Source organism: Saccharothrix ecbatanensis, assembly GCF_014205015.1.
GTDB lineage: Bacteria > Actinomycetota > Actinomycetes > Mycobacteriales > Pseudonocardiaceae > Actinosynnema > Actinosynnema ecbatanense.
In genome coordinates, this window is the sequence record NZ_JACHMO010000001.1 from 1,832,977 (window position 1) to 1,890,647 (window position 57,671).

The 57,671-nt window shown below is 69.9% G+C and carries 44 protein-coding genes (2 of these 44 only partly in view); 22 read left to right on the forward strand and 22 right to left on the reverse strand.

Annotated elements, in window-relative coordinates; all coding sequences use genetic code 11:
- Together F4560_RS08065 and F4560_RS08070 are read left to right on the forward strand one after the other, a co-directional pair.
- Positions 1–944: the 3' portion of a serine/threonine-protein kinase gene (locus F4560_RS08065; RefSeq protein WP_184918226.1), read on the forward strand. Its footprint begins 823 nt before the window's first position; the window shows 944 of its 1,767 coding nt (coding positions 824–1,767); the start codon falls outside the window, past its left edge; it ends in the stop codon at positions 942–944.
- Between the two features lie 106 nt (positions 945–1,050).
- Positions 1,051–3,072 carry an AfsR/SARP family transcriptional regulator gene (locus tag F4560_RS08070; protein WP_184918228.1) on the forward strand — a complete coding sequence of 674 codons (2,022 nt, stop codon included), beginning with the start codon at positions 1,051–1,053 and terminating at the stop codon, positions 3,070–3,072.
- A 63-nt stretch (positions 3,073–3,135) separates the two neighbouring features.
- Here the strand turns inward: F4560_RS08070 and F4560_RS08075 are convergent, their stop codons facing one another.
- Entirely contained in the window at positions 3,136–5,646 is a 2,511-nt protein-coding gene (locus F4560_RS08075) for a chondroitinase-B domain-containing protein (RefSeq protein ID WP_312868799.1), read from the reverse strand.
- 117 nt (positions 5,647–5,763) lie between these two features.
- Between F4560_RS08075 and F4560_RS08080 the strand changes: the two genes are divergently transcribed.
- On the forward strand, positions 5,764–6,690 hold the full coding sequence (locus F4560_RS08080; RefSeq protein WP_184918232.1) for an RNA-guided endonuclease InsQ/TnpB family protein: 927 nt from the start codon (positions 5,764–5,766) through the stop codon (positions 6,688–6,690).
- A 355-nt stretch (positions 6,691–7,045) separates the two neighbouring features.
- Positions 7,046–8,443: a glycoside hydrolase family 16 protein gene (locus tag F4560_RS46020; protein ID WP_221483398.1), complete on the forward strand. Its 1,398-nt coding sequence runs from the start codon at positions 7,046–7,048 to the stop codon at positions 8,441–8,443.
- Positions 8,444–8,464: 21 nt separating this feature from the next.
- On the opposite strand, the gene F4560_RS08090 is transcribed toward F4560_RS46020, so the two are convergent.
- The 3 genes from F4560_RS08090 to F4560_RS08100 form a co-directional block, all read right to left on the reverse strand.
- On the reverse strand, positions 8,465–9,685 hold the full coding sequence (locus tag F4560_RS08090) for a cyclase family protein (protein ID WP_184918236.1): 1,221 nt from the start codon (positions 9,683–9,685) through the stop codon (positions 8,465–8,467).
- A 90-nt stretch (positions 9,686–9,775) separates the two neighbouring features.
- Entirely contained in the window at positions 9,776–10,666 is an 891-nt protein-coding gene (locus F4560_RS08095) for a LysR family transcriptional regulator (RefSeq protein WP_184918238.1), read from the reverse strand.
- Positions 10,667–10,774: 108 nt separating this feature from the next.
- Positions 10,775–11,674, reverse strand: coding sequence for a LysR family transcriptional regulator (locus F4560_RS08100; RefSeq protein WP_184918240.1), 900 nt, complete (start codon positions 11,672–11,674; stop codon positions 10,775–10,777).
- A gap of 164 nt (positions 11,675–11,838) precedes the next feature.
- On the opposite strand from F4560_RS08100, the gene F4560_RS08105 reads away from it, so the two are divergent.
- The 6 genes from F4560_RS08105 (at position 11,839) to F4560_RS08130 (ending at position 16,704) form a co-directional block, all read left to right on the forward strand.
- The gene (locus tag F4560_RS08105) at positions 11,839–12,531 is read left to right on the forward strand and encodes a type 1 glutamine amidotransferase domain-containing protein (RefSeq protein WP_184918242.1); all 693 of its coding nucleotides are present in this window, start codon (positions 11,839–11,841) and stop codon (positions 12,529–12,531) included.
- 157 nt (positions 12,532–12,688) lie between these two features.
- Positions 12,689–13,480, forward strand: a complete 792-nt coding sequence (locus tag F4560_RS08110) for a cupin domain-containing protein (protein ID WP_184918244.1) — start codon at positions 12,689–12,691, stop codon at positions 13,478–13,480.
- Between the two features lie 39 nt (positions 13,481–13,519).
- Positions 13,520–14,062, forward strand: coding sequence for a type 1 glutamine amidotransferase domain-containing protein (locus F4560_RS08115; RefSeq protein ID WP_184918246.1), 543 nt, complete (start codon positions 13,520–13,522; stop codon positions 14,060–14,062).
- Positions 14,059–14,787: an HAD family hydrolase gene (locus tag F4560_RS08120; protein ID WP_184918248.1), complete on the forward strand. Its 729-nt coding sequence runs from the start codon at positions 14,059–14,061 to the stop codon at positions 14,785–14,787. Before F4560_RS08115 ends, F4560_RS08120 begins: the two co-directional genes overlap by 4 nt.
- Positions 14,788–14,860: 73 nt before the next feature.
- A complete protein-coding gene (locus F4560_RS08125) occupies positions 14,861–16,042 on the forward strand; it encodes an MFS transporter (RefSeq protein WP_184918250.1) in 1,182 nt (393 codons plus the stop codon).
- Entirely contained in the window at positions 16,039–16,704 is a 666-nt protein-coding gene (locus F4560_RS08130; protein WP_184918252.1) for a type 1 glutamine amidotransferase domain-containing protein, read from the forward strand. Before F4560_RS08125 ends, F4560_RS08130 begins: the two co-directional genes overlap by 4 nt.
- Positions 16,705–16,744: 40 nt before the next feature.
- Here the strand turns inward: F4560_RS08130 and F4560_RS08135 are convergent, their stop codons facing one another.
- From F4560_RS08135 to F4560_RS08145, 3 genes are read right to left on the reverse strand one after another with little or no spacing between them, the layout of a single operon-like run.
- The gene (locus F4560_RS08135; RefSeq protein WP_184918254.1) at positions 16,745–17,404 is read right to left on the reverse strand and encodes a response regulator; all 660 of its coding nucleotides are present in this window, start codon (positions 17,402–17,404) and stop codon (positions 16,745–16,747) included.
- The gene (locus F4560_RS08140; protein ID WP_184918256.1) at positions 17,401–18,546 is read right to left on the reverse strand and encodes a sensor histidine kinase; all 1,146 of its coding nucleotides are present in this window, start codon (positions 18,544–18,546) and stop codon (positions 17,401–17,403) included. The genes F4560_RS08135 and F4560_RS08140 overlap by 4 nt, the downstream gene beginning before the upstream one ends.
- On the reverse strand, positions 18,543–19,370 hold the full coding sequence (locus F4560_RS08145; RefSeq protein ID WP_184918258.1) for a CPBP family intramembrane glutamic endopeptidase: 828 nt from the start codon (positions 19,368–19,370) through the stop codon (positions 18,543–18,545). The genes F4560_RS08140 and F4560_RS08145 overlap by 4 nt, the downstream gene beginning before the upstream one ends.
- Positions 19,371–19,568: 198 nt before the next feature.
- Between F4560_RS08145 and F4560_RS08150 the strand changes: the two genes are divergently transcribed.
- A complete protein-coding gene (locus tag F4560_RS08150; protein WP_184918260.1) occupies positions 19,569–20,111 on the forward strand; it encodes a hypothetical protein in 543 nt (180 codons plus the stop codon).
- 81 nt (positions 20,112–20,192) lie between these two features.
- Here F4560_RS08150 and F4560_RS08155 read toward each other — a convergent pair whose 3' ends face one another.
- The 13 genes from F4560_RS08155 to F4560_RS08215 form a co-directional block, all read right to left on the reverse strand.
- On the reverse strand, positions 20,193–21,794 hold the full coding sequence (locus tag F4560_RS08155; protein ID WP_184918262.1) for an aminotransferase class I/II-fold pyridoxal phosphate-dependent enzyme: 1,602 nt from the start codon (positions 21,792–21,794) through the stop codon (positions 20,193–20,195).
- Entirely contained in the window at positions 21,791–23,125 is a 1,335-nt protein-coding gene (locus F4560_RS08160) for an NAD(P)/FAD-dependent oxidoreductase (RefSeq protein ID WP_184918264.1), read from the reverse strand. The genes F4560_RS08155 and F4560_RS08160 overlap by 4 nt, the downstream gene beginning before the upstream one ends.
- A gap of 359 nt (positions 23,126–23,484) precedes the next feature.
- On the reverse strand, positions 23,485–25,104 hold the full coding sequence (locus F4560_RS08165; protein ID WP_312868811.1) for a substrate-binding domain-containing protein: 1,620 nt from the start codon (positions 25,102–25,104) through the stop codon (positions 23,485–23,487).
- Positions 25,101–26,222, reverse strand: a complete 1,122-nt coding sequence (locus tag F4560_RS08170) for a hypothetical protein (protein WP_184918266.1) — start codon at positions 26,220–26,222, stop codon at positions 25,101–25,103. Before F4560_RS08170 ends, F4560_RS08165 begins: the two co-directional genes overlap by 4 nt.
- 301 nt (positions 26,223–26,523) lie before the next feature.
- Positions 26,524–27,648: a serine/threonine-protein kinase gene (locus F4560_RS45460; protein WP_184918268.1), complete on the reverse strand. Its 1,125-nt coding sequence runs from the start codon at positions 27,646–27,648 to the stop codon at positions 26,524–26,526.
- Positions 27,649–27,838: 190 nt separating this feature from the next.
- On the reverse strand, positions 27,839–28,783 hold the full coding sequence (locus tag F4560_RS08180; RefSeq protein ID WP_184918270.1) for a PDR/VanB family oxidoreductase: 945 nt from the start codon (positions 28,781–28,783) through the stop codon (positions 27,839–27,841).
- Between the two features lie 12 nt (positions 28,784–28,795).
- Positions 28,796–29,020 (reverse strand): hypothetical protein, encoded by a 225-nt coding sequence (locus tag F4560_RS08185; protein ID WP_184918272.1) that lies wholly within the window; start codon positions 29,018–29,020, stop codon positions 28,796–28,798.
- Complete coding sequence (locus F4560_RS08190; RefSeq protein WP_184918274.1) at positions 29,017–30,069, reverse strand: aromatic ring-hydroxylating dioxygenase subunit alpha; 1,053 nt, start codon at positions 30,067–30,069, stop codon at positions 29,017–29,019. The genes F4560_RS08185 and F4560_RS08190 overlap by 4 nt, the downstream gene beginning before the upstream one ends.
- Positions 30,066–31,418, reverse strand: coding sequence for an MFS transporter (locus tag F4560_RS08195; protein ID WP_184918276.1), 1,353 nt, complete (start codon positions 31,416–31,418; stop codon positions 30,066–30,068). The genes F4560_RS08190 and F4560_RS08195 overlap by 4 nt, the downstream gene beginning before the upstream one ends.
- Before the next feature lie 50 nt (positions 31,419–31,468).
- Positions 31,469–31,927, reverse strand: a complete 459-nt coding sequence (locus tag F4560_RS08200; protein ID WP_184918278.1) for a MaoC family dehydratase — start codon at positions 31,925–31,927, stop codon at positions 31,469–31,471.
- A 34-nt stretch (positions 31,928–31,961) separates the two neighbouring features.
- The gene (locus F4560_RS08205; RefSeq protein ID WP_184918280.1) at positions 31,962–33,488 is read right to left on the reverse strand and encodes an acyl-CoA synthetase; all 1,527 of its coding nucleotides are present in this window, start codon (positions 33,486–33,488) and stop codon (positions 31,962–31,964) included.
- Between the two features lie 10 nt (positions 33,489–33,498).
- The gene (locus tag F4560_RS08210; RefSeq protein WP_184918282.1) at positions 33,499–34,383 is read right to left on the reverse strand and encodes an amidohydrolase family protein; all 885 of its coding nucleotides are present in this window, start codon (positions 34,381–34,383) and stop codon (positions 33,499–33,501) included.
- Positions 34,384–34,396: 13 nt separating this feature from the next.
- Positions 34,397–35,308, reverse strand: coding sequence for an SDR family NAD(P)-dependent oxidoreductase (locus F4560_RS08215; protein ID WP_184918284.1), 912 nt, complete (start codon positions 35,306–35,308; stop codon positions 34,397–34,399).
- 116 nt (positions 35,309–35,424) lie between these two features.
- Here F4560_RS08215 and F4560_RS08220 point away from each other — a divergent pair, with 116 nt between their 5' ends.
- Positions 35,425–36,306 carry a PaaX family transcriptional regulator gene (locus tag F4560_RS08220; RefSeq protein ID WP_246477757.1) on the forward strand — a complete coding sequence of 294 codons (882 nt, stop codon included), beginning with the start codon at positions 35,425–35,427 and terminating at the stop codon, positions 36,304–36,306.
- 31 nt (positions 36,307–36,337) lie between these two features.
- On the opposite strand, the gene F4560_RS44240 is transcribed toward F4560_RS08220, so the two are convergent.
- A complete protein-coding gene (locus F4560_RS44240; protein WP_312868817.1) occupies positions 36,338–38,962 on the reverse strand; it encodes a ricin-type beta-trefoil lectin domain protein in 2,625 nt (874 codons plus the stop codon).
- Between the two features lie 373 nt (positions 38,963–39,335).
- A complete protein-coding gene (locus F4560_RS08230; RefSeq protein WP_184918288.1) occupies positions 39,336–40,175 on the reverse strand; it encodes a hypothetical protein in 840 nt (279 codons plus the stop codon).
- A 789-nt stretch (positions 40,176–40,964) separates the two neighbouring features.
- On the opposite strand from F4560_RS08230, the gene F4560_RS08235 reads away from it, so the two are divergent.
- The 10 genes from F4560_RS08235 to F4560_RS08280 form a co-directional block, all read left to right on the forward strand.
- Positions 40,965–46,364 carry a ThuA domain-containing protein gene (locus tag F4560_RS08235; protein WP_312869842.1) on the forward strand — a complete coding sequence of 1,800 codons (5,400 nt, stop codon included), beginning with the start codon at positions 40,965–40,967 and terminating at the stop codon, positions 46,362–46,364.
- Positions 46,365–46,461: 97 nt separating this feature from the next.
- Positions 46,462–47,742 carry an ROK family transcriptional regulator gene (locus F4560_RS08240; protein WP_184918292.1) on the forward strand — a complete coding sequence of 427 codons (1,281 nt, stop codon included), beginning with the start codon at positions 46,462–46,464 and terminating at the stop codon, positions 47,740–47,742.
- Complete coding sequence (locus tag F4560_RS08245; protein ID WP_184918294.1) at positions 47,739–49,253, forward strand: sugar ABC transporter ATP-binding protein; 1,515 nt, start codon at positions 47,739–47,741, stop codon at positions 49,251–49,253. Before F4560_RS08240 ends, F4560_RS08245 begins: the two co-directional genes overlap by 4 nt.
- On the forward strand, positions 49,250–50,287 hold the full coding sequence (locus tag F4560_RS08250; RefSeq protein WP_184918296.1) for an ABC transporter permease: 1,038 nt from the start codon (positions 49,250–49,252) through the stop codon (positions 50,285–50,287). The genes F4560_RS08245 and F4560_RS08250 overlap by 4 nt, the downstream gene beginning before the upstream one ends.
- A 51-nt stretch (positions 50,288–50,338) precedes the next feature.
- On the forward strand, positions 50,339–51,382 hold the full coding sequence (locus F4560_RS08255; RefSeq protein ID WP_184918298.1) for a substrate-binding domain-containing protein: 1,044 nt from the start codon (positions 50,339–50,341) through the stop codon (positions 51,380–51,382).
- Between the two features lie 53 nt (positions 51,383–51,435).
- Positions 51,436–52,578, forward strand: coding sequence for a Gfo/Idh/MocA family protein (locus tag F4560_RS08260; protein WP_184928981.1), 1,143 nt, complete (start codon positions 51,436–51,438; stop codon positions 52,576–52,578).
- Positions 52,579–52,602: 24 nt separating this feature from the next.
- On the forward strand, positions 52,603–53,610 hold the full coding sequence (locus tag F4560_RS08265) for a sugar phosphate isomerase/epimerase family protein (protein ID WP_184918300.1): 1,008 nt from the start codon (positions 52,603–52,605) through the stop codon (positions 53,608–53,610).
- Between the two features lie 11 nt (positions 53,611–53,621).
- Positions 53,622–54,596, forward strand: a complete 975-nt coding sequence (locus F4560_RS08270; RefSeq protein WP_184918302.1) for a helix-turn-helix domain-containing protein — start codon at positions 53,622–53,624, stop codon at positions 54,594–54,596.
- A 37-nt stretch (positions 54,597–54,633) separates the two neighbouring features.
- On the forward strand, positions 54,634–55,782 hold the full coding sequence (locus F4560_RS08275) for an inositol-3-phosphate synthase (RefSeq protein ID WP_312868819.1): 1,149 nt from the start codon (positions 54,634–54,636) through the stop codon (positions 55,780–55,782).
- Positions 55,783–56,138: 356 nt separating this feature from the next.
- Positions 56,139–57,671 carry the 5' portion of an RICIN domain-containing protein gene (locus tag F4560_RS08280; RefSeq protein WP_312868821.1) on the forward strand. Its footprint extends 309 nt past the window's final position, so only the first 1,533 of its 1,842 coding nucleotides appear in the window; its start codon is at positions 56,139–56,141; its stop codon lies off the right edge, out of view.

The window sequence follows — 57,671 nt, forward strand, 5'->3', positions numbered from 1 at the left end:
CCCGCCGGCCGTTCCGGCACCGTCCCCCGGTCAGGGTCGCGGCGGTGGCCATGGTCGTCGCGGCCGTCGGCACGGTGGTGTTCACCAAGCAGCACCAAGCTCCGGCGGCACAGCAGCACGAATCCGCCGGCGGCCTCGTCGGCGACGAGCGCACCGCCGACCCCTGCGCGTTGATCGACAAGGTCGAGCTGCGCCGGTTCGGCCCGACGAAGGTGTTCACCACCTACGGCAACTTCAACCGCTGTGACGCCGTGGTCGACGTCCGGGCAAAGGACCAGGTGGACCTGGAGATCCAGCTGATCACCCGCGCGTCACGTGCGGTGCAGGGGCGACCGCTGGAGGTGGTGGAGGAGTCCCAGGTGAGCGGCGAGTGCGACCGGACCGTGGTGGTGGACGACCGGTACGCGGTGCGGGTGACGGCGAAGCTGGAGAACCCGCCACTGGACCTCTGCGCGGTGGCCGACGTGGCGACGGGCACCGTGCTGGACGTGCTCCGCAGCGGTCCGATTCCCCGGCGTGCCGTCCCGTTCCCCGCCGGCTCGCTCGCCCATGTCGACGCCTGCGCGCTGCTGGACGACAAGGCACTTGCCACGGTGGGCGTGGTCGGCGGCGGATCGGCCGTGAACGTGTTCGGGAACTGGGCGTGCAAGTGGTTCAGCACGGTCGGCGGGCGCGCCATCAACCTGCGCTACGACCGGCGCCCGGCGCAAGAGCGGGACGAGGGTGAGCTCGTCGACCTGGGCGGTCACGCCGGGTACGTCCAGCTGGACGCCGGCTCGGGCACGAGCTGCACCGTCAGGGTTCCGCACTTGCCGGCGAACCTGCCGCCGCGGGCGCACACCGACGTGGTGGTGCTGACGGTGAACGGCGATCTACCGGGCATCGAGTACTGCCCCGAGGCCAGGGGCTTGGCGGCGGTGGCTGCCGGGAAGCTGCCTTCCTGACCGCACGCCACCGTTCCGGGAGGGGTCCCGGTCGACTCCGGGTTCACTGTGCCGCGGAAACCAAGGGCGACCTCTTCCGGGTCGTGTCGAACTGACCGGAGATCGCGTGGAGTTCGGGGTGTTGGGGCCGGTGGTGGTGCGGCACGGGCACGGGGAGGTCCGGATCGCGAAGGCCCAGCAGCGCTGTGTGCTGGCGATGCTCTTGCTGGACGCCGGTCGGGTGGTGCCGCTGGACCGGATCACCGGCGCGTTGTGGGAGGGCGACGGGGCGCCCCGGACGGCGCGCAACGGGGTGCAGAGGGCCGTGTCGGACCTGCGGCGGATGCTGGCGGCCGACCCGGACGTCCGCCTCTGCTACCAGGCCGCGGGCTACGTCCTGGAGGTGGACCCGGCGCGGATCGACCTCCACCGGTTCCGCGAGCTGGTCGTCAGGGCGGGCGACGGCGACGGGCGGGCGGCGGCGTTGCGGCAGGCGTTGGACCTGTGGCGGGGTGAGCCGCTGGCGGACGTGACCGCGCCGGAGTTGGCCGTGGTCAAGCAGGCCCTGGTCGAGGAGCGCCTGTCGGTGCTGGAGGAGAGCCTGGACTGGGAGGTGCGGACCGGGAGGCACGCGGCGGTGGTCCCGGAGCTGCGCCTGCTGGTCGCGGCACACCCCTGGCGGGAGCGGCTGCACGGGCTGCTGATGCTGGCGTTGTACCGGGAGGGCCGCCCGGCGGAGGCGTTGCGGGTCTTCCACGACGTGCGGCAGGCGTTCAGCGCCGAAACGGGCACCGATCCGGGGCCCGAGTTGCGCCGCCTGTTCCACCTGGTGCTGCGCAACGACCCGGAGCTGGACGCGCCCGCCGTGACGACGCCGATCGCGGTGGCTCCCGGTGCGAGCGCCGCGGTGGTGCCGAGGCAGCTTCCCGCGCCCCCGAAGGGTTTCACCGGCCGCGATCGTGAGCTGGCCGCGCTGGACCGCGAAGCAGGCCCGGACGGGACGCTGGTGCTCTCGGCCATCGGTGGTCCGGGCGGCATCGGCAAGACCTGGCTGGCGTTGCACTGGGCGCACCGGCACGCGGACCGGTTCCCCGACGGGCAGCTGTTCGTGGACCTGCGCGGGTTCAGCCAGGAGGGCTCTCCGCTGACACCCGCCGCGGCGGTGCGCGGCTTCCTCGAAGCCCTCGGCATCGCTCCCCGCTCGATCCCGGCCGACCTGGACGCCCGGGTCCGGCTGTTCCGCAGCCTGGTGGCCGACAGGCGGATGCTCATCGTCGTCGACAACGCCCGCAGCTCGGACCAAGTGGTGCCGCTCTTGCCGGGCAGCCCACTGTGCACGGTGGTGGTCACCAGCCGCAATCGCCTGACCGACCTGGTCACCCGGCACGGCGCCCAGCCGCTGCGGCTCGACGTGCTGACCGAGCAGGAGTCGCGGCAGGTGCTGGTCAGCAGGTTGGGGGAGGACCGGGTGGCGGCCGAGCCGGCGGCGGTGGGGGAATTGCTGGCGTGCTGCGGCGGGTTCCCGTTGGCGCTGGCCATCGTGGCCGGTCGGGCGGCGGCTCACCCGGATTTCCCGCTCGCCGCGCCGGCAGCCGAGCTGCGTGACGTCGCCACCCGCCTGGCGGTGCTGGACGACGACGACCCGGCGAGCAGCCTGCCGGCGGTGCTGTCCTGGTCGCACGACACCCTGACCGACGAACAGGCACGGGTCTTCGCGCTGCTCGGCGTGGCCGCCGGGGTCGACCTCGACCTGCCCGCCGCCGCGTCCCTCGTCGGCCGCACCACCCCGGCGACGCGGTCGGTGCTGCACGCCTTGGAGGACAAGCACCTCGTGCAGCAGAAGGCGCCGGGCCAGTGGCGGATGCACCACCTGATCAAGCTGCACGCCGCCGAACTCGCCCACCGGGACCTCGCCGAGGCGGACCGTGACGCGGCGCATGGCAGGCTGGTCGACTTCTACCTGCACGCCGCTGACCCCGCCCACGGGAGTCTCGCGGAGGCGGACCGTGATGCGGCGCATGGCAGGCTGGTCGACTTCTACCTGCACGCCGCCCACGCCGCCGCCCACGCCGCCGGGATGCTGCCCGGTCCGCGCACGCCTCGATCGATGTTCAGCCTGCCGCCCTCGGCCGCCGCCCGCGACCGTTGAGCGGCCGGACGCCGTTGGCCCGTCTGGTGGGCGGGAGCTGCCACCCACCAGACGAGCACCCGGTCAGGCGCTGTTCGGACCGACGTCGGCCGAGCCGAGCGGGCCGCGGGTGACCGCGGCCGACGACTGCTCATCCGCGCCGACATCCGCGACGCCCGTGCGAGCCTGGCCGTCCATGTCGTCGGTCACGAAGGGGTAGCCGGCGGCCGCGGTGTCGATCGCCGGGCCGGCCGCGCCGAGCCGGTGCACCGCCCCGTCAGGGGCCAGCAGCGGATCGACCACGCGGATGGCGCCGGAGGGCTTGGCGGCGCCGATGGTCGCCGTTCCGGTCGGCCAGCCGATGTTCCCGGCGTAGGTCGCGTTCACCGGCGTCTTGAGCTCGTTGAAGAGCTTGCCCCGGCTGCCCACGACCACGTTGTTGGCGATGACGGAGTCGACCGGCGCGAGGGTGTAGTTGGCGCCGACCTCGATGTTCGACACGTTGCCGACGAACGTGTTGTTCACGACCGTCGCCCGGTAGACCCGCCAGTGCGCGTTCAACGCACCCGAGGTGTCCACGTCACCGCCGTCGATCTGGATGGCGGCGTCGTAGCCGGTGCCCGTCAGGCCCTCGAAGTGGTTGTTGTAGACCTTGTGGTCCTGACCGTAGATCCGGATCCCGCCGGTTCCGGCCTTGCCCTCACCGAGGAAGAAGTTGCCGTAGAACGCGCCGCGGTTGCCGTGGCGGTGCGACAACGTGCCCTGTGAGGTGCGGAACGTGTTGTAGCGGACGGTGTTGTCGTTGCTCTTCACCGAGATGATCTCGGGATCGCCGTCGCAGTTCTCGAACAGGTTCGACTCGACGGTGGTGAACCCGCTCGACTGCGAGATCCCGCTCCAGCCGACCCGAACGGCTTCCATCTCGTTGGTCGCCCGCGGCCCGATGTTGCGGAAGTGGTTGTGGTCGATCAGGTCGTGCTGCGACTGCTGGGTCGCCGAACCGTCGATCGTGATGAAGTTGCCGAGCTGGTGCTTCTCCTCGAACAGGTTGTGGTCGATGCGGTTGTGGTGGCTGTTCGCGCCCTGGACGATCACCCACTTCAGCGACGACTCCTCGGTCAGCCGGAAGTGGTTGCGGGTCAGCTGCACGTTGTTCGAACTCGTGATCTTCAGCGTGTCGCTGTTGGTCCACTTGAGGCCGTCGATCGTCACGTACGACGAGTTCGCCACTTCGAGCTGCCCACCGGTGATCACCGCCTGGCCGCGGTTCGCCGCGACGACGGTGATCGGCTTGGCCGCGGTCCCGTTCTTCCCGGTCAGCTTGCCGATCGTGTAGTTGCCGTTCGCCAGCACGATGCGGTCACCGGCCTGGGCGTTGGTGAACGCGCTCTGGAGCTGGGCCGAGGTCGCGACGTTGACGGTGCGGTCGGCGCCGGGGCCACCCGGGTCGCCGGCACTGCCGTGGGTCACGGTCAGGCCGTAGATCTCCACCTGCCCATAGTTGTCGGCGCTGCACGGAGTCGAGTTGCCGCAGTTGGCCTGGGTGTACGCGCCGGCCTTGAAGTAGCCGCCGGTGAAGCTCTTCGAGATCGTCGTCTGGAGCACGCCGTTGTAGTAGGCCTTGATCTGGCCGCCGCTGACCACGAACTTCGCCTGGAACTTGGTGCCCAGGACGTAGTTGCCGGTCACGAGCTTGTGGTGGGACGTGTCGCCGTTGGTGATGTAGAGGTCGTCGCCTTCGAGCCGGAAGACCGAGACGTCGTCGCTGCCGTCGTGGATCTGCCCGGCGACGACGTGCGGCTTGTCGTCGGGCAGTGCGGTGATGGCCTGCTCGACCACCATCGTGTGCGTGCCGGACGTGGACGACCAACTCGCCTTGGTGCTGCCCGAGTCCGTCATCTCGCGCAGCTCGGAGCGCGGGTAGCTCGAACCGCTGGTGGTGACCCCGTTGACGGCGGCCCGGAACTGGACCGCGTCGCACTCCGGGGTCGGCGTGAACCACGGGTCGATCGAGTACGTGTCGAGCTCCGGCTGCTTGATGTTGGTCGGGCTCTCCTCCGCGCCGATCGGCAGCCCGATGTACCAGTTCGTCAGGTCCAGCACGTCGGCCGGGTAGCGGCACGTGCCGCCGCCGCCTCCGTCGGCCCCGTTGACCGCCGTCTCGGTGATGCTGGTCCAGTCGTTGTACGTGTTGCCGTAGCCGACGACGCGCACGTACCGCGCGGCGCTGTCGGAGAAGTCGTAGGCCTCGGGTTGCACCGTGGCGCCACTACTGACCTTGCGCGCCATGACGGTCCTCCACGAGGTCCCGTCGTCGGACAGCTGGACGTCGAAGGTCTGCTTCCTGGTGTTGCCCTGGTGCCAGGCGAGGGACACCGAGCCGACGGTCTGGGACGTGCCCAGGTCGTACCGGATCCACACACCGTCACCCTCGGCCGACCAGCGGGTGCCCGGGTCGCCGTCGAGGGTGTTGGCCGGGACGTTGCCGTCATGGCCGCTCGCCACGACACCGGTCACCGGCAGCGGCGGACCGGCCGCCGCCAGTGCCGCGGGCGTGCTCATCACGCCGAGCGCGAGCGCGCTTACCAGTAACACACCACAAGTTCGTTTCATCTGGGCTCCTGTCGGTGGATACCCCGGTGTTCATGCCGGGGAGGAAACCGATGCTCGACCGCATCGGCAAGGCTGATTCGCTGGCTGTTGATGTGAATCATGGTGTCGGGGTCGGTGGTGAAGCGGGCGTTCCGGTACCGCTTCTTTCCGTCTGCGGCGCAGGAAGTGGAGTTGTTGCGCACGTTCGGGTGTGTGCGTCTGGTCTACAACCGGGCGTTGGAGGCCCGCACTGCGGCGTGGTTCGGTGAGCGGCGTCGGGTGAACTACGTGCAGACATCGGCGCTGTTGACGGAGTGGAAGAAGACCGACGGCCTGGGGTTTCTCAACGAGGTGTCGTCGGTGCCGTTGCAGCAGTCGTTGCGGCACCTCCAGACCGCGTTTGCCGCGTTCTGGGAGAAGCGGTCCCGCTATCCGAGGTTCAAGTCCCGCAAGCGGGGCAGGGCGTCGGCGGAGTACACCCGGTCGGCGTTCCGCTGGCGCGACGGCCGGCTCACCCTGGCGAAGATGGACGGGCCGTTGGACGTCGTGTGGTCGCGGCCGTTGCCCGAGGGTGCGGAGCCGTCCACGGTGACGGTGTCGCGTGACCCGGCCGGCCGGTGGCACGTGTCGATCCTGGTCGAGACCACCGTCGCCCACGCCCCGCCCACAGATCGCGTGGTGGGCGCCGCTGCGGGGATCACCTCCCTGGTCGTGGTCGAGGATCTGGCGGTTCGCAACATGCTGCGCAACGGGTCGTTGGCGCGTGCGATCTCCGACGCGTCGTGGTCGGAGTTGCGGTCGATGCTGGAGTACAAGTGCGGCTGGTACGGGCGTGACCTGGTCGTGGTGGACCGGTGGTTTCCCTCCAGCAAGACCTGCTCGGCCTGCGGGCACCTGCTCGACCTGCTGCCGCTGCGGGTGCGGGAGTGGACCTGCCCCGGATGCGGGGCACGGCACGACCGCGACGTGAACGCCGCGCGCAACATCCTGGCCGCCGGGCAGGCGGTCACGGCCTGTGGAGCTGGCGTAAGACCGACCCGACGTTAGTCGGCGAGGCATCCGACGAAACCTCCCTTCCGGGGGAGAAGAAACAGGAACTGCCGGGCGCGAGCCCGACGGGAAATCCCCACCCCTTTCAGGGAGGGGAGGTTGTCAACGAACCTCACCTCGGTCTGACGGTGCTCGGTCCGGATGCCCGGACGCGCCGATTGTGGTGACCACCGCTGACCACGCGTTGAGCCTGCGCTGATTCGCCTGGTCCGGCCGCGTGACCTCGGCGATCAGCGGGCAGTCAGCAGGCGTCCAGCGTTCGTCGCCATGCTCCGGCACGACCGTCAACGAACCGCAGGGAGATCAGCTCATGGCCGTGCAGCGAAGACGATGGGTCCTCGGCGGAAGCGTCGTGGGTGTCACGACCGCGCTGGTCCTCGGTGGGGTGTCGGTGGCGCAGCCCCCGGTCGGCGCCGGGACGAACGTGTCGACGTGCAACAACCCGGTGCTGAACAAGACGTTGGCCGAGTGGGGGTCGCTGAGGGGTGCGACTCCCACCCGTGAGCCGGTCGCCGACCACCAGGCGGCGAGGTTCGCCTACGCGCAGCAGAACAACGCGGTGGCGAGCCCGTCGCTCTACCTGCCGCAGCAGCCGGTGCGGGCGGGGGAGCGGTGGACGTTCGGGTACGACGTCGCCGCCACCCAGTCCGGTCGCGCCCGCGTCGAGGTGGACTGGTACTCCTCGCCTGAGGGCGACAACAGCGGGTACCTGGGCCACGTCGACGGCCCGTGGGTGTCGTTGCCGGCGTCCGGCTGGACGCGTGTCGCGGCCGACCTGACCGCGCCTTCCGGTGCGGTGCGGGCCAACGTGCTCAGCGACCACGAGTACAGCGCCGCCGGCGCGAGCTTCCGGGCGACCGCGTGCGACTACCGGGTCGGCGCCACCACGCCCACCACCACGGAACCGACGACCACCATTGACCCGACCACGACGAGCCCGACCACCACCATCCCGAGCACGACGAGCACGACGAGCACCACCGCCACGACGACTACGACATCGACCACCACGACCACTACGACGACCCCGCCGGGTGACCCCACGCAGGCGGCCGTCCGTTACGGCTGGGGCACGCCGGAGCCGATCTCCGACGAGTTCGCCTACACCGGACCGGTGGACCCGGCCAAGTGGTCGGTGCCCAGCGGCACGGTCGGCGGCACGGCGGGCTGCTGGGAAGGCCACGCCAAGAACGGCAGGCGCTGCGCCAAGAACATGGCGGTGGCCGGCGGGATCATGACCATGACGGGCGAGGCGAACGGCGACACCGGCTGGCTCAAGCAGAAGCAGGAGCGCCAGTACGGCAAGTGGGAGATCCGGTCGCGCTCGCGCAACACCGGTTCCTCCGGCGGCCTGTACCACCCGCTGCACCTGATCTGGCCGACGTCGGAGAAGCGGCTGATCGACGGCGAGTACGACTGGGTCGAGTACTCCAACCCGGACGCGCAGTGCCTGTCGGCGTTCCTGCACTACCCGAAGAGCCCGAACGACAACAAGATCTACCGCCAGCTGTGCCCGATGGACATGACGCAGTGGCACAACTTCGCCTTCGAGTGGACCCCCGACGCCCTGGTCGGCTACGTCGACGGCGTCGAGTGGTTCCGCCTGTCCGGCGGCGCGGGCCCGGACGGGCGGGCGGACATCCAGGCGATGCCGTCCGGTCACCTCAACATCCAGCTGGACAACTTCACCGGTGCGGGTGGTCTGCGCTCAGCGGTGTTCGAAGTCGACTGGGTCCGCGTCTACTCCTGAGCACGAACGTCCCACCGGACATCAACGACGGCGAGGCTGGCCCAGCGCGGCGGGCGGGGTGTTCCCGGCTGTCGCGCCCTCGGCGTACTGCGGGGTCACGAGGAAGACGAACTCGTACACGCGGTCCGCGGCCAGTTCCGAGACGACGTAGGACTCGCTGATCCGGATGCCGTGGCGCATCAGCAGTTCCTGGTGCACCGGTGTCACCGCGCCGTCGTCGTTGACCGGGTTGCCGAACACCTCCAGCGCCCACGTGTCCCCACCGATGACGGCCGGTCGGAACCGTGCCAGCCAACGGGCTTCGCGCAGGTAGATGCCGGGCATGCCCTTCGCGCCCTCCCACCGCGCGATGTCGGCGGGATCGCGCCGCGCCAGCAACTGGTTCCAGCCGGTGTGGAACAGCACCACGTCACCGGGTTCGAGACCGCGGATGCCGCCGAAGTCCATGGCGTCCCTGATGTCCTCGACCGTGATGCGGTAGTTCTCGCGCAGCAGCGGCTTCCCGTTGCGTGCCGGGTCGGCCAGGTCCTCCGTGCGGTTCCGGGCGAGCTTCACGCCCAGGACGTCCAACAGCACGCCGCGCGTGACGATCGGTCCCATGTTCTCGCTGCCCAGCCGCGTGGTGCCGTGGCCTCTGGCGATGTCGGGTCCGCGGAAGCCGTTGTAGAAGTACTCGGCCGCGCCGATGTGGTTGAGGTTGTCGAGCTGGCTGCCGATCTGGTACGTCGTCGCGAGCGGTTTCGGGTGGGTCGCCGAGGACTCCGCCTCGAACCTCTCCTCGTGCACGCTGACCCTGTTGACGCCCAGGGGATCGACGCCGATCAGGATGCCGCCCTCCGCTTGGAAACCGGGCGGCGGCGTGTACCCCCAGACCGTGAGCCGCTGCTGGTAGGTGCGGCGGGGCTCCATCCGCACGGCCGGGAAGCCGTTCCACATCAGCTCACCCAGGTTGTACGTCTTCACGTCGCGATGGGGGCGCAGCAGGGCGAGCGCCGACGCCGTCTTGGCCGGGGTCACCTCGTTGAGCGCGCCACGCTGGTCGTCGGGCCCGTAACGGCCGGGCGCCCAGTCCGACAGATTCGCCGGGTCGGAGTAGTCGAACAACGTGTCGTCCAGCGTGTCGGCGCTCGCCGGTGTCGTGCCGGCCAAGGCGGCGGCCCCGGCGGCGCCCGCCATCAGCAGCACCTGCCGACGGCCGACGTGGTGCTTGGCGAAGTAGTTGCTCAACAGGTCTGGATTCACGCGGCGGCTCCTCCGGCACGGCGGGCTGCGGGCGAACCAGCTCTACCCGTGTGCCGGAGGAGAAGCAACGGCCGTCACCGCAATGCCGGATCACCAGTGACGCGACTGTTCGAGCACATGGGTCCGCACGGCGTTCAGCGTGTGGCCGGCGGTGGCCCTGGTGGCCAGGTAGAGGGTGTTGAGAGGGGCGATCTCCGGGTGGTAGAGGACCGTGACCGCGCCGCCGTCCACCTCGTCCGAGCACAGGTACGTAGGAAGGACCGAGATGCCCGCCCCGGCGCGGACGGCGGCCAGCACCGCCCTCAGGTCCGGCACGGTCACCTGCGGCACGACCGTGGGCTTGTAGCCGAACACCGTCTGCCAGTAGCGGCGGATAATCGGGAGGTTGTCGGCGTACGAGATCAGCGGGGCGGCTTCCAGGGCCCCCGCGCCCCCTCGGTCGATCGCGTCGGCCGGGATCTTCGCGGCCCACTCCGCCGAGCCCACCAGGACGAAGCTCTCGTCCATCAGCGGGGTGGTGACGATGCCCGGCGCGCGGTCCAGCCGGGTCGAGACCACCATGTCGTACCGGCCCTCGGTGAGGCCGCACACCAGGTCGTCGGTCAGGCCGAACGTCAGCCGCAGCCTCAACCCGCCCGCGACGAGATCCGACAGCGCGGGCAGCACCCGGCACGACATCACCTCCGACGGGCCCGCCAGGTGCACCGTGCGGTCGGTCAGCTCCTCCGGCCGCACCCGCCGCGACACCGCCGCCTCCAGCGCGTCGAGCGCGTCCGCCGTGTCGCGGACCAGCTCGTGCGCCGCGTCGGTGGGCACGGCGCCCTTCGCGGTCCTGGTGAACAACGGCTGCCTCAGCGCGCCCTCAAGCGCGCGGATCTGCCCGGTGACCGCGGGCTGCGAGATCCCCAGCACCCGTGCCGCCTTGGTGAGCGAGCCACAGCGGTACACGGCCAGGCACGTGGCCAACAACGAGTAGTCCATCTGTTCCCCCCAGATGCGGACCTCGGCGACACTTCCCCCTGATGCGCGCACGTATACGATCCGCGCCTATAGGAAAACGTTACTCCGATCAGCGCAAGAGTTACCTGATCATTGCCAGAGCCTGCTCTGCATCAACAGGTGGGCGCGTACGGCCGCGATTGCGGGCGTCAATTCGCTCCCCGCGCGGGTCGCCAGGTACAGCGTGTTGATCGGCGGGATCTCCGGCTCCAGCAGCGCGACCAGCGCGCCGGAGGCGAACTCGCCCGCGCACAGGTACCGGGGCAGCACGGTGATCCCGGCGCCCGCGACCACCGCGGCCAGCACGCCGCGCAGGTCCGGCACCACCACGGCGGCCGACGCGGCGGCGGGGCGGTGCCCGAACACGCTGCGCCAGTACCGCCGGATGATCGGCAACTCCTCGGCGTAGGCGATCAGCGGCACGTCCCGCAGCGCCGCGGCGCCCTCGGCCGCCACCCGCCCGGGGCCGATCCGCCGCGCCCAGTCCGGGTTCGCCACCAGCACGAACTCCTCGTCGGTGAGCGGGACGGCGGTGGTCGCCCTGGTCCGCGGCCGCACGGTGGACAGCACCAGGTCGAACCGCCCGGTCGGCAGCCCGGCCAGCAGATCGTCCGCCAGCCCGGTGCTCACCCGCAGCCGCAGCCCTTGCTCGACCAGCGGCGCGAGCGACGGCAGCACCTTCACCGTGGTCAGCTCGACCGGGCCGGCCAGGTGCACCGGCCGGGCGAACAGGCCGCGGTCCGGCCGCGACCGACCCACGGCGACCAGCGCGTCGATGTGCGTGCCGACCCGTGCGGCCAGCTCGTCGGCGACCGCCGTCGGCGCCACACCACGCGGCAGCCGTTCGAACAGCTGTTGGTCCAGCTCCCGCTCCAACGCCCGCAGGTGCGCGGTCACGGTCGACTGGGACAGGCCGAGCGACCGTGCGGCGGCGGTGAGCGTCCCCGCCCGGTAGACCTCCAGGAACGTCCTCATGAGGTCGAGTTCCATCCGCACCTCCCTGGCTCAGCGTGCATCCTAACCATCGATAATCCGATGGCAGTGTGCCAGGAGACGCATTGGATTCCGATGGGTCGCCGAGCTTACGCTCGACCGGCGCGCGGAGGTGAGTGATACGCCGTGCGACCGGAAGAGACAACACAAGGGGGAACGGAATGTCCGAGCGGAAGAAGATCCTCATCGCCTTGACCAGCCACGAGCGGTTGGGCGACACCGGCCGGAGCACCGGGTTCTACCTGCCCGAGGCGGCCCACCCGTGGCGGGTGTTCACCGAGGCGGGCTACGAGGTGGACCTGGTGTCGGTGCGGGGCGGCAACCCGCCGCGTGACGGGGTCGATCCCTCCGACGCGGCGCAGACGAGCTTCCTGGCGGACGAGGTGGTCGCGGCGAAGCTCGCGGCCACGCCCACCGCGGCCCAGGTCGACGCGGGGGAGTACGCGGCGATCCTGTTCGCGGGCGGCCACGGCACCATGTGGGACTTCCCGGAGGACTCGGCGTTGGCGGGGGTGGCGAGGGACATCTACGAGGCGGGAGGGGTCGTCTCGGCGGTGTGCCATGGTCCGGCGGGCCTGGTGAACGTCACCCTCTCCGACGGCGTCCCGCTGGTGGCGGGCAAGCGGGTCGCGGCGTTCACCAACGCCGAGGAGGCCGCGGTGGGCCTCGACCGGGTGGTGCCGTTCCTGTTGCAGAGCCGGCTGGAGGAACGGGGCGCGGTGCACGTGCCGGCCGACAACTTCGCGGCCAACGTGGTCGTCGACGAACGCCTCGTCACCGGCCAGAACCCGGCGTCGGCGACCGGTGTGGCCGAGGCCGTCGTGCGTGAATTGGCGGCGATCACGGTCGGCTGACGGCGCCGGTCGTGATCCACCGCGCCGGCGTTACAGGTTTGTCCACGGTATTTCGAGAATAGCCGCTTATGGGTGGTATCCGGATTCTTATTTGATTGCCCCTTTCGTCGCGTGTTTGACTTTTCCCATCAGTTCTCGGGGGAAAACTGGGGGGATCATGAAAGAAGTGGCCGAGTTGGCGCCGCGGGCGCCGGCCGAGGTCGACACCGGGTCCGGGGTGGTCCGGTTCGACGCGGGCAACGCCGACGTCAAGGCGCTCACCCGGCTCGTGCGTGGGGGAGCACGCACGGCCAACGAGCAGTTCGACGCCGACGCCCACCTGGACGAGGTGGTGCCCAAGCCGTGGGGGTACGAGTACCGGGCCTACGTCGACGAGTTCTTCGACTTCTGGGCCCTGCACATCAGCCCGCCGCACAGCACGTCGGTCCATGTGCACCCGCGCAAGCTGACGTACCTGATCTGCTTGGGCGGCCGGGGCGTCACGACCGGACTGGACCGCGCCGAGGTGCCGGTCAGGGCGGGGACGGTGCTGCGCATCGCGCCGGGCGCGTTCCACGGCACCCGCAACACCGGCGACGAACCGCTGGAGCTGATCGAGGTCGAGGTGCCGCGCAACAAGTTCGACCTGATCAGGCTCGCCGACGACTACAGCCGCACCGGCCAGGGGTACGAGACCGAGTCGCGGCAGGCGGACCAGCACCCGATGCGCCGCATCCCGTCCTTCCCGAACGCCCGGATGCGCGACCGCGCCCCGGACGGCCGGTTCCGGTTCGAGCTGCGCACCGGGATGGACCTGTTCTACCGCAGGCGGCCCGAGGACCTGTTCCACGTGCCGCTGTGCATGGCCGGCGTCGTGCACTCCGACGTCACGATCCTGACCGGCCACGCGGACGACCGCAGGCGTCCGCAGACCGATCTGCACTACCTGTCGATCAGCCGTGCGGCTTAAGCGGACCGATCGACCACACCACAGGGGGGAACTTCAACCATGAGCCGCAGCGCGGTCATCATCACAGGTCCCGGTTTCCAGGACCACGATGTCGTCTACACGTACTACCGGCTCCTCGAAGAGGGCTGGCAAGTCGACATCGCCACCAAGAACGCCGACGAGGTCACCGGCAAGTACGGCGTGCCGCTGCCGATGGACAAGACGGCCCGTCCGCTGATCTCGTTCGACGACCTCGCGGTCGACGCCTACGACGCGGTCCTGCTCACCGGTGGGCACGAGGCGCCGGACCGGGTGCGCCAGGACCACCGGGTGCTCGACTTCGTCGCCGGCATGGCCGACGCGAACAAGGTCGTCGCGGGGCTGTGCCACGGCCCGTGGATCATGATCAGCGCAGGGGTCCTGCGCGGTCGTCGGGCCTGCGCCTACATCGGGTTGCGCGACGACGTCGTCAACGCGGGCGCCGAGGTGGTCGACAGCGACGTCATCGTCGACGGCAACATCATCACCTGCTCGTACTACGGGTACATGGGCGCTTTCATGCGCGCGGTGTTCGAGACGACCGAGAAGCTGAGCGCCGCGTGACGGGCAGGGTCCTGGCGCTCGACTTCGACGGCGTGGTGTGCGACGCGCTCGCCGAGTGCGCGTTGATCACCTGGTTCGGTGTGCACAGGCACGACTGCGGCACGCCGGGCAGCGAGCACCTGGAGGCGGTGCCGGGGGAGTTCGTGGCGCGGTTCCGCAAGGTCCGCGACTACGCCCGGCTGCTCGACCACTTCGTCGTCGCCCACCACCCGGAGGCCGACGCCGTGGTCACGCAGCGCGAGTTCGACGCGCTGTTCGCCTCGATCGACCCCGTCGAAGTGGCGGCGTTCACCGAGGCGGCCGGCGCGGCACGGGCCTGGCTGCGCGAACGTGAGCCGGAGTTCTGGCTGGACCTGCACACCCTGTACCCGGGGTTGCCGGAGGCACTGCGGCGGCACGCGGGTTCGGTGGCGATCATCACCGCCAAGGACGACGCGTCGGTACGGGCGATCCTCGACCGGCACGCGCTGGGCTCCACCGTCGCCGAGGTGTACGGGGAGTGCGGGGCCAAGGCGGACGCGGTGCGCGACCTCGCGGCACGCCGCGGCGTGGACCCGTCGTCGGTGATCTTCGTGGACGACAACCTGGCCAACGTGCGTCGGGTTGCCGAGACCGGCGCCCGCGCGTTGTGGGCGCAGTGGGGCTACCAGATCCCGGAACACCGGGACGAGGCCGCCCGACACGAGGTCGAACCGTTGGAACTGTCCGCCCTCGCGGGGATCTGACCCCGCCTACCAGGGTGCCGTGCGGGCTTCCGCGTGCCCGCACGGCACCGCCTTTCGATCGTGAGGAGTACCCATGACGGCCAGCCGTGCCCCGGTGGCGCCGGTCGGCGGGCTCACCGGCGTGCAAGTGGCGCCGCTGGTCGCCCTGGCCCTGTTGGTGCCCGCGCAGCTGTACCTCGCCATCCCGCTGAGCCCGACGTTCGGCGAGGTGTTCGGGGTGGACGACACTGCCGCGGTGTGGGCGGGCAGCGCGTTCGCCATCGCCTACGCGGTGGGGTTCCTGGTCTTCGGGCCGCTGTCGGACCAGGTCGGCCGCCGGGCGGTGCTGGTCGTCGGCACGGTCGCCACCGCGGTGGCGACCGTGCTGGCGGGCGTGGCGACGGAGTGGGAGGTGTTCCTGGCCTGCCGGGCGCTCCAGGGGTTCGCCGCGTCGTCGTTCGCACCGGTGGCGCTTGTCCTGGTGGCCGAGCGGGTCGCGCCGGAGCGCCGGGCGACGGTGATGACGGCGGTGACCGGAGGGCTGCTCGGCGCGGGCGTCGTGGGCCAAGCGGTGGGAGCGCTCGCCGTGGACGCGTGGAGGCTGCCGTTCTGGGTGGGCGCGGTGTGCTACGCGACCACCGCGTTCGTCCTCGCCCGCCTGCTGCCGCCGGATCGTCCGGTCGCGTCGACGTCGTGGCGTGGTGCGCCGCGGACGATGGCCAGGCTGGCGACCACCTGGCCGGCGGTGGCCGTGTTCGCGGCGGCGCCAACGGTGTTCGGCGGGTTCGTGGCCGTGTACGCGGTGCTCGGCCCGCACCTGGCCGCGACGACCGGGATCACCGCGTCCGGGCAGGTCGGCGTCCGGGCGGTCGGTGCGATCGCGCTGGTCGTCGCGCCGGTGGTGTCGGGTCTGCTGTCCCGGCGCGGACCGCGGCACGTGCCGGTGGCCGGGTTCCTCACCGCCGCGGTGGGCATGCTGGTCGCTCTCGCGGGTGCGGACCTGCCCGTGATCGCGGTGGCGGGCAGCGTGGTCGTCGTCGCGGGGATGGGACTGGCCGTGCCGGGGCTGGTGGGGCTGCTGCACACCCTGGTCCCGGCCGCGGCGGGCACCGCGATCGCCGTCAACACGTGCGTGCTGTTCGCGGGAGCGGCGCTCGCCCAACCACTCGCCGCGTCGCTGGGCTACCGGCCCACTCTGATCACCTACGCCGTCGCGCTAGTGGCTGCGGCCGTGCTCGTCGGAACATCCGCCCGTCCATCCGGAGGTACCTCGTGAGTCCTCGCGCCCTGTTCGTCCTCACCAGCCACGGCGTCCTCGGTGACACCGGCACGCCCACCGGCTTCCACCTCGGCGAGACGGTAGAGCCGTGGCGGGCGCTGCGCGCGGCCGGCGTGGTCGTCGACTTCGCGTCGCCGCTCGGTGGCCGGCCACCGATGATCGGATCAGAGCCGGGGCACGCGGACTTCCTCGCCCACGCCGACGGCGGCGGCAAGGTGCGGGCGACCATCCCGGTGGCCGATGCGGAGCCGACCGACTACGCCGCCGTGTACTTCGTCGGCGGCCACGGTGCGATGTGGGACTTCCCGGACAACGCGGCCATCCAGCACCTCACCCGTTCGGTGCACGAGCGGGGCGGGGTTGTCGCCGCCATCTGCCACGGCCAAGCCGCCCTGGTGAACACGACGCTCGTCGACGGCACCAACCTGGTGGCAGGTAAGCACTTGACGGCGTTCTCGCACGAGGCCGAGCACACCCGCGGCCTGACCGACGTCGTCCCGTTCCCGCTCCAGCGCACGTTGGAGGCGCGGGGCGCGGTGTACAGCGGAGCGCCGGACAAGGCGCCGCACACGGTGGTCGACGGTCGCCTGATCACCGGCCAGAACCCGGCGTCGGCGCCCGGCCTCGCCCTCCGACTGGCGGCCGCGATCACCGGGTGACCATCTGCGTCCACAGTGGACAACCAGCCCGCTTGACGTCTCAGGCCACCAGGCCGTGCCGGTACGCGTAGACGACGGCCTGCACCCGGTCGCGGAGGTCGAGCTTGGTGAGGATGCGGGACACGTACGTCTTGACGGTCTCGTGGCTGAGCACCAGTGTCGCGGCGATCTCGCTGTTGGACAGGCCGTCCGCGATCAGGCGCAGCACTTCGAGTTCGCGCGTGGACAGCGGAACGTCGTCCGGCGTGCCCGGGACCGGCCTGATCCGCTCGGCGTACCGGCCGACGAGCCGGCGGGTCACCTCGGGCGCCAGCAGCCCCCACCCTGTTGCGACCGTGCGGATGCCGTGCAGCAGCTGCGCGGGCGGCGCGTCCTTGAGCAGGAACCCGCTGGCACCCGCGCGCAACGCCTCGTACACGTACTCGTCCAGGTTGAACGTCGTCACCACGAGGACCTTGGCGGGGTTCGCCACGCCCGTGCCCGCCAACAGTCGCGTCGCCTCGATGCCGTCGAGCACCGGCATCCGGACGTCCATCACCACCACGTCCGGGGAAAGCCGCTCGGCGAGGTCGATCGCGGCACGCCCGTCCCCGCACTCTCCCACGACCTCCATGTCCGGCTGCGCGTCGATGATCGTCGCGAAGCCGGTGCGGATCAGTGCTTGGTCGTCGCACACCAGCACACGCACCGGTGCGGTCACGACGGGTTCTCCGCCGGGATGCGGGCGCGCACGACGAAGCCGCCGTCCCGCCTGCCCGCGCTGAACTCGCCGCCGAGCACGTCGACCCGGTCGCGCAGCCCGGTGAGACCCCGACCGCTGCCACCGGGCGACGCGGCGGACGAACCCCCGCCTTCAGTGCCGACCTCCACCACGATCTCGCTTTCGCCGTGCCGCACGTGCACCGTGGTCCGGCTGCCGTGCGCGTGTTTGAGCGCGTTGGTCAACGCCTCCTGCACCACCCGGTACGCCACCACCTTCGCGCTCCCCGCCGGCGGCACGCCCTCCTCGGTGAACTCGACCGGCTGCCCGGCCTGCCTGGTCTGCTCCACGAGCGCGCTCAGCTCGCCGACGGACGGCGTGCGCGGATCGGCGTCGTGGTCCGGGTTCAGCAGGTCGAGCAGGTGCCGCAGGTCCGCGATGGACCTGCGGCCGGTGTCGCTGATCGCGCCCAGCGTCTGGTCGAGGCGTTCGGGAGACCCGCTCAGGTACCGCGCCGCCTCGGCCTGCACGACCATCGCCGTCACGTGGTGGGTCACGACGTCGTGCAGCTCCCGGGCGATGCGGGTGCGTTCCGCGAGCCTGGTCGCCTCGGCCACGTGACGGCGGCGCTCCACCTCCGCGGCCCTCGACTGCCGGAGCCACGCCCCGGTCGCCCACGCGGCGGCCATCACCAGGTAGAACGTCACGAACCCGGCCACGCCCTCGGTGGACCCGTTCCGGTCGAGCGCGAGGGCCAACGGCACGTACGCCGCGGAGGCCAGTGCGGCGGCGGCGCGCCGGTGGCGGTCCAGGTGCAGCCCCGTGCTCAGCAGCGCGATGGGCAGCGCGGTGCCCGCGACCGCGTGGTAGCCGAGGAGCTGATCGGCCGCGAACCCGACGCACACCAGTGCGAGGCAGACGATCGGCCACCGCCTGCGCACGATCAGCGGCAGGCATTCCAGCGCGACCACGGCCACGGCCAACGCGTCCATCGGGCGGGTCGGCAGGTCGCCGAGCTGCGTTCCCCGGCTGTGCAGGGCGGGTACCAGCGAAGCCAGCGCCAGCACGAGCGCGAGAGGGACGTCCCGGACCGTGACGTCCCAGCGCCGCCACAGGTCGGGGACCTGCCGAAGGACGGTCACCCGGCGAGCGTAGTGGCGGGGGCCGAGCGGCGGCGCAGGGGCACCAGGTTGCCCCGCCGCCGGGCCAGCCACATGAACACGACCGTCACCAGGACGCCGGCCAGCACCGAGTACGCGCTCGCCTCCGGGCCGAACTCGCCGCCGCTGAGCAAGTACGCGCCGGACGTCACGCCGTCCAGCAGCCCTTGCGGAGCGTCCCCGCCGGAGACACTGGTGCTGAAGATGCCGCCTTGGGCGAAGTTCCAGCCGAAGTGCACGCCGATGGGCACCCACAGGTTGCGTGTGGCGGCGTAGACGGCGGCCAGCATGAATCCCGCCTCGACCGCGATGGCGAACGCGGTCCACAAGTTGGCGTTCGCGTTGAACAGGTGCGCCGCACCGAACAACAGCCCGGTGAGCGCGAGCGACGCCCACGTGCCGATGCGTTGTTCGATGACGCGGAAGAGGATGCCGCGGAAGAGCAGCTCCTCCACCACGACCGCGGCGGCCATGTAGCCGAGCAACGTCACCGCACCCGCGGGCGAACCCCAGCCCAGCACGTCGTAGCCGCCGAGGAACGCGATGTTCGCGATGACGACGGCGAACATGCCGAGACCGATCAGCAGCCCTCGCCCGAACGCGGGGGCGGCTCCCGTCAACGCGACCTCGATCGGCGCCCGACGCTCCGTCCGCTGCACCACCCACGCGTACACGTACAGCGACAGCGCCGCCGTGCCGAAACCGAATACGAGGGTGAAGAGCATGTTCCACTGCATTGCGACGACGATCGCATTGCCCGCGAAAGCGACCAGCGCGACCGCCCCGAGCTGCAACAACACTCGCATGACCAATCCTTCGTGAGGTGTCCGCGGCACGGTGCGCCGCGGTTACCCGAACGCTAAGGATTCGCCGGCCCGAAAACGTCACCGCGCAGTGGACACTTGTGCGTAGCTCGCGCGGGGGACAAGCCAGGTGATCAGTGAGGTCGAAGCCACGACTACGGCGGGTTGTGAACGACGAAGCACGCTCTGTATACAGGCGTCATGAGAGGCGATTGGGGAGTCAGGCTCGCCGGTGTGCTCATGGCCGTGGCGGCGGTGGCGCTCGTCGACCCACTGCTGTCCCAGTGGTATTGGCCGATGCTGGTCGGCGTGCTGGTCGCCGCGTTGAGCGCCTACCTCTTCGCCCACGGCGTGAACCGGATTCCCGGCGCGTCGCCCAAGGCGGTCGCCGGGCTGACGGCGGCCGGGTTGATCCTGGCAACGGGCATCGCCGTGGTGGCCACGCAGAACCGGACCGGCACGTTGTTGCAGGCGCTCGTGATCGCCCTGCTGCCGTACGTGGGGTTCCGACTCGTGGTGTGGGTGGTGGACCGGTTCACACCGTCGTTCACCGTTTCCTTGTTGGCCGGACTGGCTGGGATGGCGGTGTTCGCCGCCGCCATGCCGCTACTGGCATCCGGCCGCCCGAACCTGTCGACGTGGGACTGCATCGCCATCGCCGCCGTGGCCGACCTCCTGGTGGGACTCCTGATCGGCGTCCTGCTCAAGCCCCTCTTCACGGCCGGCGCCGCCCGATCCTCCTAGAACCGGCCCGCGAACAAGAGAACTCCCGGCGGAGCGGCGCTGTGACAACGTCCGATCCACCGGGAGTTCTCCCGCGGCAAGCTAGAAAGAGTTGCCGAACGCGCTGGACAGGTACCCCTTCGCGTCCCGGAGGGCCTCGTCGATGATGCGGGCCGCTTCCCTCGCCTGCTCCGGCTCGTGCGCGGCCTGAACCTGCAACCGGAAGCGCGAGGCGCCGGTCGGGGTGACCGGGAACTCGACCATGAACGCGAGCACCCCGCGGTCGAACAGCAGGCGGTTGACCGTGCGGGCGAGCTTCTCGTTGCCGATCAGCACCGGCACGATCGGGCTCGGCGAGCCCATGCAGGTCAACCCGCGCGTCGTCAGCTCGTCGCGCAGGGCGTGGATGGCGGAGAACAGCCGTCCGCGCAGGGCCTCGCCCTCGTCGGTGCGGATGATCTGGGCCGCCTTGAGCACCACCGCGGTCTGCATGGGTGACAGGGCGTTGGAGAAGAAGTGCGGCCCGGCGAACATCTTGATGTACTGCTTCACCGCGGGCGACTTGGCCGCGACGAAGCCGCCGTTGGAGGCGAAGGTCTTCGAGAACGCGCCCATGACCAGGTCGACCTTGCCCAGCATGTCCTGCATGCCCAGTACACCGGTGCCGCCGGGACCCATCGAGCCGAGGTCGTGGGCGACGTCGACCAGCAGGGTCGCGTCGTAGGCGTGGCAGACCTCTTGCAGGGCGACGACGTCCGGCCAGTCGGCGTCAACCGAGAACAGGCCGTCGGTGATGACCATGATGCCGTTGTGGGTGTCGGTGGTGCGGATCCGGGCCAGGTGGGTGCGCACGGCCTCGACGTCGAGGTGGGTGTAGCGGGTGATGTTCTTGGTCGCCGCACGCGCTCCCGACTGGAGGCACGAGTGGGCCAGGCGGTCGATCAGGATGTGGTCTTCCTGGCGGACCAGGCCGGTGACGGTGCCGAACCCCGCCGACCACCCGTTCGAGAACAGCGTGACGTGCTCAAGGCCGACCAGCTCGCCGAGGGCGGCCTCCAGCTCGTCGGAGATGCGGGTGTTGCCCAGCACCATCGGCGACCCGGCGCTGTGCGGGCCGAAGTCGCGCATCGCCCTGACCGCCGCCTCCCGGATCTCCGGGTGGGCGTTGAACGACAGGTAGTCCTGGGAGTTGAAGTTGATGCCCCGGGCGGGTTTGCTCAGGTCGTTGGTGATGGTCGCGACGCCGCCGGGCGCCGCCTCCAGGACCCGGGAGTACTGCCAGGTCTCGGTGCGCCTGCGCGCCTCCACCCAGCCGTGGAACTCCTCGGTCCGGCCGAGCAGGTTGGCCCCGACGGGCCGGAAGAAGTCGTAGGCGTTCTTGTCGAGCGCGTAGTCCTCGTCGGGGTCGATCGAGGGCGCGGCCGTCGTCGCCGGCTCCCACATCGGCTCCAGGTCGGCCCGGATCGCGGGGTAGTCCTCGCCGAAGAAGCGGACCACCTCGTCCTCCTGGAGGGTGTCCAGCTCCTCCAGGTCCTCCCACGGGATGTGGCTCGCCCAGTTCCGCATCATGTCCGACACCTCGCGCGCGGCCTCGGCGACGGCCTTGGCGGCGGCGAGCGGCTCGGTGCCCGCCGCGTCGGCCGCGGCGATGAGCGCGGCGACGACCTCGCCGTCCTCGCGCTGGTGTGCCAGGGTGCCGGTCATCGGGCCGCCTCCGCTTCCACCCGCAGGAACGGGTTCCGTTGGTGCTCGCGGTATGTCGCCTCGAAGTCGGCGAACGCGCTGTGGTCGAGCGAGGATTCCTTGGCCGTGTCGTTCAGCAGGAACACGTTGGACGGGTCGAAGAACTCCGAGACCGGCGCCACGTCGACGTGGGTGGCGATGAAGCGGTCGATCTCCGCCTGGTTGCCGCGCAGGATCGCGAACAGTTGCAGCTCGTCGTGCCGCAGCGGCTTCATCTCCGCGAGCGTGCACACGTAGTCGTAGTAGGCCGCGGCGGTCTGGCTGCGCCGCTTGGCGGCGTACCCGGCCATGGCGGTGTCCCGGTCGGTCTCGCCGCCGAGCCACCGGCCGACCGACTCGGCGGCCAGCTCCGCGTCGCGCAGGGCGTGGGTGATCCCGAGCGCCGTGCACTGGTCCTTGAACGACGCGGCGTCGCCGACCAGCACCCAGCCGGGCCCGTGCAGCTGCCTCAGGTACGCGGCCTGGTCGAGCGTCCCGTAGAAGCGCTCCTCCCGCTGCGCCCCCGCCACGGTGTCCGCGGCCTCTTCGCTGATCAGTCCGAGCGCGCGGTGGAAGTTGCCCTCGACATCGGCCCGGAACTCCGCGGCCCACTCACTCGGGCCCCACGTCAGCACCATGGTCTGCCCGTTGTTGGTGGAGGCCATCGCCATCCCGAGCCGGCCGCGCCGGTGGATCTGCGCCTCGCGGTCGGGGATGCCGCTGAAGTAGCTCCAATAGGCGAACGTGCACCGCGGCCGTTCGTCGAACTTCTCGACTCCGAGAGCGCGCGCGACGAAAGAGTTGCGCCCGTCGGCCCCGATCACCACCTGCGCGTGCTCGACCGTGCCGTCCCGGCCCTTGATGCCGATGACGGTTCCGTCTTCATCCCGCAGGAGCTCCTTGACGGTGTACCCCTCACGGAACTCCACTCCGGCCTGCACCGCGTTGTCGACCAGCATCTTGTCCAGCACGTGTCGGCGGATCGAGAAGTAGTCCGTGGTGATCCCGCTGTCGTCGTCGTGCAGCAACCGGAACTGGTTGCGCAGCAGCTCGTCGGGAACGCTGCCGCGTAACGAGATGCCGTTGTTGACCACAGTGACGTTGGTGTGCGCGGGCGTCACGGCCCGGACCTGGTCCAGAATCCCCAGCCGGTTCAGGTAGGAAGCCCCGTGCGGCCAGACGAAATGCGTGGACAGCACATCACTGGGAAACCGCGACCGGTCCACCACCAACACCCGGAGTCCTCGCCGGGCCAGGTGCGTCCCGACAGCGGCCCCGGCACACCGGCCACCTATTACAATAGCGTTGTACATCGGGCCATCCCAACAGGACAGTCACATCCTGTACAGAGCCGAATGGCCGAGCAACCCCCTATTTTTCACGACCTCGGCCATTTCTCGACAGTGATCGGCGAATTGGCGCGTGAATGAGTCGGATGCCCGATAGGGGCGCGTCTGATCGACATTAGTGTGGTGATGTCGATTCCTCGCGCTGTCCCGCGGTTCCGTCCATTGATCGGATGATGATAGCGCTCCCATGAAGGAGTGGGTCGACCGGGTTGGCCACTCGCCGAGCACTTGGCAAAAGCCCTGCTAGCGCGTGATCGGCAGCTTATGCGTGAACGTGGTCGGGTCGTGGCGTCGGGATGACGCCACGACCTCGGGTGTTCCGGTCACTGGTAGCCGCGGATCTGGCAGAAGGCGCGGTCGAGCGGTTCGTGCCGGGCGTCCCAGACCGCTCCGCCGGTGGCCTGCGCGACCTCGCGCATCGCGCCCTCGGCGGCCTCGCCGAACAGGATCGGGAACACCGGCACGGCATCCGACCGACCGCCGAGGAACGTCCGGTACTCCGGTAGCCCCACGCCTTGGCGGTTCTCGCCGTCGGTCATCAGCACGATGCTGGCGAACCGGTCGCGCGTGTCGCCGAGCAGTTCGTAGGAGCGGATCAGGCTGTCGTAGACGGCGGTGTCGCCACCGGCCGCCAAGCCCTGGACCGCGGCGCCGATGGAGGTCAGGGTGGTCTGGGGCGCGGCCTCGTCCACCGTGAACGTCAGGGGTGTGCCCGGCGCCTGGTTGAACGGCAGCAGGATCACCTCCTCGCGTCCGCGGAAGCGGCAGAACCGGCCGGCCAAGGACTCGTCCGCGCCGGTGAGACCGCTGAGCGCCTGCTTGAGCTGCCCGATCCGCTCTCCTTCCATCGATCCCGACACGTCCAGCACGTAGACCGTGCGTGCCGGGCGGCGCAGTCGGTCGGCGTAGGCGTCCAGGAGGGCGTCGATCACGGCCCGGTTGTCCGGGAACGGGATCTCCGCCAGGTTGGCGGGCACGTCGGGCGGCAACGGCACACCCGGCACGGCCGGACGCCGGTTGGTCTGCTCGGTGATGGCGCGCTGCGCCTCCGGGGTGCGCAGGTACTCGCCCAGCCGCCGGTGCGCGTCACGGGCTTCGGTGCTCGCGCCGCTGAGCACCGTGAGCGGGTAGTCGGCGCTGACCACGCCGTCCTGTGGGTACACCGGGACCAGCCGCTCGGCCAGCTTCCCGGACCGGTTGAGCGACAGCAGTGACGCCTCGTAGGTGATCAGGGCGTCGACCGGCTCGCCTGGGTCGGCCCCGGTGGCGCGGCGGACGAACGCGTCGCCGAGCCAGTCCGACGAGCCCGCGGTGATGCGGTGCCCCGTGAACAGGCGCGACAGCGGTGCGGAGACCCGGGTGATCGCGTCGAGGTCGAGCACGCGCCCGCCGCCGTCCAGCGCGGTGGCCACCGCGACCAGCGCGGAGAACCCGGTGTTGGACGCGGCGGGGTCGGTCATGGCGAAGGTCAGCGCGCCGCGGTCCACCGCCGCGGCCACGTCCGCCCACGTCACCGGCGCGCGGTCCCAGCCCAGTTCGCGGGCGACCGGCTCGCGCAGGCCGAGCACCACCGGTGAGGTCATGACCTGCGCCTCGGACCCCAGGCGGCTGCGGCCCTCGGGGATCGTGCGCAGGTAACGGGTGGAGGAGAACCACACCGCGTCGTGGACGCCGTCGGCCTTGCCCTCGGCGACCTTCTGCGCCCCGTCGAGGCTGCCGGTGAACTCCAGCTCGACCTTCACCCCGGTCGCCTGCTCGGCCTGCTGGAGCACGGGCCGCAGGTCCGCCAGCTCACTGCCCGCCAGGACGCGCAGCGTGGTGGGCGGTCCGGACAGCGACGCCGTCGACTGGGGGGCGGGGTCCGGTGCGGTGGCGGTGCACGCGGTGAGGGCTGCGGTGGTCAGGGCCGCTGTCAGGAGGCGGCGCGTGCGGTGGCGCCTCACGGGCACCCCTTCCCGGAACGCTGGATGCGAGCCAGCTCGTCCAGCATGGATTCCAGCACCTCGAACGACGGCGACTCGATCACGGAGACCGGCGACTTGTCCGCGCCGACCGGTTGTGCCGTGGGCGACTCCGGCCGGAAGCCGTGCTCCGCGGCGAGCCCCACGAGCACCTGGTCGTCGCGCAGGGCCCGGCCGAGCTGCCTGCCCGTGTCGTCGAACGGGATCAGGGTGTGCCGCGAGTACACGGTGGGCCGCGGGTAGAGCATCACCGCGTCGCGCGGCAGCACGGGCGCGGGAGACCTGGTGAGGAACTGCGCCTCGTACACCAGGCCGATCGGGACCCGGCCGTAGCCCTTGGTCAGGTAGTCGTTGAACAGGTCCTGGCTGGTGCGCTGCTTGTCGCCTTGCCGCCCCACCAGCGCGCACAGGTCCGGCACCACCCGCTGGACCTCTTCGGAGGTCTGGACGACGGAGCCGTTGTTGGCCACGTGGGAGGCCACGGACAGGAACATGATCGCCGAGTTGGAGTCCTGGGGATCGGTGGTGCGCAGCTCGACCGCCTTGGGGAACCGGTACTCGGCCGCGCCCTCCAGCTGGTTCCACGTCGTGCCCTCGCGGGCGAACCGGAGCAGCGTCGCCACGTCCACGACACGGCTGCCGTCCGGTTCGGCCTGCACCGCGCCGTTGCGCTCCAGGGTGTCCGCCACGCCGTTGAACGTGGCCACCACCATCGGCGAGGAGAACACCGGGAAGCTCTCGGTCAGACCGAACTCGCCCAGGATCTTCTGTGCTGTCGGTGTGCTGGAGGGGAACGCGAACCCGTAGCCGTGGCCGGGTTTGCGCAGCGCGACGAGCATCTCGCGGGACCCCTGGCTGTCCACCGTGACCCGCAACCCACGGCAGGCCAGCCGCTCGACCACGCGCGGGTCCTTGAAGAAGGACTCCTTCTCCGAACCGATGATGCCGGTGACCGCCGAGGTGGACGCGGCGCAATCGCCCTGCGCCCCCGCGCCCCCACGCACCCGGTCCGCCACCACCACAGCCACCACGGCGATGATCGCGACACCCGTGATCAGCGCCGCCACCCGCACCGCAGACCGACTCCGCGCCGACGTCACCGCCGCCCACCTTCGGCTACCCCGCCCGACAGTCCCGCGCCGGACAGCCCGGTGTGCAGCAACCGCAGGTCCGGCGGGGTCGGGGTGGCTGTGTCCACCAAGACCCTCAACACGTTCGCCTTGATCGCTTCCGGGGGTGCCGAATCGGCGGTGATGCCCGGGACCCCCGCAGCGGCCAGTCTTCGCCGTACCACGTCCACCACGTGTTCAGCCTTCCGTTCATTCCACCGGCGCTCGCCGGGGACGTCGTCGAGCACGGCGCTGGTTTCGCGCCAGGACAGCGGGTTCGGTGACGCCGACGCTACGAGCCCGACCTCGGGAACCCGTCCGAGTCCGAGTCCGAGCCGACGTCCCGGGTCGGATCGCCCGGCTCCGCGTCACGCCCACCCCCGCCGTCGCCACGCAGGCCGAACCCCAGCAACGCGCCCGCGACCACCAACGCACCGGCCACCCACACCGCCGTCACCCCGTCCAGCACACCGACGACACCGAGCAGAGCGCCGAGCACACCACCCGCCACGCCACCGCCCACGGCGACGTTCGGCCGCGCCCTCGGGACGGGATCGCCGGTGCGAGGGGGTTGCGTCTGGTCAACGTGTGCCGGCCGGACGTCCTCCAACGCCGCGCGGGCCGCGAAAGCCAGTTCACCGGCCGCCTGATAACGCTGGTCAGGCTCCTTGGCCAAACCCTTCACCACCACGCGCGCCAGTCCGTCGGGTACAGCCGGAGGCAGCGGGGGAGGGGGACGGTGCAGGTGGCCGGCCAACACCGCCATGTCGTCGCCTTCGAACGGCTTCCGCCCAGCCAGGCACTCGTACAGCACCACGGCCAGCGAGTAGACGTCCGCGCGGTGGTCGGCCGGACGTTCCCCGGCCAGCCGCTCCGGCGCGATGTAGTGCGGCGTGCCGACCACCTGCCCCAGCCGGGTGATCTGCTGGGCGGTGATCGGCTGCGCGATGCCCCAGTCGAACAGCCAGGCGTGGTCCGTGCCCTGCCTCGCGCCCGGTTCGAGCATGACGTTCGACGGCTTCACGTCCCGGTGGCGCAGGTGCTTGCGGTGCGCGGCGTCCAGCGCGGCCGCGACCTGCTCGATGATCGCCACCGCCCGCGCCGGCGGCAGCGCCCCGCGCTCCTTGAGCACCGTCGAGAGGTCGACGCCGTCGACGTAGCGCATGACGATGTACGGGTGCTGGCCGACCGAGTAGTCGTACACCGGCAGGACGTTCGGGTGGTCGATCTGCGCGGCCAGCTCGCACTCGCGGCGGAACCGCTTCTCCGACTCCGGGTCGCTCAACGCCGTGGTCGGGAGCAGCTTCACCGCCACCTGGCGGTTGTGCCGCGACGTGTCCTCGGCGACGTGCACCTCGCCCATGCCGCCCTTGCCCAGTAACCGGACCAACCGGTACCTGCTGAGCTCGTCCCGCACTCTCCACCCCTGCCCGGCCCACGCCGTCCCGACACCGCGCCCGCTACGACCGCGATGCCGAACACGTATTCGCTTCGCGTGGTACGAGGATGATCGGCGGAGGCGGAGGCGCGTTACGAAATGGCGTGCATGGAACGGTTTCAGCCGAAATGTTCGGCCGCCGTTCACCCGGGGATAACCTAGAGGCGGGTCACAGGTCGAGGACGAGTCGTGGGCCGCGCGACCGCGACACGCAGATCATCATCACGTCGCAAGCGGCCTGCTCCTCGTCGCCGAGCACGAAGTCCCGATGGTCCGGCACGCCCTCCAGCACACCCGTCTCGCACGTGCCGCAGACCCCCTCTTGGCACGAGGACATCACGGTGATACCGGCTTCCTCCACCGTGTGAAGGATCGACTTGTCCTCCGGCACGACCAGCGTCCGGCCCGACTGCGCCAATTCGACCTCGAACGACGTGCGCTCGCCGTCGACGGCCTTGGCCGTGAAGCGCTCGACGTGCAGACGAGCGGGGGAGCGCTGCTCGACGGCGGCGATGAGCGGCTCCGGCCCGCAGCAGTAGATCTCGGCGTCCGCCACCAGGAACGAGTCCAGGTCCAGCAGCCCGGTCTCGTCCTGTGGCCGCACGACCACCCGGTCGCCGTACCGGTCGTGCAGTTCCCCGGCGAAGGCCATGGACGACCGCGTCCGCCCTCCGTACAGCAACTGCCACGACGCGCCACGAGCCGCGACCGCCCTGATCATGGGCAGGATCGGCGTGATGCCGATGCCACCCGCGATGAACAGGTAGCGTTCCGCCGGCACCAGCGGGAACTGGTTGCGTGGCCCGCGAATGCGCACCGTGCAGCCCTCGGTGAACGTCGAGTGAACGTGCTGCGAACCTCCACGGCCGGCAGGCTCGTGCAGCACCGCCACCTGGAGCACCGAGCGGTCCGCCGGGTCGCCGCACAGCGAGTACTGGCGGACGAGGTCCGGCCCCAGCACGAGGTCGACGTGGGCGCCGGGTTCCCAGGCGGGCAGCGGTTCGCCGTGCGGATGGCGCAGCGTCAGCCGCACCACGCCGTCGGCGACGACCTCCTTGCGCTCCAGCAGAACGTCCAGCTCCACTTGGGCGCTTGGCTCGGCGGACACCGCCATGGGGACTCCTGTTCAGGGATGGGCGCCGACCGGGTGCCGGTCGGCCGTCGGTGGCGACACGGCCGTCGGCGGTCCGTGGCCCTCCGGGTGGGCCAGCAGCCAGTCCCACAGGTCCACCGGATCTTCCGAGTCGTGCTCGGCCCCACAATGGCACACGCCCACCAGCAGGTCGGCACCCGGCGTCCAGTGGATGCGGTAGACCGTACCGCCGCGCGACATCGCTGCCCGGTCACTCATGTCGCGGGCGCCTTCGCGGGTTCGTCGGCTTCGGCCACCATGCGTTTGAGGATCCGCCGCGCCGCGAGCCCGCCGGTGTCGATGTTGATCGACAGTTCCCGATAGCCCCGCGGCTCGGCCTGGATCACGCGTTCCAGGACGTCCAGCGCGGTGACGTCCTGGAGCACCACCGTGCGGTTGCTGTCACGCAGGAAGTCCGACACTCCTCGGTCGTCCAGCGCGAAGTCCCTCGCCACCGCCCAGAAGTCGTGCGTGCTGTGCTCGGTCTCCGGTGTGATGGCGTACACGACCTCGACGTGGAAGCCGTGCGGGTCCGAGCCGTCCGCCTCGGGCAGCACGCCGACCGGCGCGACCCGGCTGTGCAACAGGTACAGGCACGGCGGGTGGTACTCGATGTCCTGCCAGCGCGTGATCCGGCCTTCGATCCCGGTGGACTTGGCGTAGAACGGCGGGCACGCGGCGTCGGCCATGTGCCGGCTGACGTAGATGATCCGGTTGTCCTCGTCCACCTCGGTGGTGATCGGCGTGTTCGCCACCTCGGGCGTGCCGATGTACCCGCCGTGCAGGTAGGTCTCGTGCGACAGGTCCATCAGGTTGTCCACCAGCAGCTCGTACCGCGCCGCCAACGGCTCCATGCCGCACACCGTGGTGTAGGCGGGATCGGCGAGCCAGGGCGCCCGGGGGATCAGCGCCTGGTCGGCCCGGTCGCGCTCGCCGATCCACACCCAGACGAACGAGTCCTGCTCCACCACCGGATAGGACGGCACTCGCGCGGTGCGTGGAATCCGCGCCTGCCCCGGCACGGCCACGCAGGTGCCGGCCTTGTCATAGGCGAAGCCGTGGTAACCGCAGACGATCGTGTCGCCTACCAGCCTGCTTTCCGACAGCGGGTAACGCCGGTGCACGCACCGGTCGGCCAGCGCCACCACCTCGCCCGCCTCACTGCGGTAGAACACCAGCGGCTCGCCCAGGATCGTCCTGGCGAACAGCTCGTGCTCGATCTCGCGGCCATAGGCCGCCACGTACCACTGGTTACGCGCGAACGTCATGATGTCGCAACCTCCTGCGATGGCAGGGTCGGGGGAGTCGGATCCACGAGTCCGGTCCGGTGGGTCTCCGGAACGAACGCGATCGCGACGAGGCTGATCAGGCAGATCGCGGCGACGTACAGGGCGGTCGACACCGACGTGCCCGTCTTGGCGTACAGCGAAGTCGCGATCAACGGCGCGAACCCACCGCCGAAGATCGCACTGAGCTGGTACGCGAGCGACGCGCCGCTGTAGCGCACCCGCGTCGGGAACAACTCGGCGGCGATGGCCGCCTGCGGGCCGTACATCGCGGACAGGAAGGTCACCGCCACCACCAGGCCGACCAGCACCGCCGCCGGACTGCGGGTGTCGAGCAGCATGAACAGCGGCAACGACCAGAGCGCGGACAGGGCGGCGCCGACCAGGAAGACCTTGCGGCGGCCGAGCCGGTCGGACAACCCGGACAGCATCGGCGTCGCCACCAACTGCACGACGCTGGCGAGCAGCACGAGAAGCAGCACCGTGCTCCGCGGCATCTGCAACGGGCCGGTGGTGTAGGACAGGACGTAAACCAGGGTGATGTAGCCGATGGTGTTCGCGGCCATGAACGCCAGACCCGCCAGCACGACGCGCCGCCAGTGGTCGCGCAGGAGTTCCACCACCGGCATCCGCGAGTCCGTTCGCGCCTTCTTGGTCGCCAGGAACAGCGGCGACTCCTCCAGCCGCAGCCGGATGTACAGGCCGACCCCGATCAGGACCGCGCTGAGCAGGAACGGAACCCGCCAGCCCCACGAAGCGAACTGCGCGGGGCTGAGCGCCGAACTCATCGTGAGGAACACCAGGTTCGACAGGATGATCCCGGCGGGCACGCCCATCTGGGGGAAGCTGCCGTAGAAGCCCCGGCGGGATTGCGGCGCGTGCTCCACCGCGACGAGAACGGCGCCGCCCCACTCGCCACCCACCCCGAGACCCTGCATGAACCTCAGCGCCGCCAACAGGATGGGCGCCCACGCCCCGATCTGGGCGTAGGTCGGCAGCAGGCCGATGAGCACCGTCGCCACACCCATGATCAGCAGTGACGTGACCAACATCGACTTGCGGCCGACCCGGTCGCCGTAGTGCCCCATGACGACGCTGCCGAGCGGCCGGGCCAGGAAACCGACCGCGAAGGTGGACAGCGAGGCCAACGACGCGGCGAGGGGCGACAGGGACGGGAAGAACTGGGTGCCGAAGACCAACGCGGCGGCGTTGGCGTAGATGAAGAAGTCGTACCACTCGATTGTCGTACCGATGAAACTCGTGCCCGCGATTCTGCCGATGGACTGGCTTCCACTGGAGTCCTGGTCGGAACGGGCCGGCGTCGTTGCCATGGATACCTCCGCTGCGAGGGCGGGTGTGGTGTCGGTCCGCGGCGCGGACCTCAGGTGTAGTGGCGGAGCACCACTTGTGCGACGCAGGCGGGCTTGTCGCTGCCGTCGACCTCGATCGTGAAGTCGATCAGCATTTCCACGCCGTCGCCCTTGACGTCGGTGACACTGGAGACAGCGCCGTGCAGTCGGATCTTCGCGCCGACCCGCACAGGCGAGGGGAACCGGACCTTGTTGAGTCCGTAGTTGACGCCCATGGCCATGCCATTGATCGTCAGCAGCTCGGTGAACAGCGGGATGATCAGCGACAGCGTGAGGTAGCCGTGCGCGATCGTGCCGCCGAACGGCCCATCGGCCGCCTTGGCGGGGTCCACGTGGATCCACTGGTAGTCGTTGGTGGCTTCGGCGAAGAGGTCCACCCGGTCCTGCGTGATCTCCAGCCACTCGGTGTGGCCGATATCGGTGGCGGCGAGCGCTTTCAGTCCGTCGATGCCCTGTGCGGTGATCACCATGCGGTATGTCTCCTGTGGACTGTGCGAATGGGAGTCAGCTCGTGCCGTAACGGGCGCGCACGAGTTTCTTCAGCAGCTTTCCGGTGGCGCTCTGCGGCAGTTCGTCCACGAACACCACGGATTTCGGGATCTTGTAGCCGGCCAGCCGGTCACGCAGGAACGCCAGGACGTCCTGCTCGCCGGTCGCCTCCGCACCGGGGTTGACGGTGACGACCGCCCGGCCCACCTCGCCCCACCGGGGGTCGGGGACGCCTATCACGGTGCACTCGGCGATCGCGGGGTGCTGGTGGAGGACGCTTTCGACCTCCGCCGGGTAGATGTTCTCCCCGCCCGAGATGATCACGTCCTTGAGCCGGTCGACCACGGCGATGTAGCCGTCTTCGTCCGGCGTGGCGATGTCGCCGGAGTGGAACCACCCGTCAGGGCCGAACGCCCCCGCCGTGTCCGCGGGGCGCTGCCAGTAACCGCGCATCACGTTGGGCCCGCTGATCACGATCTCGCCCTTCTCTCCGGGCGCGACGTCGATCAGGCCCGGCCCGACCACGCGCACGTCGGTGAAGAAGTGCGGCACACCGGCGGTTCCCGCCTTGACCTCGTTCATCTCCTTGGTCAGGTACAGGGTGCCGGGGGAGGTCTCGGTCATGCCGTAGCCCTGGCTGAAGGACAGGCCGCGCCGCTGGTAGGTGCGGATGGTCGACTCCGGCACGGGCGCGCCGCCGCAGTTGACCTGCCGCAGGCTGGACAGGTCCGCCTCCTCCCAACGCGGGCAGGCCGCGATCGCGTTGTACATGGTGGGAACGCCGAACATGTACGTGACGCGGTGGGTCTCGATCTGTTCGAGCACCTCGGCGGCGTCGAAAGCGGACATGAGGACGACCGTGCCGCCCTTGATGAGCGTGGGCAGGCAGGTCATGTTCAGCCCTGCGGTGTGGAACAGCGGCGCGACGACCAGCGTCACCTCGTCACTGGCCAGGTCGACGTCTACCAGCACGTTGACGGTGTTCCAGGTGATGTTGCCGTGGGTCAGCATCGCGCCCTTGGGCCGCCCGGTCGTGCCCGAGGTGTACATGATCAGGCAGAGGTCGTCGAGCGTGACCGGTTCGTCGATCGGATCGGCCGGGGACGACGCGATCACCTCCTCGTACGAGGATTCGCCCGCGGCGGGATGGGCGAGCGCGATGACCCGCAGCGGCCCCACGTCGCCGCGGACCGCCTGGACGAGGGAAGCCTGCTCCGGGCCGTACACCAGCACGTCGGCGCCGGAGTCGGTCAGGATGTGCGCCACCTCCGCCGGCGCCAGCCGCATGTTCAGCGGCACGAACACCGCGCCGAGCGCGCCGGCCGCGAACAACGTCTCCAGGAAGGCGGGGTGGTTCGGCCCCAGGTAGGCGACCCGGTCGCCCCGGCCCACGCCGACCCGCCGCAGGCCGTGTGCCAGCCGGAGCACCCGCTCGTGCAGTTGCCGATAGGTCGATCCACGACCTTCGTGGACCACCGCCACCTTCTCCGGCGTCTTGCGGACCCGCCGCGCGGTCCACGAGCCGATGCCCTGGTTGAGCATGACGACCCCGTCAGTCCTTGACCAGGCCCAGCAGGCGGGCGGCGTTGTCCTTGAGGATCTTCGGCCGGACCTCGGGCTTGATGTCCAACTCCGCGAAGTCCGCGAGCCACCGGTCAGGGGTGATGACGGGGTAGTCGGAGCCGAACAGCACCTTGTCCTGCAACAAGGAGTTCGCGTAGCGGACGAGCTGGGGCGGAAAGTACTTCGGTGACCAGCCCGACAGGTCGATGTGGACGTGCGGCTTGTGCGTGGCCACCGCGAGCGCCTCGTCCTGCCACGGGAACGACGGGTGAGCCAGGATGATCCGCAGCTCCGGGAAGTCCACGGCGACGTCGTCGACCAGCATCGGGTTGGCGTATTTCAGCCGGATGCCGCCACCGCCCGCCACTCCCGCGCCGATCCCTGTCTGTCCGGTGTGGAACAGCGCGGGCACACCGAGTTCCTCGATCACCTCGTAGAGCGGGTAGGCGACGCGGTCGTTGGGCGCGAACCCCTGGAGGCTCGGGTGGAACTTGAAGCCGCGGACCCCGTGCTCCTCCACCAGCCGCCGCGCGGTCCGTGCACCGGCCCGGCCGCGCCAGGGATCGACACTGGCGAACGGGATAAGCGTGTCGGGGTGTTCCGCGCACCCCTGTGCGACCTCTTCGTTGCCGATGGGTGGGTGCCCGGTGGCGTGCTCGGCGTCGACGGTGAACACCACGGCGGCCATCCGCCGTTCGCGGTAGTACGCCGCCATTTCCGGGATCGTGGGCTGACGGTGGTCGTGCGCCTTGAAGTACTTCTCCGACGCGGCAAGCAGATCGTGCGGCAGGGAGGGATGGCCTTCGGCGGAGACCTCGGCGTGGGTGTGGACGTCGATGGCCACCAGTTCGTGGATGTCCAGGGAAGTGGTCATGGTCGGGCTCTCCTCACGCGGTCGGAGCGTCGGGCGCGGGAATGCCGTAGGTCTCGGGTCGTCGTCCCACCGACGTGGCCCACGCCGCCGCGATGGCGTCCGCGTCCCAGCCGCCGTCGCTGTAGGCCGTGCTGACTTCTTCCGGGTGCGACCACAGCGAGAGCTTGTCGCCGCCGATGCCGATGGCCTGGCCGGTGATCCCCCGGGCCGCGTCGGAGGCCAGGAAGACCAGCAGCCCGGCGACGTCTTCCGGCGTGCCGAACCCCTCGCCCTTGCGCAGCCACGCCGGGAAGGGCTCGCCCCGCAGTTCCGCCGCTTCGACGAAGGGCGCGAACGCCGGGATGGTCTTGGTCATCGCGGTGGCCGCGACCGGGATGACGGCGTTGACCGCGATGCCCGCCTTGGCGCACTCCATCGCCCAGGTGCGCACCATGCCGACGATGCCCGCCTTGGCCGCTGAGTAGTTGGTCTGCCCGAAGTTGCCACGTTGTCCCGCTGGTGAGCCGACGACGACGACGCTGCCGCCGTCACCCTGTTCGCGCATCCGCCGCACAGCGGCCCGGACGCAGGTGAACGTGCCGCGCAGGTGCACGTCGATGACCGTGTCGAAGTCGTCGTCGGTCATCTTCCACAGCACCCGGTCGCGCAGGACACCCGCGTTGGTCACCAGCACGTCCAGCCGACCGAACTCCTCGACTGCACGCCCGACCAGGCGGTCGGCCACCTCGCTCGGACCCACCGCGCCGACCTCCGCGACCGCGGTGCCGCCCGCCTCCGCGATGGCTTCGACGGCGCCTTTCGCCGCCTGCTCGTCGGCGTCGTTGACCACCACCGAGGCGCCCGCGTTCGCCAGCGCGGTGGCGTAGGCGAACCCGAGTCCCCGTCCGCCACCGGTTACCACCGCGACCTTGCCCGCCAGCTTCATCGTGAGATCCCTCCCGCCGATCCGGGCTCGAACCGACCTCTTGAAGTTAGGCTTCTACGTGTCGGGCGTCAAGATTCTGCCTAATGTTGTGTGGAGGATCGGGTGAAGGAGAGGTCATGGACGGCACGGGTTACGCTCGCCCGGTGATCCCGCAGGGCGATCCGCCGACTCAGGACGCGCAGGTCAGACCCCAGTCGCTGATGCTCAGCTTCCTGGGCGTCCACGTGCTGAACCGAGGCGTGGCGGTGTTCTCCGGCAGCGTCATCGACGTGTTCGCCCGGGTCGGGGTGTCCGAGGAAGCGGTGCGCTCGACGCTGACCCGCATGGTCAAGCGGGACCTCTTGGCGCGGCATCGGGACGGCCGGCGGATGTACTTCGGCCTGACCGCACGGTCCGCGGCCGTTCTCGAAGACGGCGAACACCGGGTCTGGCGCAGCGGCGCGGTCAACAACGACTGGGACGGCACCTGGACGATGGTGGGGTTCTCGCTGCCCGAGTCGTGGCGCAGCCTGCGGCACGACCTGCGCTCACGCCTCGTCTGGGGAGGGTTCGGCCCACTCCAGAACGCGCTGTGGGTCGCGCCCGGCGTGGTGGACGTGACCGACCTGGTGCACGACCTGGACCTGAACGAGCACCTCAAGGTGTTCACCGCGCGGACGGCCAAGCCGACCGAGGCCGACCAGATCGTCCACGCGGCGTTCGACGTGCCCGCGATCGCCGAGCGCTACCGCGCGTTCCTGCGACGTTGGGACCGCGACCACCCGCTGCCCGGCGCCCCGGACGACCTGGCCAGGCAACTGCTGCTGCACACCGAATGGCTCCAACTCGTCCGGCAGGACCCCCGGCTGCCCGCCGAACACCTGCCCCGCGACTGGCCGGCGATCCGCGCCGAACAGGTCTTCCGCACACTGGCCGAGGCGTACCGGCAGCCGGCGTCGTCGATCGCGGAGTCGGTGTTGGAAACCATCCCGGTCGAAGGCTCGTCGGCCGGCGTCTAGCGCGCGCCAAGCGACTGCAACAGCCCGTCGGTCAGCTGCGCAGGCTCCATCGCTGGTTCGCGCCGCTGCCGCAGGCCCAGAGGATGATCTTGGTTCCGTTCGCGGTCCCGGCGCCGTAGGCGTCGAGGCACAACCCGGACTGCACCCCGGTGATCGTGCCGTTGGAGTTGACGTTCCACTGCTGGTTGGTGCCACCGTGGCAGTCCCAGATCACCACCGTGGTGCCGTTGCCGGTGCCCTGGTTGTTGGCGTCCAGACACTTGTTGCCGTTCACCTGCAACTGCTTGCCCGCGGTGTGGGTGAAGCGCTGGTTAGCGCCGCCGTGGCAGTCCCAGAGTTGGGCCTGGGTGCCGTTCGTCGTGCCGCCGATGTCGAGGCACCGGCCGGACTGGCTTCCCACGATCGTGGCGCCCTGCTGACCACCGGACTGCTGCCGAACGATCGATTTCGACTCGGGCGACCGATTCCCCTGCGCGTCCACGACGTAGAGCCGGTAGCTGCCCGGTGACGTCGGCACGGCAACGGTCGTCGCGGTGCCGGCCGCTTTGGTCATCGTGGGGCCGACGACGAAGTTGGTCGTGCCCGAGGGGGCCAGCCAGACCGTCTTGGTCGCATCGCCGGCGCTGCGGATCGGGACCGAGGACCCGCTGGTGAACGTGCTGGCCGGCAGGACGTGGTCCGGCAGGGAGAGGTTGCCCTGGGGGACGATGTCCCGGTATGCGTCCTCAAGGCCGGAGTTCACGGCGATGCTGTGCGCCGCCGCCGGCCAGACGTAGTCGGGATAGGCGCGGATGTCCTCGATGGTGCTGTTCGGCAGCGACTTCTGGGAGACCTTGTTGACCGGTCCGTACGTCTGCGTGATGCTCAGGTCGTGCTTGCGTCCGAAGTCGTCGGAATTGATGAGCCAGGTGATGTTCGGGTCCACGCTCAGGATGTTGTCGCGGAAGGTGATGAACGCCGAGCCTTCGTCCGGGTGGAGTCCGTACTTGTGGCCGGACGGGACGCCTTGGAGGTAGTTGTCGGTGATCGTGGTCCCCGGCTGGCTGCCCAGCGTGTAGATGGGGGCCGTATCGCTGAGCCGCTGCACCGTGTCGATGATGTGGTTGTGGCTGATGTTGTTGTTCTTCGCCGTGGTGGTCGGCCGGTTCGGCACGATCGAGCCTGACGACCCGTCGAAGTTCCACCACCCCCAGCCGAGCGTTATGCCCGACCACGGGCTCTTCTCGATCCGGTTGTGCTGCACCGTGAGGGTGTCGGCGAAGTACGCCGAGATCGGACTGTGCCCGTTGAACAACACGGCGCTGTCGTAGATGAAGTTGTTCTTGATCTCGATGTTCTTGGGCAGCCCTTCGACCTGGGCGGAGTACTTCTCGCGATTGCTCGCCGTGTGGTCTCCGATGTAGACGTGCTGGGGATGGCCCACGGTGATGGCGGAGCCCGCGATGTCGTTCGTGTGGTTTCCGATCAACTGCGTGTTCTGCACGTCATTGACCATGTTGATCCCGTCGGCGCCGGTGTGCTGGATCCTGTTGCGCTGCAAGAGGATTCCGTCGGCGTTCTCGATCTGGATCACGCCCGGCGCGACGTCGACGTTGCGGTAGTGGTAGACGTGGAAGTTCCCCTTCGCGTACGCGGTGTTGCCGAGGTTGCCCTGCTGGGCCTGCTTGAACGCGGAGCCGGCCACGGTGAACAGGTTCCAGTCGGAGTGCTGCACGGTGAGGCCGGAGAACGTGATGTTCCGTACGTGGGCGCTTGTGGACGTGCCGGCGACCCGGAGCACGGTGGACACGTTGTTCGGCGCGTAGACCGTCGCCGTCGTCATGTCTTCGGAGTTGGCTTTGTAGTAGTACAACGTCTTGCCGGTCTTGTCGAAGTAGAACTCGCCGGGCGAGTCCAGGAACTCGTACGCGTTCATGAACTTGTGGCTGCCGTTGATCTGGGAGTTGCCGTTGAACGCGCCTTGGGCGATGGCCGCGCCGGGTTGCTGGAACAGCGCCACGCGGGCGCCGTCGCCGGCCGTGATGACCTGGCGCACTCCGACGATGGCCGTGGTCCAGGTCGTCGCCGTCTCGATTTCGATGTCGTCGTGGTTGCCGGCGATGGCAGGCAGGTCGCCCGCGTTGTACTTGGCCCCGTCGCACTGCGAGCCCGATTCCCACGCCCAGGGTGCCTGTCCCGCGTTGATGTTGTACGTGCCGTAACACCCCTGCGAGTTCATCGTCTTGGTGGCCATGAACGCCCGTTTGTCATTGACGTAGAGCGCCCGCAGCTTGTTGCCGCGGTTGAGCGGGGCCTTCCAGACGTTGCCGCCGTGCTGCGTCCAGCCGGTTACCTGGACACCGGCGTTCAGTACCGGCTTCTCGTTCTGGTACGCGGCGTAGGTGACCCGGTACCCGTTCGTGCCCGAGTCGCTCGACGTGAACTCCGTGGTGTTGCTTACCGGGTAGTTCCCGCCGCGAAGGTAGACGTAGATGTCGCCGGACATGTTCGTGTTCACCGTGCGGACGACGTCCCGCGCTCGCTGCATGGTCTTGAACGGCGCCGTGATTGTGCCGGCGTTGGCGTCGTTGCCGTCGGGGGCCACGTAGTACGTTGCCTGGGTGGCGGCCGAGGCCTGGGTGTGGTCTGCGAAGGTCGGCAGCAGCGCAGCGGACACGAACACCGCAAGGGCTACCAACGATCTTGCGGCGATAGTGGCTGATTTCACCGTCTCTTTTCCCTTTCGCTCGATTCCGGACGGGCGTGTTCGGCGCGCACGCTGTGGTCGCCGCTGCCGGACGCGTGCGAGGGGTGCTGTGCGCTGTTACGCGAGGCGAAGGATCTGTACTACTCAACCTGAGCTGGTCAACCCGGACGCGTGTCGAGCGACGGGCCGTCAAGGCATGGCTGTTTGCCTTGCTGTAGACCGGATGTGGACGGTCGACCTCGGTAGTACATCAGAGCAGCAGGGCCACTCGACGTCAAGGATGAGTGGGCTTATCGCCGTGACCGGCCTGCGTGGACGTCGCCGCCCCGCAGACGATCGGGCTCTAGTCGGGCATGCCGGACGTGAGGGAGAGCATCAGGATCAGCATCGGGCTGCACACGAGCGTTGTCAGGACGCCGGCCGCGGTGAGGCCGATCCGTTGGCCGGTCTCCCCGGTGAGCTTTCTGCTGACCACGAGTTGCCACACGAGCGCGAGAACAGCCGGCAACAACACCGAGTGCGGGATGAGCAGGGCGTAGAAGGACATCCCCAACCTCTCCCATTCCCACGGTGCGACGACCAGTGTGACCGGTAGGAAGAACGTCCAGTACACGACGAAGGTCACGAGGGTCCGCACCGTCCGGTGCCTCGCAGCCGGTCGGGGCTCGCGGGACCAGATCCACGTCAGCACACCCGCGGTGATCGTCATGGCCGCGATCAGGCCCAGCGCGAACAGGAGCCACGGGCCGTCGAAGAGCCACGACCACCACGGGTATTCACCGCGGATGTCCTCGGCGGTGGGTTCCGAGACGACCAGCGACTCCAGGTGCACCCGGTGCGAGCCGGGGCCGTAGTCGAAACTGCGGGTGCACGCGATGTCCCGCGCGTCGTACGTCGCGGTGCACGTCAACTCCATGACGGGCGAGGTGTCCAGCCGGACGCTGAGCGCCTTCCCGTCGACGGGGGTGGTGCAGGTGGCGACCAGCTTGGCGTCCTTCACGCAGTCGATGTCGTGGTGACTGATCGAGAACTGCGTGGTGGTGATCTTGTACAGGCCGTCGGTGGCCCGTGCCGGCGAGACCGGCGCGATGGCCAGTGCGATCAGGAACAGCAGTCCCGGCACGAGAAGCGGTAGGTAGCGCAGCGGTCCGGCGGTGCTGCGCGGGCTGACGGTCGTGGTCACGGTGATCCCCTCGGGCCGACTCCTGGATCGGTCCGGCGCACCACACCGTTAGCCCGCGTCGGCGGACACGTTCGGACAATCGGTCACGTCGCGCCACCGGCAGCCGCACGCGGTGGCGTGTGCGGTCAAGGGGGAAGGAATGCTAAATATGTTATCGCTAACTTTAGCTACCGGCTGATCTTGACGCTCTGGAGTTCGACCACTCAGGCCACCTGACGTGGCATTTGGGAACACCCTTCGGTGCGGATGGGCTATTCGGCCTAACTCGGTTTGGGTTGGGCGAACTTCACTTGTGAACGAAAACAACTTGGTGGCACACTGCCCTTGGTCCAGGTCGGTCGAGGAGTGGAGGCGGGAGTCTGGCCCGAGATCAACGGTTGCGCTGTGCTCATGGCGCAGTTAGAACCGCGCATTGGGAAAAAGCGCCCACCAAGGCGTCTGTACTGTTCGAACGGGGCAGGCCGTGTCCATTCCGGCTACTGCGCTGTGTCGATTGTGTCGTGTAGTCGCCCAGGCGTGACGGCGTATTCAGTCGCGCGATCGAAATCGTGTGTGCGCGCCCCGTCGGCCTGTGATTCACGGTCGTTGGCCAGGTTCAGGATTGGCCACCCCATCGTCCACTCGCGACCTTGACCGTCCCGAAAAACGGTCATTAGTTTGTTCACTCGACAGACGAATCGTGTGACACCGGCCGCGGTTCGATCTTCGTTGCGGGAGGGCTCAATGGTGAACTCGTCCAGACTCAGTCGTGCTCGGAGACCGCGTCCCTGGTGGTCGGCCGCGGTCTTGGTGTCGTTGGTCTGGTCGCTGATCTCGCCGGCCGTCCCGGCTCAGGCGCACCCCGGCCACGGTGACGAGACGTTCAAGGCGCTGGTCTTCACGAAGACCGCGGGCTTCCGGCACCCGTCGATCGAGGCGGGTGTCGTGGCGCTGGAGGAGTTGAGCGCGGCCCACGGGTTCACCTTGGATTCCACCGCGGACGCGGGCGCCTTCACCGACGCCAACCTCGCCCAGTACGAGGTGGTGGTGTTCCTCTCCACGACCGGTGATGTGCTGAACAGCGGTCAGCAGGCGGCGTTCGAGCGCTACATCAAGGGCGGTGGTGGTTTCGCCGGTGTGCACGCGGCGACGGACACCGAGTACGACTGGGCCTGGTACGGGGATCTGGTGGGCGCGTACTTCGCCAACCACCCGAATCCGCAGAACGCGAAGGTGAAGGTGACCGACCCGGCGCACCCGTCGACGGCGGGGTTGCCGCAGGCGTGGCAGCGCTTTGACGAGTGGTACAACTTCCGCGCGGACCCGGCGGCCAAGGTGCATGTGCTGGCGGAGTTGGATGAGACGAGCTACAGCCCCGGTAGTGGCGCGATGGGCACGAGCCACCCGATCGCGTGGTGTCAGGACTACGACGGTGGCCGTTCCTGGTACACGGGTCTGGGTCACACGGAGGAGTCCTACGCCGACCCCTCGTTCCGCGACCACCTGCTCAAGGGTGTGCAGACGGCGGCGGGTGTGCTCGACGCGGACTGTTCAGCCTCGCGCACCGGTAGCTTCGACAAGGTCGCGTTGGACGACAACACGGCCAACCCGATGGAGTTGGCCATCGCGGAGGACGGTCGGGTCTTCTACGTCGACCGTAACGGCGCGGTGAAGGTCGTCCGCACCGACGGTTCGGTGGTGACCGCGGGGTCGGTGCAGGTCTACACCGGGCAGGAGTTCGGACTCCTCGGGCTGGCGCTCGACCCTGACTTCGCCACGAACAACCAGCTGTACCTGTACTACTCGCCGGCGGGTGCGCAGGCGTTGGACCGGGTGTCCCGCTTCACGTTGTCCGGTGACACGATCACCGCGGGCAGCGAGAAGGTCGTGCTGGAGATCCCCACGCAGCGCGACCAGTGCTGTCACGCCGGTGGTGCGTTGGAGTTCGACAACGACGGCAACCTGTTCATCACCACGGGCGACAACACCAACCCGTTCGCCTCCGACGGCTACAGCCCGTTGGACGAGAGGCCGGGCCGTGCGGCGTGGGATTCGCAGCGTTCCTCGGCGAACAGCAACAACCTCAACGGGAAGATCCTGCGGATCACGCCGCAGCCGGACGGCACGTACACGGTTCCGGCGGGCAACATGTTCGCGCCGGGAACGGAGAAGACCCGTCCCGAGATCTACGCGATGGGTTTCCGCAACGCCTTCCGCATCGGTCTGGACCCGAAGACGAACAAGCTCCAGGTCGCCGACTACGGTCCGGACGCCGGTCAGATCAGCCCTCAGCGCGGGCCGGACGGCCGTGTGGAGTGGAACATCGTCGACAAGCCGGGCTTCTACGGTTGGCCGTACTGCGTCGGCGTGAACACCCCGTACCACGACCATGATTTCGCCACGGGTGTGTCGGGTGCGCCCTTCGACTGTGCCGCCCCGGTGAACGACTCGCCCAACAACACCGGCATCACGCAGTTGCCGCCGGTGATCGGCACGCCGATCTGGCAAGGCAAGGTGGCCACCGGCAACCCGGAGATCGGTGGCAGTGGCGCGCCGATGGCGGGCGGCACCTACCGGTTCGACCCGGACCTGGACTCGGAGCGCAAGTGGCCCGCGTACTGGGACGGCAAGGCGATGTGGGGTGACTGGAACGACGGCAGGTTGTTCTCGTTGCAGCTCTCACCGGACGGCACGAGCGTGGTCGACATCAACCGGATGCTGCCCGACATGGACTTCAACCGGGTGCACGCCATGCAGTTCGGCCCGGACGGCGCGTTGTACATCATCGAGTGGGGTTCGGGCTTCGGCGGCAACAACGCCGACAGCGGCCTCTACCGGATCGACTACGTGCGCGGCAACCGAGCCCCGATCGCGATGGCCAAGGCCGACCGCACCTCCGGCCACGCCCCGCTGGCGGTGCGGTTCGACTCGGCGGGATCGCGCGACCCGGACGGCACGCCGGTCACGCTGGCGTGGGACTTCGACGGTGACGGCACCACCGACAGCACCGAGGCCACCCCGAGCCACACCTACACGGCCGTCGGTAACTACACCGCGCGTCTGACCGTGACCGACGAGGGCGGCAAGTCCGCGGTTGCCAACGTCGCCATCGTCGTGGGTAACACGCCGCCGGTGGTCACGCTGACCGCGCCGGTGGACGGCGGGTTCATCGACTTCGGCGACCAGGTGTCCTACCGCGTCACGGTGACCGACGCGGAGGACGGCACCATCGACTGCCAGAACGTGGTCGTGCAGCCCGCGTTGGGCCACGACGAGCACTCGCACGGCTATGAGCAGTACCGGGGTTGTGAGGGCCTGGCCGTCATGTCCGGCGACGAGGGCCACGCGGGCGCGGACATCTTCGGTGTCCTGACGGCGAAGTACACAGACAAGGGCGCACCCGGGGTATCCCCGCTGACCGGCGAGGCGATCCTGGTCCTCCAGCCGAAGCACAAGGAGGCGGAGTTCCACACCGACTCCGGCCGAGTCCCCGGTGGCGTCGGTGACGACACGGCGGGTGTGGAGAAGGAGAACACCACCGACACGGGTGGCGGCCAGAACATCGGGTTCATCACCGACGGCGACTACTTCTCCCTCGCCCGCGCGAGCCTCACGGGCATCGACCAGGTGCGCTTCCGGGTCGCCTCGGGGTCAGAAGGGGGTCGGATCGAGGTCCGGGTGGGCGCACCTGACGGTCCGCTCGCCGGAACCGCGACGTTCCCCGCGACCGGCGGTTGGCAGAACTGGACCACGGTGACCGCTGACCTCATGGACAGCCCACCGGCCGGGTCGAAGCTGTACTTCGTCACCCGCCGGTCGGAGGGCAGCACCACCACCAGCTACCTCGCGAACGTCAACTGGCTGGAGTTCGTCGGCGGCGGCGTCACGCACAACCGGCGGCCCACGGTCACCGCCACGGCCACCCCGACGTCCGGCGGCACGCCGCTGAAGGTCGACTTCACCGCGACCGCCACCGATCCCGAGGGTGACGAACCCATCCAGTACGCGTGGACGTTCGGTGACGGCGGCACCGGCACTGGCGCCACGGTCAGCCACACCTACGCCGCCGGCGGCAAGTTCCAGGCCAAGGTCACCGCGACCGACGCCAGGGGCGCGAGCGGCACGGCGAACGTCGAGATCACCGTGCGGACGGTGCCGACGGACTGCCTCGGCGGCCGGTCGGACGACTTCCTCGGCACTTCGCTCGACCGGGCCCGGTGGACCACGGTGGTGCGGGAGAACCAGGACCTCGCCGTCCGCGACGGGCACCTCGTGATCCCCACCTCGCCCACCGACATCTACGGCACTGGCGGCAACGCGCCGAACATCGTGTTGCAGGACCTGCCGCCGGGGGCCTTCGAGGCCACCACCAAGCTCAGGCTGCCCGCCCGGCAGGCCTACCAACAGGCAGGACTCATCGTCTACGGCGACGACGACAACTACGCGAAGATGGTGCTGGAAGGCCGCACCACCGGCAGTGACGACGCGGCGAGCCGCATCTTCCAGTTCATCCGCGAGGAGAACGGCTCACCCAACGAGGTCGCCGAGTCCAACACCGCGCCGCTGGGCGCGCAGTACCCAGACACCGTCTGGATCAGGTTCAACAGCGACGGGACGAACCTGACCGCGTCCTACAGCGCGGACGGCCAGACGTTCACCCCGATGCCGCAGACCAAGTCGCTGGCGGGCATCACCAACCCGAAGATCGGTCTGGTGTCGCTGGCCGGCTCCGGTGACCACCCCGTCGTGGACGCCGAGTTCGACACGTTCAGGATCACGCCGGACACCACGGTCGAGGTCGACCGGAACGACGACTTCACCGGCACGTCGCTCGACGCCTGCCGCTGGAACGCCGTCGTCCGGCGCGACCCCACCGGTTACGGCGTGGCCGACGGCGGCCTGCGCATCGACACCAGCGACGGTGACATCTACGGCACGTCCACCAACCTGCCGGCCAACTTCATCCTCCAGGACGCACCGGGCGACGACTGGACGATCGAGACGAAGGTGGACGCCTCCGCCCTGAACGAGCAGTACCAGCAGGCCGGGTTGATCGCGTACGGCGACGACGCGAACTACGTGAAGTTCGACTACCTCACCACCAACGCGCCGGGCTCGACGGTGGATCGCGGGATCGAGCTGCGGTCGGAAACCGCCGATGCGATCGACCAACCGCAGCCCTCCGCGGGCGGCCTCACCCAAGGCGTGTGGCACCTGAGGTTGGCCAAGTCCGGAAACACCTACACCGGCTCCTACAGCGCGGACGGGCAGACCTGGACGTCACTCGAACCGGTCGTCAACACGGCGCTCGGGGACAGTGCGAAGATCGGCCTGTTCGCCCTCGGCGGTCCGCAAACCGCGTCGAAGCCCGCCCGGTTCGAGCACTTCCGGGTGAGCGACGGCGACCAGGCGGCGCCGCAACTGTCGGTGGCCGCCGCACCCGCCGCGCCCAACGGTGCGAACGGGTGGTGGACCGGACCTGTCACGGTGACCGCTGAGGCCACCGACGACCGTCCCGGCCAGGTGTACGTGGAGTACCGGGTCGGCGACGGCGCCTGGGCGGAGTACACCGCGCCCGTGGCGTTCACCGAGGACGGCACGCGAGTGGTGGCGTTCCGGGCCTCCGACACCGCGGGCAACACGTCCGAGGAGAAGGCGGTCGACGTCAAGGTGGACCAGGCCGCGCCGAAGGTCACGGCGAAGGCCGACGAGCCTTCGGGAGCGGAAGGCTGGTGGACGCGGCCGGTCACGGTGTCGGCCGACGCGACCGACGAGACCTCCGGCGGCCCGGTGCTCGAATACCGGGTCGACGCCGGGGCGTGGCAGCCCTACTCCGCCGCGGTGGCCGTCACGGGCGAGGGGGCGCACCGGATCGCCGTGCGCGCCACGGACGCGGCGGGCAACACCTCGGCGGAGTCGGTGGTCGACGTGAAGGTCGACACCGCCACGCCCGTCACGTCTGCCCGTCGCGGCACGGCGGCCTCACGGGTCTGGCTCCAAGCCGCCGACGTCACCTCGGGCGTGGCCAAGACCGAGTACCGGATCTCCAACGGGCCGTGGCAGGTCTACCCGGGTGAGGAGATCAAGCTCCGGCCCAACGGCAAGGACGTCCTGGAGTACCGGTCCATCGACGTCGCGGGCAACGTCGAGGCCACCGGTCGGTACACCGCAAGGCCCGGTCACAACCCGGACGCACTCCCGCACGAGTAGGTGGTGGGTGTGGCCCGCACCCCGCGGGCCACACCTCCTTCCCCGTACCAGGCACCCGGCCTCCGGCCGTCGTCGTCCGGCGACATCGAGGAGTGGCATGAGAAGCAGGCCCGTCCGCTTGCGTTCGCGCAACGCGGCCGCGGACCAGCTCACGGTCCGCAGGCACAACCTCTCGGTCGTGCTGTCGCACCTGCGCGACCGCGGCCCGCGATCGAGGGCGCGGCTCGCCGCGGAGACCGGCTTGAACAAGGCGACGGTGTCCAGTCTCGTCGCCGAGCTGGTCGACCGCGGCCTGGTGGGCGAGGGTGAGGCGGAGCCGGCGACGGTCGGCAGGCCGGGCCAGTACATCCGGCTCGACGGCGAGCACGTGGTGGCGGTCGGGGCCGAGGTCAACATCGACTACCTGTCGGTGCTGGTGCTCAACCTGCGCGGCGACGTCGTGTCGGAGAAGCGGCTCGCCCTCGACACCGCGCGCATGGAGCCCGCCCTGGTGCTGGCCCGCCTGGGGCGGCTGCTGAGCCAGGCCTTGAAGCGCCTGGAGAAGAACGACATCCGCCCGGTCGGCCTGACCATCGCCGTACCCGGCCTGGTCGGGGTGGGGACCGGAATCGTGCACGAGGCGCCGAACCTCGGCTGGACCGACGTCGCGGTGGTCGCCGAGATCCGGCGGATCCTCGGCGACCCGCCGTACCCCGTGCTGCTGGACAACGAGGCCAACCTGGCCGCGCTGGCCGAGATCGAGGGACAGGGCCCGGACCGCAGCGCGGACCTGATCCTGCTCACCGGCGCGGCGGGCATCGGCGGCGGCGTGGTCGCGGGCGGGCAGTTGCTGCGCGGCGCCGCCGGCTTCGCGGGCGAGGTCGGGCACATGCGGGTCCGGGCAGGCGGTCCGCGTTGCGGGTGCGGCAGAAGAGGCTGCTGGGAGGCCGCCGTCGGCCTCAACGCCCTGCTGGCGGCAGCGGCGCCGGAACACGACCCGGTCCGCGACCCGTCGCTCGACGTGGAGAAGCGGCTCGCCGAGATCGGCAATCGCGCCCGTGCGGGCGATCCCAGGGTCCTGGCCGCGCTCACCGAGATCGCGCACTGGCTCGTCGTCGGCGCGGCCATCCTGGTCAACGTCTTCAACCCCAGCCTGCTGGTCCTCGGCGGCTACTTCGCGGCCCTCTCGCCGTGGATCGCGGGCTCCCTGCACGACGAGTTGCGACTCCACGTCTTCGCCGGCGACGCGGGCGGCACGCGCGTGGCGTTCTCGACGCTCGGCTTCTCCGCCTCCGCGCGCGGGGGAGCGTCGCAGGTCCTCGACCACGTCTTCCAGGACCCCACACTCGTCGAGCCGGCCGGCGGACACCACCCCGTGGCACAGGAGGAATCGGTATGACGTCCAGCGGAACCCCGTTGCTGTCGGTCCGGGGTGTGGTGAAGCGCTTCCCGGGTGTCACTGCCCTGGGCGGGGTCGACTTCGACGTCCGCGCGGGCGAGGTGCACTGCCTGCTGGGCCAGAACGGCGCGGGCAAATCGACGTTGATCAAGGTGCTGGCCGGTGCGCATCGGCCGGACGAGGGCGAACTGCGGTGGCAGGGCGAGGTCGTGTCGTTCGACAACCCGATGGACGCGATGCGCACCGGCGTGGCGGCCATCTACCAGGAGCTGGACCTGGTGGCCGGGCTCTCGGTCGCCGACAACGTGTTCCTGGGCCACGAGCCGGCCACCGCCGGGTTCACCCGTCGCGCCGAGGCACGCAGGCGGACCCGCGCCCTGCTGGAGCGGCTGGGCCACCCCGACATCCCGGTGGACCGCGACGCGGGCCGGTTGTCCGCGGCCAACCAGCAGATCGTGAGCATGGCTCGGGCGCTGTCCCGCGACGGCCGGTTGTTGATCATGGACGAGCCGTCGGCCGTGCTGGACCAGGACGAGGTGCACACCCTGTTCCGGGTCATCCGGGAACTGACCGCCCAGGGCGTGGCCGTCGTCTACATCTCGCACCGGATGGAGGAGATCCGCGAGATCGGTGACCGGGTCACGGTGCTCAAGGACGGCCGGACCGTCGCCACCGGCCTGCCCGCCCGCGAGGCGCGGACCGCCGACCTGATCAAGCTGATGACCGGGCGCGACCTGGAGTACGTCTTCCCCGATCGCAAGCCGCTCGATCCGGCGGCGCCGGTCGTGCTCGCCGTGCGCGGGCTCGCGGCGTCGGGGCGGTTCGCGGGATTGGACCTCACCGTCCGCGCTGGCGAGGTCGTCGGGTTGGCGGGCCTGGTGGGCTCCGGGCGATCGGAAATCCTGGAGGCCGTCTACGGCGCGCGCAAGGCCTCGGCGGGCACGGTGGAGGTCGACGGCAAGCGGCTCCGGCGCGGTTCCGTCGGTGCGGCCGTGCGAGCCGGTGTCGGGCTGTGCCCGGAGGAGCGCAAGAGCCAGGGACTGCTGCTGGACCAGGCCGTCTACCGCAACATCACGGTGTCCACGTTGCCCGTGTTCGCCCGTTTCGGATTCCTGGACAGCGGCGCGGAACGTGCGCGATCGCTGGAGTTGACCACGGCGTTGGACGTGCGTCCACCGGGCGTCGACCGGGCGGTGCGCACCCTGTCGGGTGGCAACCAGCAGAAGGTCGTGCTGGCCCGGTGGCTGCTGCGCGAGTGCCGGGTGCTGCTGCTGGACGAGCCGACGCGTGGGGTGGACGTCGGCGCGCGCAGCGAGATCTACGAGCTGATCCGGGACCTGGCCGAGCGGGGTGTGGCCGTGGTCGTGGTGTCCAGCGACGTCGAGGAGGTCCTCGGCCTGTCGGACCGGGTCCTGGTGGTGCGCGAAGGGCGTGTCGTCCACGAGGGGCCGGCCCACGAGATCGACGAACACCGGGTCCTGGACCTGGTCATGGAAGGAACCGCCGCATGAACGAGAACACCGCGACGGCCGCCGTCGCACCGACGTCCGGTCCGCCCGACGGTGGCCGCGCCAGACGTGCCGTCACCGGGCTCCTGGGGTCCGCGGCCGGGCGCAACACCGGCCTCGTGGTCGCCCTGGTGCTGCTGTGCGTGGTCGGCGTCATCACGGCGGGGGACCGGTTCGCCGACGTGGACAACCTGCTGACGATCCTGCGCCTGGCTTCGGTGATCGGCGTGGTGAGCGTGGGCATGACGTTCGTCATCACCGGCGGCGGTATCGATCTGTCCGTCGGGGCGATCGTGGCGCTGTCCTCGGTGTGGGCGACCACCCTGGCCACGCAGGCCGTGGCACGGGACTTTCACTGGCTGTCCCTCGTGTTCACCGCGTTGGCGGTCGGCGCCGGTTGTGGGGTCGTCAACGGCGTGCTGATCGCTTACGGCCGGATCGTGGCGTTTATCGCGACGCTCGCCATGCTCGCCGCCGCGCGCGGTTTGGCCGAGATCATGTCCAACCGCAAGACGCAGATCGTGGACGTGCCCGGGTTCACCGCGTTCTTCGACGCCTCGGTGTTCGGCGTGCCCGTGTTGGTCATCATCTTCGTGTTGGTGGCAGTCGTCGGCTGGGTGGTGCTCAACCGCACCACGTTCGGCCGCCGTACCTACGCCGTCGGCGGCAACCCGGAGGCCGCCCGCCTCGCGGGTATCAACGTGCGGCGGCACACCGTGCTGCTCTACACGTTGTTGGGTGTGTGCTGCGGTATCGCCGCCATCCTGCTCATCGCCCGGACCACGACCGGCAGCGCCACGCACGGCGGTCTGTACGAGTTGGACGCGATCGCCGCGGTCGTCATCGGCGGCACGCTGCTGTCGGGCGGTCGCGGGACCATCGCAGGCACCGTGTTCGGGGTGCTGATCTTCACCACGCTGTCCAACGTGTTCACCCTCAACAACCTCTCCATCTCCGCGCAGGCCGTCGCGAAGGGCGCAATCATCGTGATCGCCGTCCTGCTCCAACAGCGACTGGCCCGACGCGGCGACTCCTGACCACGAACCTCCGCCGACCACCACAACCGCCGTCATACCAGGAGAACATCCATGTCACGCAACAGAACCGCTCGCGCCGGCGTCATCGTCGCGATCCTCGCCACCGGCGTCGCGCTCACCGCCTGCACGGGCAACACCCCCGAGACGACCACCCAAACCGGAAGTCAGGGCGGTGTGAAGGTCGCCAACGACGAGCCCGGCAAGAAGGTCGTCATCGGCTTCTCCGCACCCGCCGCGGACCACGGGTGGATGGCGGCCATTTCCGCCGCTGCGAAGGCCGAGGCGGAGAAGTACTCCGATGTGGAGTTGAAGGTGGTGGAGGGCACCAACGACGTCAGTCTCCAGATCAGTCAGGTGGAGACGTTCATCAACGACAAGGTCGACGCGATCGTGTTGCTGCCGTTCGACGGCGCGGCACTCACTCCGGTGGCGCTCAAGGCGATGAAGGCCGGTATCACGGTGATCAACGTGGACCGCGCGTTCGACAGCCCGTTCGCGGCGCGCTCGACGGTGTTGGGCGACAACTACGGCATGGGTGTCTCGGCGGGTACTTACGTGTGCGAGAAGCTCGACGGCAAGTCCGACGCCGTGGTGGCGGAGATCGCGGGTATCGACTCGCTGCCGTTGACGCAGGACCGCAGCAAGGGCTTCGCCGACGCCCTGCGCGAGTGCGGGTTGAAGGTGAACAACCGGGTGGCGGCTGAGTTCACGGTGGAGAGTGGTGAGAAGGCGGCTGCGAACCTGCTCCAGGCGGCGCCGCGGGTCGACGCGATCTGGAACCACGACGACGACCAGGGCATCGGCGTCAGTGCCGCGATCAAGAACTCCGGCCGTGGCGAGTTCTTCCTCATCGGCGGGGCCGGGTCGGCGAACGTGATGCGCGAGATCAAGGCCGACAACGGCCTGCACAAGGCCACCGTGGTCTACCCGTCCACCCAGGGCGCGGACGGCATCCGGCTGGCCCGGCTGGCCGTGCAGGGCAAGAGCCTCGGCGACCTGGTCGAGGTCGAGGTTCCCCGCCAGATCGAGCTGTTCGCGCCGGTCGTGACGAAGGACAACGTCGACCGCTACCTGCCCACCGCGTTCGAGTCCTGACCGCGGCGACGACGAGGAGTACCACCGTGACGTCACCGACGCTGGGCATCGCGATGATCGGCCACTCGTTCATGGGAGCCGCGCACTCCCAGGCGTGGCGGGTCGCGCCCCGCTTCTTCGACCTGCCGGTCCGCCCGGTGATGGCCGTGGTGTGCGGCCGTGACCGGGGCCGTGCGGAGGCTGCCGCGGACCGGCTGGGCTGGGCGTCGGCCGAGAGCGACTGGAAGGCCGTGCTGGACCGCGAGGACGTGCAGGTGGTCGACATCTGCACGCCCGGCGACACGCACGCCGAGATCGCCATCGCGGCGCTGGAGGCGGGCAAGCACGTGCTGTGCGAGAAGCCGCTCGCCAACAGCGTCGCCGAAGCGGAGGCGATGGTGTCCGTCGCCGACCGTGCCGCCGAACGCGGGGTGCGCGCAATGGTGGGGTTCAGCTACCGGCGGGTGCCGGCGATCTCGTTCGCCCGCGAGTTGGTGGCACAGGGCCGGTTGGGGCGCATCCACCACGTGCGGGCGCAGTACTTGCAGGACTGGATCGTGGATCCCGCCGCTCCGTTGTCGTGGCGGTTGCAGAAGGAGAAGGCCGGCTCGGGCGCGTTGGGTGACATCGGTGCGCACATCATCGACGCCGCCCAGTTCATCGTCGGCGACACCATCCGCGAGGTGTGCGGGACGTTGGAGACGTTCGTGTCCGACCGCCCGCTGGCGTCCGTCCACTCGGGACTGTCCGGCACCGCCGTCGACGGCGGGCCGACGGGGCCGGTCACCGTGGACGACGCGGCGCTGTTCCTGGCCCGGTTCACCGGTGGCGCGCTCGGCTCGTTCGAGGCGACCCGGTTCGCCAACGGCCGCAAGAACGCCATCCGCATCGAGGTCAACGGCTCCGCTGGGAGCCTGGCGTTCGACTTCGAGGACATGAACGTCCTGCACTACTTCGACGGCACCGACGACGCGGCGACTGCGGGTTTCCGGCGCATCGTCGTGACCGAGCCGCAACACCCCTACCTCGACGCGTGGTGGCCCGCCGGGCACGGCCTGGGCTACGAGCACGCGTTCACCCACCAGGCCGTCGACTTCGTCCGCGCCGTCGCCGCCGGTGTCGGCCCCACACCCTCGTTCGCCGACGGGCTCCAGGTCCAGCGGGTCCTCGCGGCCGTCGAGGACAGCGCCGCGGCCCGCGCCTGGCGAACCACCTGACCACGTCGACCACAGGAGAGCACGATGACGCGCCCGATCACCCTGTTCACCGGCCAGTGGGCCGACCTGCCGTTCGAGGAAGTCGCCCGACTGGCCGCCGAATGGGGCTACGACGGCCTCGAGATCGCCTGCTGGGGCGACCACCTCGACCCCTGGCGAGCCGCCGAAGACGACGACTACCTCGCCGACCGACAGGCGATCCTCGCCAAACACAACCTCAAGGTCTGGACGATCTCCAACCACCTCACCGGCCAAGCCGTCTGCGACGACCCGATCGACGAACGCCACAAAGGCATCCTGTCCTCCCGGATCTGGGGCGACGGCGAACCCGAGGGCGTGCGGCAACGCGCCGCCGAGGAGATGAAGGTGACCGCACGCGCCGCCGCACGGCTCGGCGCGGGCACGGTGGTCGGGTTCACCGGCTCCTCGATCTGGAAGGCGGTGGCGATGTTCCCGCCCGCACCCCAGTCGATGATCGACGCCGGCTACCAGGACTTCGCCGACCGCTGGAACCCGATCCTCGACGTCTTCGACGAGGTCGGCGTCCGCTTCGCCCACGAAGTCCACCCCTCCGAGATCGCCTACGACTACTGGACCACCGTCCGCACCCTTGAAGCCATCGGACACCGACCCGCCTTCGGCCTCAACTGGGACCCGTCGCACTTCGTCTGGCAGGACCTCGACCCCGTCGGCTTCCTCTGGGACTTCCGCGACCGCATCTACCACGTCGACTGCAAAGACGCCCGCCGCCAGGTCGACAACGGCCGCAACGGACGCCTCGGCTCCCACCTGCCGTGGGCCGACCCCCGCCGCGGCTGGGACTTCGTCTCCACCGGACGCGGCGACGTGCCGTGGGAACGGTCCTTCCGCATGCTCAACACCATCGGCTACTCAGGCCCGATCAGCGTCGAATGGGAAGACGCCGGAATGGACCGACTCCTCGGCGCCCCCGAAGCACTCGAATTCGTACGCAAGCACGCCTTCGACCCACCCACGGCCTCCTTCGACGCCGCCTTCTCCAGCGGCGAATGACGGTGGCGGCCATGGTCGACTCCAAGTCGCGCGCCCTGTCGGGGCACGAGGCGCCGACCGTGCCGTCGCTGCGGACCGTGCGGCTGAGCCTCGGACTCACCTCCCGCGAAGTGGCGGAGAGCGTCGGCGTCACCACCGCGTGCCTGCTGCGCTGGGAACGCCGACAGCGCACACCGGACCCCGTGCTGGCGTCCGCGCTCGCGGACACCCTCCACCTGACGCCGGAACGGGTGGAGGCGTTCTTCGCCGAGGGACCGGAACACCCCGTCGTGGACGACACCGTGCCGGGCCACGGGTTGCGCGCACTCCGCCGGGACCTCGACGTGCCACCCCGGCGCATCGCGGACGCCCTGTGCGTCACCGTCCAGACGGTCTACAACTGGGAGCGGGGCGGCAGCAGGCTGCCGGTCCGGCTGCTCGCACCGCTGGCTGAGTGCCTCGGCATGGAGCCCGACGAACTGGCCGGGACGTTGCGCGAATCCCCGCGCAGTGTGAGGACCGCAGCGCGGCTGACCGGCGAGCTGGCACGACTGCGAGACCTGGCCGGCCACTCGCAGGTCAGGGTCGCCGACCTGCTCGGGGTCTCGCGGATGACGCTGCGCGGCTGGGAACGGGGCGATGCGGTGCCGCCGTGGCACGCCATCCGGCTCATGGCCTCGCTGTACCGGGTGCCGTTGGCCGTGGTGGCGACAGCGGCGGGGGCCGGACAGCCCGCATTCCTCTCCCCGGAGTCGTGGCTGCCGGGGGATCTGCCGGAGGTGCTGCGCGTGCTGCGGCAGTGGAACGGCCTGACCCAAGCCCAACTGGCACAGCGGTGCGCCACCAGCACCGACTCCGTGCGCGGCTGGGAACGCGGGAGGCAACAGCCCGGCACCTACTCACGTCGCCGCTTGGAGTCGCTGTACCGGCTGGCCACCGATTCCTTGCTGCGCGCCTACGCCGAGGCCACTTCGGCGGGCGCGAGTGCTGTCCAAGGTGCGTCCTGAACCCGGACGTCACCATCGAACGAGGAGAGGATCAGTCGTGGCGCGAGATCGCACCGGGCTGTGGTTGATCGGCGTGCGCGGCTCGGTCGCCACGACCGCGATCAGCGGGTTGGCGGCGGTGAGCGGAGGGCTCGCCCCGCCGACGGGCTGCGTCACCGAGCTGCTCGACGCCGACCTGCCGCCGTGGGACTCGCTGGTCGTCGGCGGCCACGACGTGGTCTCCACACCGTTGGCGAAGCGGGCCGAGGCGTTGGCCGAGCACGGTGTGCTGCCGTACCACCTACCGGCCAGGGTCGCGGACGCCCTGAACGCCGCGGACGCCGAGGTCCGTCCCGGCTACGACCCGCTCACCCACCGCGGCAGCCAGGCCGAAGCCGCCGGGCGACTGGCGGCCGACATCACCGACTTCCGCGAGCGGCACGGCCTGGCCAGGGTCGTCGTGATCAACGTCGCCTCCACCGAACCGCCCGTGCCCGCCCGGCCCGAGCACGACGACCTCGACGCGCTGGAGGCCGCGTTGGTCGACCCCGCGCGGACCGTGCTGCCGTCCAGTTCGGTCGCCGCGTACGCGGCACTGCGTGCGGGCTGCCCCTTCGCCGACTTCACACCGTCCACCGGCATCGCCCTCCCCGCGCTCGACCAGCTCGCGCACCGGGAGCGGCTGCCCTACGCGGGTCGTGACGGGAAGACCGGGGAGACGTTGCTGCGCACGGTGTTGGCGCCGATGTTCACCGCACGGGCGCTTCGGGTGCGGTCGTGGGCGGGGACGAACCTGCTCGGCGGCGGTGACGGCGCGACGTTGGAGGACCCGGCGCACGCGGGCAGCAAACTGGAGTCGAAGGCGCGCGGGCTGGAGGCGTTGCTCGGCCGTGAAGTCACTGCTCCGCTGCACATCGACAACGTTCCCGATCTCGGCGAGCAGAAGACGGCCTGGGACCACGTGTCGTTCGAGGGCTTCCTCGGCGCCCGCATGTCGTTGCAGTTGACGTGGACCGGTCTGGACTCCTCGCTGGCCGCGCCGCTGGTGCTCGACCTGGCACGGCTCCTCGCCGCAGCGCATGCGGCCGGTGAGGTGGGAGCGTTGGGGGCGCTCGCGTTCTTCTTCAAGGACCCGTTGGGCAGCGACGAGCACCGGTTCGCCGAGCAGACCCGCGAGCTGCACCGCTGGGCGGCGGAGCTGCGGTGAGGGCGGACGCCGGAGTCGTCTGGCGCCCACCGCGCTGACCAGCAGCCGGTGCGGTTTCGAACCGGTTCGACCATGTGGTGTTCGATTACCGTTGCGCCCGCGACAGGGCTGCGCGTACGGTGATGCTCGTTAGGTCGAATCGGTTCGACCTCCGCTTGGTCCGCTCCGCTCGGAGTCTTCATGGTTCAACGGCGAACTACCACCTCCGCGCCTGTCACCGCTCCGGCCACGTGCCGAGCCGTGTCGGGATCACGTTCCCGCGCCGCCCCACAGCGCCGACTTGGTAGCCGACCGCATCCACCACGAAGTCCGGGAACCGCGGGCCACCACGCCCAATCCCGCACCAGGAGTCTCATGTGGACACCACAAGTCGGCCGCGGCGCCCTCGCCGTCGCGGCCTTACCTCCCTGCTCACCGTCGGCACCCTCGTCGCCGCGTCCTTGGTCACCATGACCGCGCCGGCCCAGGCCGGTGACGAGTCGATCGCCGTCGACTTCTCGGTGACGGGCGGTTCCCCGACCTATCGGGCGTCCGGGTGGATCTACGGCATGTCCGAGGACGCGTCGGCGCCCGCGGACAACTTCTTCCGCGACGTGAAGTTCCGGTACATGCGTGCCGGCGGCGCGCAGCTCGACGGCCCCGGCGGCTGGGTGTCGGGCAAGTACGACCGCCGGTGGAACGCGACCCGCGCCCAGTTGCTGCGCACGCGGTCGCTGGGTGGCGAGTTCGTCCTGCTGCCCCACGACCTGTGGGGCGCCGACGGCTACCCGATCTCCCGTTTTCCCGGTGACAACGGCAACTGGACCGACTACGACAACTTCGTCACCCGCCTGATCAACGACGTGCGGGCGACCGGGGCGCCGGTGCAGTGGGACATCTGGAACGAGCCCAACATCACGCTGTTCTGGAACCGCCCGCAGTCCCAGTACTTCGAACTCGTGCGGCGCACGCACCAGCGCATCCGGGCCGCGTTCCCGACGCACCTGATCGTCGGCCCGAGCTGCGCCTGCGTCCCGTCGACGTCGGGGTGGTGGACCCAGTACCTGGACTTCGTCAAGGCCAACAACGTCGTGCCCGACATCATCAGCTGGCACTCCCTGCCGGGCGACCCGGTCGCGAACGTGGCGACGGCCAACGCGACCCTTGACGCGCGCGGCATCCCGCACCCGCGGCCGTACCAGATCAACGAGTACGGCGCGTCGAACGAGCAGAACCCGGGTGACGGCTCCTGGTACATCGCCCGGCTGGAACGGGCCGGCGCGGACGGCATGCGCGCCAACTGGGCGAGCGCGGGGAACCTGCACAACGACCTGGGCAACCTGCTGGTCCGCGACTCGGCGGGTCGGCACCAGCCGAAGGGCGAGTGGTGGGTCTACCGCTTCTACGGTTCCCAGACCGGTCAGATCGCCGCGGTCACGCCCAGCACGTCCTACGACGGGTTCGCGACGAAGGCGCCGGGTGAGGTCAAGGTCCTGGTCGGTGGTGGCCGCACGACCGGCAACATCGCGGTCAACCTGCGGCGCTTGGACGCCACCGAAGGCGTCGTGCGGAACAACCAGGTGCGGGTGCTCGCCGAGCGCATCCCGCACAACAACGGCGGGGCGGTCCCGGGTCCGGTGACCGTCATGGACACGGTCGTCACCCTGTCCGCCAACGCCACCACCGTGAACCTGCCGCACTCCAACGTCGACGAGGCGTTCACCATCACGGTCCTGCCGCCTTCGGACACCGGTGGCGGCGCGTTCCAGTCCACCGCGGTCGCCCAGCACTCGCAGCTGTGCCTGACCAACCCCAACCGCAGCACCGCCGACGGCACCCAGCAGCAGCAGCTCGCCTGTGGCACCGGTGACGAGCAGCGGTGGAACTTCAGCCCGGTGGCCGGGTTCGCC

Coding starts and splice junctions, on each gene's coding strand:
- F4560_RS08080 (WP_184918232.1), top strand. CDS start 5,764: ATGGTGTCGGGGTCGGTGGTGAAGCGGGCGTTCCGGTACCGCTTCTTT.
- F4560_RS08095 (WP_184918238.1), bottom strand. CDS start 10,666: ATGGACTACTCGTTGTTGGCCACGTGCCTGGCCGTGTACCGCTGTGGC.
- F4560_RS08100 (WP_184918240.1), bottom strand. CDS start 11,674: ATGGAACTCGACCTCATGAGGACGTTCCTGGAGGTCTACCGGGCGGGG.
- F4560_RS08105 (WP_184918242.1), top strand. CDS start 11,839: ATGTCCGAGCGGAAGAAGATCCTCATCGCCTTGACCAGCCACGAGCGG.
- F4560_RS08110 (WP_184918244.1), top strand. CDS start 12,689: ATGAAAGAAGTGGCCGAGTTGGCGCCGCGGGCGCCGGCCGAGGTCGAC.
- F4560_RS08115 (WP_184918246.1), top strand. CDS start 13,520: ATGAGCCGCAGCGCGGTCATCATCACAGGTCCCGGTTTCCAGGACCAC.
- F4560_RS08125 (WP_184918250.1), top strand. CDS start 14,861: ATGACGGCCAGCCGTGCCCCGGTGGCGCCGGTCGGCGGGCTCACCGGC.
- F4560_RS08145 (WP_184918258.1), bottom strand. CDS start 19,370: ATGCGAGTGTTGTTGCAGCTCGGGGCGGTCGCGCTGGTCGCTTTCGCG.
- F4560_RS08150 (WP_184918260.1), top strand. CDS start 19,569: ATGAGAGGCGATTGGGGAGTCAGGCTCGCCGGTGTGCTCATGGCCGTG.
- F4560_RS08155 (WP_184918262.1), bottom strand. CDS start 21,794: ATGACCGGCACCCTGGCACACCAGCGCGAGGACGGCGAGGTCGTCGCC.
- F4560_RS08160 (WP_184918264.1), bottom strand. CDS start 23,125: ATGTACAACGCTATTGTAATAGGTGGCCGGTGTGCCGGGGCCGCTGTC.
- F4560_RS08180 (WP_184918270.1), bottom strand. CDS start 28,783: ATGGCGGTGTCCGCCGAGCCAAGCGCCCAAGTGGAGCTGGACGTTCTG.
- F4560_RS08185 (WP_184918272.1), bottom strand. CDS start 29,020: ATGAGTGACCGGGCAGCGATGTCGCGCGGCGGTACGGTCTACCGCATC.
- F4560_RS08190 (WP_184918274.1), bottom strand. CDS start 30,069: ATGACGTTCGCGCGTAACCAGTGGTACGTGGCGGCCTATGGCCGCGAG.
- F4560_RS08195 (WP_184918276.1), bottom strand. CDS start 31,418: ATGGCAACGACGCCGGCCCGTTCCGACCAGGACTCCAGTGGAAGCCAG.
- F4560_RS08200 (WP_184918278.1), bottom strand. CDS start 31,927: ATGGTGATCACCGCACAGGGCATCGACGGACTGAAAGCGCTCGCCGCC.
- F4560_RS08205 (WP_184918280.1), bottom strand. CDS start 33,488: ATGCTCAACCAGGGCATCGGCTCGTGGACCGCGCGGCGGGTCCGCAAG.
- F4560_RS08210 (WP_184918282.1), bottom strand. CDS start 34,383: ATGACCACTTCCCTGGACATCCACGAACTGGTGGCCATCGACGTCCAC.
- F4560_RS08215 (WP_184918284.1), bottom strand. CDS start 35,308: ATGAAGCTGGCGGGCAAGGTCGCGGTGGTAACCGGTGGCGGACGGGGA.
- F4560_RS08220 (WP_246477757.1), top strand. CDS start 35,425: ATGGACGGCACGGGTTACGCTCGCCCGGTGATCCCGCAGGGCGATCCG.
- F4560_RS08240 (WP_184918292.1), top strand. CDS start 46,462: ATGAGAAGCAGGCCCGTCCGCTTGCGTTCGCGCAACGCGGCCGCGGAC.
- F4560_RS08245 (WP_184918294.1), top strand. CDS start 47,739: ATGACGTCCAGCGGAACCCCGTTGCTGTCGGTCCGGGGTGTGGTGAAG.
- F4560_RS08250 (WP_184918296.1), top strand. CDS start 49,250: ATGAACGAGAACACCGCGACGGCCGCCGTCGCACCGACGTCCGGTCCG.
- F4560_RS08255 (WP_184918298.1), top strand. CDS start 50,339: ATGTCACGCAACAGAACCGCTCGCGCCGGCGTCATCGTCGCGATCCTC.
- F4560_RS08260 (WP_184928981.1), top strand. CDS start 51,436: ATGATCGGCCACTCGTTCATGGGAGCCGCGCACTCCCAGGCGTGGCGG.
- F4560_RS08265 (WP_184918300.1), top strand. CDS start 52,603: ATGACGCGCCCGATCACCCTGTTCACCGGCCAGTGGGCCGACCTGCCG.
- F4560_RS08270 (WP_184918302.1), top strand. CDS start 53,622: ATGGTCGACTCCAAGTCGCGCGCCCTGTCGGGGCACGAGGCGCCGACC.